A 54,740-nucleotide genomic window follows, 5' to 3' on the forward strand; every position below is an offset into this window, starting at 1 on the left:
TCCGGCTCTGGGTCTGCCTGCACGAGGTCACCCACCAGCTGCAGTTCACCGCCGTGCCCTGGCTCAAGGACCACCTCGAGGCCCAGATCACCGAGTTCGTCGACGCCACCGATCTCGACCCCGACGTGCTCCGGGACCGGCTGCGCGACGTCCTGCGCGGCGTCGCCGACGCGGTCCGCGGCGCCGACGGCGGCGACGACGCCGGGCTGATGGCGCTGGTCCAGGACCCCGCGCAGCGCGCCGTCCTCGACCGGGTGACCGCCGTGATGAGCCTGGTCGAGGGGCACGCCGAGTACGTCATGGACGGCGTCGGCCCGGACGTCGTCCCCTCGGTGAAGACGCTGCGCAAGCGGTTCGCCCAGCGCCGCAAGGGCCGCGGCCCCCTCGACCGGGTGCTGCGCCGGCTGCTGGGCCTGGAGCAGAAGATGAAGCAGTACGCCGACGGACGGCACTTCGTCGGCGGGGTCGTCGAGCGGGTCGGCATGGAGGGCTTCAACCGGGTGTGGTCGGGCCCCGAGACGCTGCCGCGGATCGAGGAGCTCACCGACCCGGCCCGCTGGGTCGAGCGGGTGCACGGCCGCCCCGCCATCCCGGCCTGACCGGGCGGGCCGGGGACGGCATGGCCGGCCCGCCGCGGGCCGTCGCGGTCCTCCGGCACGCGGTGCGCGGCGGGCTGCGGGCGAGCGACCGGCCGGTCCTCGCCGCGTGCAGCGGGGGAGCGGACTCCGTCGCACTGGCCGCCGCGCTGGCGTTCGAGGCGGCCTCCGCCGGCGTCCGGGTCGCGGGGATCACCGTCGACCACGGGCTGCAGCCCGGGTCCGCGGAGCGGGCCGAGCGCACCGCGGACCTGCTCCGCGGGCTCGGGCTCGACCCGGTCCTCGTCCGCCGGGTGGCGGTCGGTGCCGACGGCGGCCCGGAGGGCGCCGCCCGGGCAGCCCGCCACTCCGCCCTGGCGGCTGCGGCGGTGCAGCTCGACGCCCGGGTCGCCCTCGCGCACACCCTCGACGACCAGGCCGAGACGGTGCTCCTGGGGCTCGGCCGCGGCTCGGGTCCGCGCTCGGTCGCCGGCATGGTGGCCGAGCGGACGGCGGGCGGGGTTCCCTGGTGGCGGCCACTGCTCGGCGTCCGCCGGGCCACCACCCGCCAGGCGTGTGCCGACCAGGGGTTGCCGGTGTGGGACGACCCCTGGAACAGCGACCCCGCCTACACGCGCGCCCGGCTGCGCGGCGAGGTGCTGCCGCTGATGGAGGAGGTGCTCGGCGGGGGCGTGGCAGCCGCCCTCGCCCGGACCGCCGACCTGCTCCGGGAGGACCTCGACGCCCTCGACGCGCTCGCCGCGGCCGAGCTGGGCCGGTTGGCCGGAGCGGACGGCCTGCCGGCCCGGGAGTTGACCGCGCTGCCGGCCGCGGTCCGCCGCCGCGTGCTGCGTGCCTGGCTGCACGGGGCCGGCGTCCCGGACCTGCAGGCGGTGCACCTGGCCGCCGTCGACGCGCTGCTGACCAGGTGGCGCGGGCAGGGCCGGGTGGACCTACCCGGCGGTGCGGGGGCCCTCCGGACGTCTGGCAGGCTGATGCTGTCGCCCCCGGAAGCACGGGGCCCCCGTCCCGGGAACGCACCCGACACCCGCGAGGAGTCCAGCCCGTGAGCGAGTCCGCCAGCGCTCCAGCAGAGCTCGGCAACGACCACGGCTACGGCCCGGACATCGACCACGTGCTGCTCACGGAGGAGCAGATCCAGGCGAAGATCGCCGAGCTGGCCGAGGAGGTCGCCGCGGACTACGCGGAGCGCGAGGTGCTGCTGGTCGGCGTCCTCAAGGGCGCCGTCCTGTTCATGAGCGACTTCGCCCGGGCCCTCCGGCTGCCCACCCAGATGGAGTTCATGGCCGTCTCGTCCTACGGCTCGGCCACCAGTTCCTCCGGTGTCGTGCGCATCCTCAAGGACCTCGACCGGGACATCAGCGACCGCCACGTGCTGGTGATCGAGGACATCATCGACTCCGGGTTGACCCTCTCCTGGTTGCTCAAGAACCTCGGCGGCCGCCGCCCGGCCTCCCTCGAGGTCTGCGCGCTGCTGCGCAAGCCCGACGCGGTGAAGGTCGACGTGCCGGTCCGCTACATCGGCTTCGACATCCCCAACGAGTTCGTCGTCGGCTACGGGCTGGACTACGCCGAGCGGTACCGCGACCTGCCCTACATCGCGACGCTGCGACCGGAGGTGTATGCCTGACGTCCCCTCGGGTGAGCCGCCTTGCTAGGCGTCCTGAGGAGCGGGGCCCGGAGGGTCCCCGAGTAAGGACGGAACCGGCTCCGCGCACGTCGGGGACGGCACCTGGTGGCGGTGTCGCCCGGTAGGGCGACAGGAGGCATTGCCAGCCCGTGCCCGGCTGATGCACAGCTGTCGTACAGGCACGCCGGTGTACCGTCGATCGCAACGACGCTGCACCGTAGCGCCAGGGTGCCCCCGGGCCGCAGGAAGCGTCCCCCGGACGATCAGGAGGGTGGACGGGACAGGCCGGAGCACCGGCCGCCCGGCATCGGTGTATGGAACGTAAGAAGCTCTTCCGCTCCGTGTGGTTCTGGGTCGTCCTCGTCGTCCTCCTGGCGCTGGCGTTCTCCTCGCTGTTCCGCGGCACCGGTGGGTACACGGAGGTCGACACCTCCACGGCGCTGCAGCAGTTCGCCGACGACAACGTCGAGAGCGTGGTCATCAACGACCGGGAGCAGACGCTCGACATCGACCTCCAGAACCCGGTCGAGGGCAGCGATCAGATCACCACGTTCTACCCCCTGGGTGCCGAGGACGAGGTCTTCGACCTGGTCTCCGGCCTCGGTGACGACGAGGCCGTGGAGTTCGACACCAACGTCACCCAGGACAGCCTGCTGGTCAGCCTGCTGGTCAGCTTCCTGCCGTTCCTGATCCTGCTGCTCCTGTTGTTCTGGCTGTTCAACTCCATGCAGGGCGGCGGCCGGGGCGTCATGGCCTTCGGCAAGTCCAAGGCCAAGCAGGTCACCAAGGACATGCCCAAGACCACGTTCGCCGACGTCGCCGGCGCCGACGAGGCCATCGAGGAACTGCACGAGATCAAGGACTTCCTCGCCAACCCGGTGAAGTTCCAGGCGGTGGGCGCGAAGATCCCCAAGGGCGTGCTGCTGTTCGGCCCGCCCGGCACCGGCAAGACCCTGCTGGCCCGCGCGGTCGCCGGCGAGGCCGGGGTGCCGTTCTTCTCCATCTCCGGCTCGGACTTCGTGGAGATGTTCGTCGGTGTCGGCGCCAGCCGGGTGCGCGACCTGTTCGAGCAGGCCAAGACCAACGCCCCGGCGATCATCTTCATCGACGAGATCGACGCCGTCGGCCGGCACCGCGGCGCCGGCATGGGCGGCGGCCACGACGAGCGCGAGCAGACGCTCAACCAGATGCTCGTCGAGATGGACGGCTTCGACGTCAAGGGCGGCGTCATCCTCATCGCCGCCACCAACCGGCCGGACATCCTCGACCCCGCGCTGCTGCGCCCGGGCCGCTTCGACCGGCAGATCGCCGTCGATCGGCCGGACCTCGAGGGTCGCAAGAGGATCCTCGAGGTGCACGCCAAGGGCAAGCCGCTCGCCCCGGACGTCGACCTGGAGACCGTGGCCCGCCGGACCCCGGGCTTCACCGGCGCCGACCTGGCCAACGTGCTCAACGAGGGTGCGCTGCTCACCGCCCGCACCAACGCCACGGTGATCACCGACGAGGTCCTCGAGGAGGCGATCGACCGGGTCATCGCCGGCCCCGAGCGCAAGACGCGGGCGATGAGCGAGAAGGAGAAGAAGGTCACCGCCTACCACGAGGGCGGCCACGCCCTGGTGGCGCACGCGCTGCCCAACCTGGACCCGGTGCACAAGGTGACGATCCTGCCGCGCGGCCGGTCGCTCGGGCACACGCTGGTCCTGCCGACCGAGGACAAGTACACCCAGACCCGGTCGGAGATGATCGACACCCTCGCCTACGCCCTCGGCGGCCGGGCGGCCGAGGAGCTCGTCTTCCACGAGCCCACCACCGGCGCCGGCAACGACATCGAGAAGGCGACCGCCATGGCGCGGGCGATGGTCACCCAGTACGGCATGAGCGCCAAGCTCGGCGCGGTGAAGTACGGCAGCAGTGACTCCGAGCCGTTCCTGGGCCGGGACATGGGCAGCCGGCCGGACTACTCCGAGGCCGTCGCCGCCGACATCGACGCGGAGATCCGCGCCTTGGTCGAGGCGGCGCACGACGAGGCGTGGGAGATCCTCGTCGAGTACCGGGCCGTTCTCGACCAGCTCGTGCTGGAGCTGATCGACAAGGAGACCCTCTCCAAGGAGGACATGGCCCGTATCTGCGCGCCGGTCGCCAAGCGGCCCTCCCTGGCCCCGTACAACGGCTTCGGCAAGCGCACGCCGTCGGACAAGCCCCCGGTGCTGACGCCGGCCGAGCGCGCCGCGCAGAACGGGAACGGGCACGTCGACGAAGGCAGCAACCCGGTCGGTGATGTCGGCGCCCCTGTGCAGCGGTGAGTGAGATCCCGGCCGGAGCGGACGACCAGCTGCTGAGCCGGCCGCGTCGGGAGGTCGACCAGGCGCGTGCGGCGGCCGCCGTCCGTGAGCTGCTGCTCGCGATCGGCGAGGACCCGGACCGTCCCGGCCTGCAGGACACACCGGAGCGGGTGGCCCGCGCGTACGCCGAGACGTTCGCGGGGCTGTGGCAGGACCCCTCGGACATCCTTGCGACCACGTTCGACGAGGACCACGACGAGATGGTCCTGGTGAAGGACATCCCGATGTACTCGACCTGCGAGCACCACCTGGTGCCCTTCCACGGGGTCGCGCACGTCGGCTACATCCCCGGCGAGGACGGGAAGGTCACCGGGCTGTCCAAGCTGGCCCGGTTGGTCGAGGTCTACGCCCGCCGCCCGCAGGTCCAGGAGCGGATGACCAGCCAGATCGCCGACGCGCTGGCCGACGTCCTCAAACCCCGCGGCGTGCTCGTGGTCATCGAGGCGGAGCACCTGTGCATGGCGATGCGCGGCATCCGCAAGCCCGGCTCGACGACGGTCACCTCGGCCGTGCGCGGCATCTTCCGGGACAACCCGGCGACCCGTAGCGAGGCGATGAGCCTCGTGTTGCGAAGGTGACGGGCGAGTGAGCATCGCAGCGAGGAACGAGCGAGGAGCGGAGCGAGCCCGGAACCGAGCCATGGACGTTGCGAAGGTGACGGGCGAGTGAGCATCGCAGCGAGGAACGAGCGAGGAGCGGAGCGAGCTCGGAACCGAGCCATGGACGTTGCGAAGGTGACGGGCGAGTGAGCATCGCAGCGAGGAACGAGCGAGGAGCGGAGCGAGCTCGGAACCGAGTCATGGGCCCGGGCCGGTGAGGCACCCGCTGCACGATCCGGGACGCTGTGTCGTGATGGGCGTCCTCAACGTCACGCCCGACTCCTTCTCCGACGGCGGCTGCTTCGCCGACGCGGCGTCGGCCATCGCCCACGGCCTGGCGATGCACACCGCCGGTGCCGACTACGTGGACGTGGGCGGTGAGTCCACCCGGCCCGGGGCCGACCGGGTGGACGCCGCCGAGGAGTGCCGGCGGGTGGTGCCGGTGATCCGCGAGCTGGCCGCCACCGGTGTGCGCGTCAGCGTCGACACCACCCGCGCGGAGGTCGCCGAGGCCGCGCTCGAAGCGGGCGCCGTCCTGGTCAACGACGTGAGCGGCGGCCTGGCCGACAAGAACATGGCCGAGCTGGTCGGCGAGGCCGGCGTGCCCTGGGTGCTCATGCACTGGCGCGGGCACAGCCGCGAGATGTACGCCGCCGCACAGTACGGCGACGTGGTCACCGAGGTCTGCGCCGAGCTCACCGCCCGCGTGGAGGACGTCGTCGCCGCGGGCGTCGCGCCCGAGCAGCTGGTCCTCGACCCCGGCCTGGGCTTCGCCAAGCGCGCCGAACACAACTGGCGGCTGCTGGCCGGCCTCGACCGGATCGTCGGCCTCGGCCTGCCGGTGCTCGTCGGCGCCTCGCGCAAGTCCTTCCTCGGCCGCCTGCTGGCCGACCCCGACGGCTCCCTGCGCCCGGCCGAGCAGCGGGACGCCGCGACCCTGGCCACCACCGTGCTGGCCGCCGAGGCCGGCGCCTGGGGTGTGCGGGTGCACGACGCCGCCGCCTCGGTGGACGCCGTCCGCACCGCCGCCGCCGTCCGGGCGGCCCGCCGCGAGGGAGAGCGCCGTGGCTGACGCCCGCCCGTCCCGCCGCCCCGACCGCATTGCCGTGCGAGGGTTGACCGCGCACGCCTTCCACGGCGTGTACGAGGCCGAGCGACAGCTGGGCCAGACCTTCCACGTCGACGCCGTCCTCGAGCTCGACACCGCCCCGGCGGCTGCCGGCGACGACCTCGAGCGGACGGTCAACTACGCCGAGCTGGCCCGGGCGCTGCACAGCGTGCTGACGGGGGAGCCGGTCGGCCTGCTGGAGACCCTCGCGCAGCGGCTGGCCGACGTGTGCCTGGTCGACCCGCTGGTCGACGCCGTCGAGATCACCGTGCACAAGCCCGAGGCCGACCTCGGCGTCCCCTTCGACGACGTCACTGTCGCGATCCGGCGGGAGCGGACGTGAGTCGGGCGGTTCTGTCGCTCGGCGCCAACCTGGGGGACCGGGCTGCCACGCTGCGGGCCGCGGTCACCGCGCTCCAGGACGACGGAGTGCTGGTCGCCCGCTCGACGCTGTACGAGACGCCGCCGTGGGGACCGGTCGAGCAGCCGCCGTACCTGAACGCGGTCGTCGTCGTGCGCGGTGCTCTCGACGCCGCCGGCTGGCTGGCCCGCGCGCACGAGCTGGAGCAGGCGGCCGGGCGTACCCGGGAGGTGCGCTGGGGGCCGCGCACCCTCGACGTCGACGTCGTCACGGTCACCGGGGACGACGGGCAGCCGGTGCTCTCCGAGGACCCCGTCCTCACCCTGCCGCACCCCCGTGCGCACGAGCGGGCCTTCGTCCTGGTGCCGTGGGTCAGCCTCGACCCGACCGCGGTGCTGCCGGGCCACGGCCGGGTGAGCGACCTGCTCGCCGCACTGCCGCCGGAGGACGTCACGGCCGTCGTCCGCTGGGAGCACCTGAGTTGAGCGAGTTCGCGAGCTCGACCATCGCCACAGCGGACCGTCGAACGTGGCCGACGAGCGTCAACGAGGAGGTCTCGTGAGACCGGTGAACCGGCGCGACCTGCTGGTCCTCGCCGCCGGCCTGGCCGTCGCGTCGTGGCTCGTCGTGCGCGCGGCCTACGGCTCGCTGCCCGAGCTGCGCTGGTGGCTGCCGGTGCCGCTCGGGGTGCTCGCCGTCGCGGAGTTCCTCGGCGCCCGCACGCTGCGGACCCGGCTGGCCGCCCAGCGGGACCGGCGTCCACCGGCCGAGCGCGGCACCGCGCCGGTCCGGCCGGTCGAGCCGATGCTGGTCGCCCGGCTGGCCGTCCTGGCCCAGGCCAGCGCCTACGTCGGCGCGGTGTTCGTCGGCATCTGGGTCGGCCTGCTGCTGTACGCGGCGCCCTTGGTGTCCCGGCTGCAGGCCGCCGGCGGGGACACCGTCACCGGGGTCGTCGGGGTGGTGTGCTCCGCCGCCCTGGTCGCGGCCGCGCTGTGGCTCGAGTCGATCTGCCGCATACCGCCGTCGTCGGACGACGAGACGCCGCCCGCCGGCGCCCGGGCGTGAGCGCGACGGCACCGACGTCCGAGCCTCGAGGCTGCCAACTGTCGGGACGACGGGGCTGGAGCGTCGATCTCAGCACCGACTTCCCCGCAGTTGTGCCCTCGCTGCGTCAGCCGGCGTTGACCGAGCGGCGCAGGGCGGCGTGCAGGGCCGCGGGGGTGAGGACGCCGAGGTAGCGGTCCCCGTCGAGCACCGGCACCCACCCGGCGTCGGACTGCAGCAGCGTCGCCAGCGCCGCCCGTAGCGAGGCATCCAGCGGCACGGCGCCGTCGGTCCGGACGGCGGCGGACGCGACCGTCCCCGGGCCGGCGGCCCGGTCGGCGGGCAGCCAGCCGGCCGGTCGCCCGCCGTCGTCCAGCACCAGCGCCCAACCGGTGCCGGCGCGGTCGAGCGCCGCCCCGGCCTCGGCCAGCCCGTCGGCCAGGCCCACCACCGGCGGGTGCACCAGGTCGGCGGGGTCGATCGGGGTCACGGCCAGCCGTTTGAGCCCGCGGTCGACGCCGACGAAGTCGGCCACCCGGTCGTTGACCGGGCGGCCGAGCAGCTCGGCGGGCGGGGCGAACTGCTCGACGTGCCCGCCGCTGCTCATCACCGCGATGCGGTCGCCGAGCCGCACCGCCTCCTCGATGTCGTGGGTGACGAAGACGATCGTCTTGCGCACCGCCTCCTGCAGCCGCAGGAACTCCGACTGCAGCCGCTCCCGCACCACCGGGTCGACCGCGGAGAACGGCTCGTCCATCAGCAGGACGCCGGGGTCGGCGGCCAGCGCCCGGGCGACGCCGGCCCGCTGCCGCTGCCCGCCGGAGAGCTGGGCGGGGTAGCGGTCGCCGTGGACGGCGGGGTCGAGGCCGACCAGGGTGAGCAGCTCCTCGACCCGGTCGCGGGTGCGGCGGCGGTCCCAGCCCAGCAGCCGGGGCACGGTGCCGACGTTGGCCCGCACCGTCTGGTGGGGGAAGAGGCCCACGCTCTGGATGACGTAGCCGATGCGCCGGCGCAGCCGGTCGGCGTCGACACGGGTGACGTCCTCGCCGCCGAGCAGGATGCGGCCGGTCGTCGGCTCGATGATCCGGTTGACCATCTTCATCGTCGTCGTCTTGCCGCAGCCCGAGGGGCCGACCAGCACCGACAGCTCCCCGGCGGCGAAGGTCAGGTCGAGCTCGGCCACACCCACGGTGCCGTCCGGATAGACCTTGCTGACCCCCTCGAGCCGGATCTCGGGGGCGCCGCCGGCCGGGTCCGCCGCGCGCAGCGACGAGGGGGCGGCAGTAGCGTCCACGGCGTGGCCTTCCTGGGTGCGCTGAGCGCGACGGGCGACCCGGCAGCCCGGATGCTCGCAGCGGACGAGGCGCCGAACCCCTGGTTCGACCCGTCGTACGTGACCGACAACTGGGACACCATTGTGGGCTACCTCGGTCAGCACGTCAGGCTGACCGTCGGAGCGGTGCTGCTGGGAGCGCTGATCGCGCTGCCACTGGCGCTGCTCGCCCGGCGCACCCGGTTGCTGGCAGGTCCGGTGCTGGGGCTGTCCTCGGTGGTCTACACGATCCCGTCGCTGGCGATGTTCGCCTTCCTGGCACCGTTCACCGGGCCGCTGTCGCCGACCACGGTGCTCATCGGGCTGACGCTCTACACGTTGGTCATCCTCGTGCGGAACTTCCTCACCGGCCTGCAGGGGGTCCCCGCCGACGTGCGCGAGGCGGCCCGGGGCATGGGCTACGGCCCGGCTCGGCTGTTCCTCCAGGTCGACCTGCCGCTGGCGCTGCCGACCTTCATGGCCGGCCTGCGGATTGCCACCGTCTCGACGGTCGCCCTCGTCACCGTCGGTGTCATCACCGGCAACGGCGGGCTGGGGCAGCTGATCATCGGCGGCCTCAACTCGAACTTCTACCGCGCCGAGATCGTCACCGGCGCGGTCGGCTGCGTGCTGCTCGCGCTGGTCGCCGACGTGCTGCTGGCCGGGCTGGAGCGCCTACTCACCCCGTGGACGAGGGCGGCCACGTGAGCGAGCTCGCGAGCTCGCGCACAGGCAGGGCAGTGCCACGCGCGTGGACGACGAGCGCCGGGGAGGAGGACGCATGAGTGCGTTGGGCGACGCCTTCGTCTACCTCAACGACCCGTTCAACTGGATCCGGTCCGGGGGCATCCTCGACCTGCTGGTCCAGCATCTGAGGATCTCCGGCCTGGCCGTGCTGCTCGCCGCCGCCCTCGCCGTCCCCGCCGGGGTGCTGCTGGGCCGCAGCGGCCGGGGGGCCGGCGCCATCGTCGCCCTCTCCAACGTCAGCCGCGCCGTTCCGACGCTCGCCCTGCTCACCGTCCTCGCGGTGACCCCGCTCGGCTTCAGCGAGACCGGCACCGTCCTGGCGCTGGCCGTCTTCGCCGTCCCGCCGATGCTGACCAACACGTTCGTCGGGTTCCGGGAGGTCGACCGCGACGTCCGCGAGGCGGCCCGCGCGATGGGGATGAGCCGTGGCCAGATGCTGCGCCAGGTCGAGCTCCCCCTGGCCCTGCCGCTGGTCATGACGGGCGTGCGGACGGCGGCCGTGCAGGTCGTCGCAACGGCGACCCTGGCGGCGCTGGTCGGTGGGGGAGGCCTCGGGCGGATCATCAACCTCGGCTTCGGTCAGCAGGACCTCGGCCAGATCCTCGCGGGCGCCGTCCTCGTGGCCGCCCTCGCGCTGCTCACCGAGCTGGTCCTCGTCCTCGTGTCGACGGCGGTGACGCCCGGGCAGCGCCGGTGGCCGCTGCGCCGCGTGCGTTCCAGCCCGGCCGGCGAGCCGGAGCCGACCTCGTCCGGTGTCCCCCTGTGAACAAGGATCCCTCCGCCCCCACCCGCAGGCTCGCGCCAGGCTCCGCCCAGAGGCTCGCCGCGAGCCTGCGAGCGGTGAGGAGGACGGGGTCCTTCTGCTGCAGAGGGCCTGCGTAACAACCGGGCAACACCTGCGCGTCCGGCGTGGCCGGACGTCGAGGGCCGGGGTTCCATGGCTGGTGCGGGGCTCCTCCCGCCAGACACGCGCCGCGGCCGTCCGGCCGCGCGGGACACAGAAGGCGGGCCGCACATGCGCAGCCGTGCACGCACTCTCGCACCCCTCGCCGTCGCAGGGGTGCTGCTCACCGCGACGGCTTGCGGCGAGTCCGGCTCCTCGGGCACCGGCGGCGGGCAGGCGGCGGATGGTGGCGCGTCCGGCGACGCCTGCGCCCCCGTGGCCGGCGAGCAGCTGGTCGTGCTGGAGGACGACCAGCAGCTGCAGAACGCCGACAACGTCATCCCCGCGGTCAACATGGCGACCGCGCAGGCCAACCCGGCTCTGATTCCGGTGCTCGACGCGGTGTCGGCGGCGCTGACCACCGAGGAGCTCATCGAGCTCAACGCCGCCGTGGACGTCGAGCGGCAGAGCGCCGAGGACGTCGCCGCGGCGTGGGTCGAGGAGAACATCGACACCGCCGCTCTGGAGCAGGGCAGCGGCCCGATCGCGGTCGGCGGCGCCAACTTCACCGAGTCGACGGTGCTGGCCAACATCTACGCCGACGTCCTCACCGCCGCGGGCTTCGACGCCTCGGTGCGCGAGGTCGGCAACCGCGAGCTCTACCTCCCGGCGCTGATCTCCGGCTCGGAGATCCAGGTCTTCCCGGAGTACCTGTCGACCGTCACCGAGTTCCTCAACCGCCAGGTCAACGGCCCGGAGGTGGAGACGGTGGCCAGCGGGGACGTGCAGGAGACGCTGAGTGCGCTGCGGCCCCTGGCCGAGCAGGCCGGGCTGGTCTTCGGCGAGCCGTCCGAGGCCGCTGACCAGAACGCCTTCGCCGTCACCCAGGCCTTCGCCGACCAGCTGGGCGTCTCGACGTTGTCGGAGCTCGCCGACGCGTGCGGGGACGGGTCGCTCATCCTCGGTGGCCCGGCCGAGTGCCCGGAGCGGCCGTACTGCCAGCCGGGCCTGGAGGAGACCTACGGCCTGCAGTTCGACAGCTTCCGCGAGCTCGACACCGGCGGCCCGCTGACCAAGGCGGCGCTGCAGCAGGGCGAGATCTCGATCGGCCTGGTCTTCAGCTCCGACGGGGCCCTCGCGCAGTAGAAGGACCGAAGGACCCCGTCCTCCCCACCGCTCGCAGGCTCGCGGCGGTGCCCTGGGACGGGGCCGACCGACCCTCCGCAGGCTGTAATGGAAATCGGCGATTCCCATCGTTCGAGGCGGCCCGCAGGGGCCATGGATCCTGTGAGGAGAATCCACCGGGATTCTCATCCGTCGAGGCGGCCTGGAACAGGCCATGGATTCTCAGGGCGGGGCCCGGGAGGGCGTCGACCCGCGCCCCCCCGGGACACCGTTCCGGAGGCCGCGGCGTGCGCGACGTCTCCTCGATCCGTTCCGTGGTCAGGGGCCTCCGCGCCGTTACCCTTGGCGCCATGCGGGGGGACCGGGACGACGCGTCGGCGCACCGGTCAGGAGCGGGTTCCCCGGGGCTGCGGACGGTCGGTCTGGCCGTGGGTTTCGTCCTCGCGGTCGGCGCCACCGTCGTCGTCTTCCTCACCGACGACCCGCAGGTCCTGCGGCTGGCGGTCGTGGGTGCGATCTGGGCGTTCGTCCTCGCCGCGCTGGTTCCGTCCCGCCGCGGTGCGGACGGGTCCTCGCCGGACGGCGGTGGGCTGGCCGCCGTCGAGCGCGCGGACCTCGAGCGGGCGGCCGCCGAGCGGGAGGCCGAGCTCCGGCTGGCCCACGAGCTCGAGCTGCAGCGGGAGGTCGCCGGCCTGCGCCGCGATCTCGCCGGCCTCGACCTCAGCCAGCTGGCCGAGGTGCGCGCCGACGTCGGCCGGCTGCGCGCGGAGCTCACCGAGCAGCTCTCCGGCGAGATGCTCGTCGAGCGGATCATGCTGCGAACCCAGTCGGTCCGGACCGCCTCCGCGTACGGCGAGCCGCCCGCCACCCGGACGATCGATGCAGCAGGCCGGGACCGGCCGCCGTCGGAAGGCCCGGGGTCGCCGGAAGGGGTCGCGCTCCCAGGCCCCGGGTCGCCGGCCGGTCGCCGTCACCAGCAGGGGGCGCTGGCGGGTGCGGCTGTCGCTGATGGCCCTCGGCCTCGTGCTGCCGGTGGTGGCCGGGCTGATGGCCCCGGGCACCCAGCCGACCGGGACCGCCGCCGAGTCGACCGACACGGCCGGCCTCGCGCTCGCCGCGCACACCAGGCTCCTCGACGGTGCGGCGCGCTACCGCTCTCTCCAGCAGGACCTCGCTGCCCGGCGCACCGAGCTGTCCGCCGCCCGTGAGGCGGAGCAGGCCGCGCAGCAGCAGGTCGCGGCCGCGCGCGCGGTGGTCGGTGCGGGCGCCGCCGCGCTGTACCGGGCGCGGGCCGAGGCGCGCACTCCGCTCCTGCGCCTGGACGTGCAGGCGCCGTCGTCCACCCCCGACGTGCTCCGGCTGACCGCGCTGGCCGACCGGGCCGGGCGCGACCTCGAGGTCAGCGTCGTGCAGGCCGACCGCGCCGCCGTCGAGCTGGAGCTGGCCACCCGTCGCGTGGCGGTGGCCGAGGCCGCCGTCGCGACCGTGGAGGAGCAGGCCGCCGCCGTCCTCGACGAGCTGCGCACCGAGGCCGGCGGGCTGCGTACGGACGTGGCCGCACAGCTGGCCGCTCTCACCACCGGTCCGGCTGCGGCGGCGCAGCAGGAGGCCAACCAGCAGGCACGGCGCCGCTGGCAGGAGTACCTCGGCGTCCTCGCGGCCGCCGGTATCGAGTCGCCCCCCGCCAGCGCCCTCGCCGACCCGGCGGCGCTGCCCGCGGGTCTGTCCCCGGCGCTCGACGGCGCCGGGCAGCCGGTCCCCGGCGTCGCCTGGGCCGTGGCCGGCAACCGCCCGGTCACGGTGCTGCCGGCCGAGACCGTGGTCGCGGTCAGCTCCGCGCTGGCCCAGGTCGGCAAGCCGTACGTGCCCGGCGGCGTCGGGCCCGACGCCTACGACTGCGGCGGCCTCGCGGGTACCTCGTGGCTGCTCGCGGGCTACGCCGTCCCGACCGCGTCGGGCGACCAGTGGACGACCGGCGCCGCCGTTCCGCTGTCCCAGCTGGAGATCGGCGACCTCGTCTTCGCCGACGGCGGCACCGACGTGGGGATCTACGTCGGCGAGGGGCAGGTCGTCGCCGCCTCCGCTGCCGGCTACCAGGTCGGCGTCCGGCCGGTCGCGGACGGCACCGGCGCGGTGCGGGTCACCCTCCCCGCGCCCGCGCAGCCGAACCCCGCGCTGCCCGCCGGTACCGCCGGCCGGGGACCGTGTGGGGCCCCACCGCCGCCGGTGGGGCCGGTGAGCCCGGCCTGGGGCGGCTGGTCGAACGGCAGGATCCCCTCGACCGCGCTGTGCTCGATCGGTCGCAGCCACGCGCTGCGCTGTGACGCCGCGGCCGGTTATACGGCCCTGGCCGACGCCTTCACCGCGGCCTTCGGCAAGCCGCTGTGCATCACGGACTCCTACCGACCGCTGGCCGCGCAGGTCACCGCGTTCCGTACCAAACCGGCACTCGCCGCGGTTCCCGGGACGTCGAACCACGGGTGGGCGCTGGCGGTGGACCTGTGCGGCGGGGTCAACGTCGCCGGGACCGTGCAGTCGGCCTGGATGGCGGCCAACGCCGGTCGGTTCGGCTTCGTGCAGCCGGACTGGGCGCGGCCCGGGGGCGAGAAGCCGGAGCCCTGGCACTGGGAGTTCGGCCTGCTGACGTGAGCTCGGCCTTCGGCCCTGCGGCCACCGCCTCCTGCCGGGGGGCACCGGGAACAGTTCACCACCGTGCGACGGCGCCGCCCCGCACCACGAGGGCCCTGGACCCAGTGTCCGTCAGATGCTGGACGGTTTCCGATGAAGCGCGTCGGTTCGAGCAGAGATCGAGGACTCGATCAGGGAAGCGCTCGTGCCTGCTGACCGATTGAGCGGCAGCACGTTCACCAGCAGGGTGATCGGGCCACTCTTTGTGGTAAGACGCAGGTCGGCCTGCTGTCAGCCCTCGTACGCCCACCCTCCGCGTGGCCGGGGGCCGACCGGCTCCTGCCCCTGCAGACGAACGGTGATGGAGGCCGACACCGATGAGGCTCGACGTGGTGCTGAGTGACTGACCCGGTGGAGGGCCTGCCTCCGGCGGATCAGGGAAGCGCCTTCCGCAACGCGCCCACCGGCATGGCCCTCACGACCACCGACGGCGTGCTCGCCGACGTCAACCCAGCCTTGAGTTCCTTGCTGGGAATGGCGAGTGACGAGGTGCGTGGCATGTCGCTGTTCGCCCTGATCCACCCCGACGACGTGGCCGTCGCACGAGAGTCGCGCCACAGCTTGCAAGCCGACCCCAGTCGACCAACGCGCTACGAGTGCCGGCTGCTACGGGCTGATGGCAGTGCCGTGCACGTCCAGGTCGTCACGTCGTGGGTGGAGGCCACGCCGCACGGGGACCCGACCCACCTCGTCAAGCTGATCGAGGACATCACCGACCGGAGGGCGCGTGAGGCAGCGCTGGTCCACCAGGCCCTGCACGACCCGTTGACCGGTCTGCCCAACCGCGTCCTCTTCGGCGACCGGCTGCGCCACGCCCTCGACCGCGGGCATCGGGAGAACACCCCGACCTGCGTACTGATCATCGACCTCGACGACTTCAAGTCGATCAACGACGCCCACGGCCACCAGGTCGGCGACCGGGTGCTCGCCGCCTTCGCCCAGCGCCTCCGCTCGGTCCTGCGTACCAGTGACACCGCCGCTCGCCTCGGTGGGGACGAGTTCGCCGTAGCGTGCGAGAACACCGAACGCGCTGACGCCGAGCTGCTGGCCCGTCGGCTGCGCACCGAGACCACTGAACCGTTGGTCCTGGACGGCGTCAGCGTGTCGGTCGGGCTCAGTGTCGGGATCGGGTTCGCGGCCGGTGGGGTCGACCCGGTGGTGGCCTACGAACAGGTCATCACAGCAGCCGACCAGGCCATGTACGCGGAGAAGTCGAAGCGCCGCTAGCGACTCGTAGGCAGCACCGTCGGTCCCGGAGCCTCGAACCCGGCGCCAGCCTGCTCGCCGCCGGTGGTCTCCGTCCTGGGTGGGCGCTGGAGGGCTCGATGGACCGAACACGTGAAGGTGGGGACGCAGTCTCGCCGGGCGAGGCTGCCCCCAAGGGATGGCGGGCGAAGGCGGCCGACGCCGGGAGGCGTACGGCTCGCACCGCTCGGAGGACGCGCCGCTCGCGGCGACGGATCGGCGAACCGGCAGCGGTGCTGTCGACCCTCGCCGGGTCCCCACGTTCCGTGACGCCGCAGCCGTAGCGCCCGGGCGCTACGGCTGCGGCGTCATCGGCCGGAGCCTCAGCTGCCGTAGTTCTCGAAGATGAGGTCGTCGGTGTTCTTGTCCAACTGCATCGAGCTGCTGTGCTGGATCAGTCGAGCGACGGTGCTGGCCTCGCTGTCCGGAACGACGAGCAGGTATTCCTCCACGCCCTCGTCCAGGGTCAGCTCGAAGGTGTAGCTCCCCGGGGCATTCTCGCCCTGCTTGCTCCGGATGACGTCCACGCTGGTCACCCGGCGGATGTTCTTGCCCTGGCCCGCTGGCATGGTCTCTCCTCCCCGCGACATCGGCCGCGGTCTCGGAACTCGGATGGACATTCGACCCCTACCCGGGCATCGGCCGGCGTATCCCGTCGCTGCCCGATGTCGTCATCCCCGCAGCCGACGGGTCGACGCATGCCCCGGCTATCAGCACAGCGAGGCCGGCGTCGCGGCCGGGAGCGCTGTGCCGATGCGCAGGCGGAACTGTCAGTGGTCGGCCGGAGGTTGCCGCACGTCGACGACGGTGACGTTCACCTCGGTGGTGGTCAGGCCGGTGTGGGTGGCGATGTGGTGTGCGACCCGGCGCCGCACCTGGTCGGCGACCTGCGGGATGGGAACTCCGAAGTCGACGGCGATCTGCACGTCGATGACGACGTGGGTGCCGGCCACGCCGATGTCGGTGGCGGCTTCTCCCTCGGGCCCGGCGACCCGGGCCGGGTCGGCTGTGGCCTCCATGGGCCCGGCAGCGTGTCCTCCGCCGAGGGCGAGGGTGACGTGCGGGACGGATTCGGCGGCGAGGCGGGCGACGGCTCCGACGACGCGGGCGGCGATGCGTGTCTGACCGACAGGGTCGTGGAGTACGGCCTGCCAGGCGTTGCGGGAGAGTTCGCGGATCTGCGCCATGACCGCCTGGAGCAGTCCGGCCGGGGCTCGTACGTGCTCGGCGGCGAGGTCGCGCACGGGTGCCCAGAGATCCTCCAGTTCGGCCAGGGCGGCCCGGCAGTGCGGGCAGCCGCGCTGGTGCTCGGGATCGCGGGGTGGGGCCCCGTCGGTCACCTGGGCGAGGAGGTCGTCGACGGGCTTTCCGCAGGCCAGCCGGTCGCTGTCCTCCGGCGGCGGACCGGCGGGGACTCCATCTGGGGGCATCCGGGTCACCTCCACTCCCGCAGGATGATCGCCAGGGCTCGGCGGGCTCGGTGGGCCCGGACTTTCGCGGCGTTCTCGCTGATACCGAGGATGCGCCCGGTTTCGGCATGCGTGTATCCGCCGAAGGTGGTGAGCACCAGCGGCGCACGTTGGTCGAACGGAAGCGCCAGCAGCGCCTGGCGGACGGCGTCGCGGCGCTGCGCGGCCATGGCGAGGGCTTCGGCGGCCGGTGCCTGCGGCATTGCTGCCGCCGGCTCGGCCTCGTCGGGCAGTGGATCGGTCGGGCGACGGGCGCGGCGCAGGTTGTGACAGCGGTTGATCACGATCCGGGTGATCCAGGTGGAGAACTGGGCGTCCCTGCGGAACGAGGGCAGATGCTGCCAGGCCTGCAGGAACGCCTCCTGGAGGATGTCCTGCGCGTCGTGCGGATTCCCGGTCATGCGCAGCGCCACGCGGTACAGCTGATCCTGGTGCGCGCGGACGAGGACGGCGAACGCCTCCTCGTCGCCACCGCGGGCGAGCTCGACCCAGCGGGCTTCGAGCGGGTCGACCGACCCCTGCACCTCCTCCGCCACCCGGCTCACGGCACGCGCCTCCGGGGCCACGACACATTGTTCGCCATCTGCTGTAACCCTTCGCGCGGCGCACGTGTCCAAGCAGGTGTCAGTCGCAGGTTGGCGGTCAACCGCACCGTGCACCGGCTGCTGACCGTAGCCGCAACCCCGAACTCCCATCTCGTGGAAGAGGTCCCATCGTGACGCAGCCCCGCCCCAGCTCCAGCAGCACGTCGTCGTCCGAGGTGGCGCAGGCCGCGCCGTCCGGCCTGCAGACCACCCAGGGCACCACCACGATCGCCGACAACGTGGTGCAGAAGGTCGTCGGTCTCGCGGCCCGGGAGGTCGCCGGCGTGTACGCCCTGGGCGGCGGCGCCGCGCGCACCATCGGCGCGCTCCGCGAGCGGATCCCCGGTGGCTCCCAGTCGATCGGTCAGGGTGTCTCGGTGGAGGTCGGGGAGAAGCAGGCCGCCGTCGACCTGGACCTGGTCACCGAGTACGGCGCGCCCATCGCCGACGTGGCGCGCTCGGTACGGCGCAACGTCATCGCCGCGGTCGAGGGGATGACCGGCCTGCAGGTCACCGAGGTCAACATCTCGGTCAACGACATCCACCTGCCCACCGACGACGAGGGCCAGCAGCAGGAGCCTTCGCGGGTCCAGTGATGCCGATCCCGAGCACCGCAGCGGCCGCGACGGCGGCGGAGGCCGAGACGGCGGACACCATCGCCGCCGCAGTCACGGCCTGCCCGGCCGTGGCGGCGCTGCACGGCGGCGGTCTGCGCCGGACGGCCACCTACCTGCCCGGACGCCGCGTCGACGGCGTGCGCCTCGCCGACGACCGCATCGAGGTGTCCGTCGTCGCCGTCCAGGGCGCGCCGGTGGCTCTCCTGGCCGACCAGGTCCGCGCGGCCGTCGCGCCGCTCGCGGGCGGGCGGGTGGTCGACGTCCACGTCGCCGACCTGCAGCTCTTCGAGGAGCAACCGCCGGCGCTGCCGGCCGGACCGTCGGCCGGGATCCGCGCGCCCGAGCTCCGCTGATGTCGTCGCCGACCCCGGAGGAGCGCCGCCGACGCCGTGCCCTGCTGCGGGCGCACCACCCGGACCTCGGCGGGGATCCCGAGGCGTTCATCAGGGCCATGGCCGCCTTCCCGGCCCACGGCAGCCGCACGCCGACACCGCAGCATCCCGCCGACGACGTGCGCTTCGTGTGCCGCCCGCGGGGCCTCGCCCGGATCGCTGCCTGGTACCGCGTGCAGCTCCGCCGCGGGCGTCGGGGCGGCCCGCCCCGTGTGCTCTGACTCCATCCCCGTTCCCGTCTCGCTCCGGAGGTCTCCATGTCACCCACCGTCGTGGGTCTGTTCACCGGCCTGCTGCTCGGTCTGGCCTGGGTCATCGGCGGCTTCGACGCCTTCGTCGGCACCGCGGTGCTCGGTGTGATCGGCTTCCTCGTCGGGAAGGTGGTCTCCGGCCAGCTCGACCTCACGCCCTACCTCGGCGGCGGCGGCCGCGGATCCCGATGAGCACCGCCGTCACCCCCGGCGCCGACGCTGCGCCGGCTGGGACCGGGACCGTCGGGGGCGTCAGCGGCTCCCTGCCGGAGCTCGGGGATCCGGCCGACCGGGGGAGCCTGACCGTGGCCGACCGGGTGGTCGAGCGTGTCGCCGGATACGCGGTCACCCAGGTCGAAGGGGCCAGTGCCGCGCCGCGCCGGCTGCTCGGGGTCTCGGTCGGCGACGTCCGCGAGGACAAGGAGGCGTCCGTGGACGCCCGCGTGGACGGGCACATCGCCACCGTCGACGCCACGGTTGCGATCGGCTGGCCGGCCTCGATCCGCACCGTGGCAGCGAGGATCCGCCAGCGGATCCGCGAGGACGTCGAGCTCATGACCGGGGTGCGCGTGGCCCAGGTCGACATCGACGTGGTGAGCCTGAGCGCACCGTCCACCCACCCCCGCCGCGTCCAGTGACCCCGGCAACGAGGAAGGAGTGTCCGTGCACGTCGTGAACCGGGTCCTCGCCACGCTGCTGGCCCTCGCACTGTTTCTCGGTGGGCTGCTCGCCATCGTCGAGATCGTCCTCGCCGCCCTCGGCCGCTCGCCCTGGCTGATTCCACATCCGCAGTGGAGCACCTGGCTGGCCGAGCAGACCTTCGCCGCCGCCGTCGTCCGGGCGATCCTGATCGGCCTGGTCGTCCTCGGTCTGCTCCTGCTGGTCGCCGCGCTGCGTCGGGGAAAGCCCGGTTCCCTGGCGCTGCCCGGCCGCACTGACGGCGTGCGCGTCAGTGCGTCGCGGCGCGGCATCGAGCGCACGCTGTCCACCGCCGCGCGGCGCGCCGACGGCGTGCGCAGCGCCCGCGTTCAGGCACGGCGTCGGACCGTGCGGGTGAAGGCCTCCACCGCGCTGCGCTCCACCGACGAACTCCAGCAGCCGGTCACCGCCGCCGTGACCGAGCGTCTGGACGAACTGGGCCTGGCCGGCGTCCTGCGCCCGCGCGTCACCGTCTCCCGGGAGTCATCGTGACCAGTGCCCGCGTCAACGGGGTCAACCGCACCGTCCTGGCGCTGCTCGGCCTGCTGCTGCTCGCCGCCGGTGGTCTCGGCCTCGCACTCGGCTTCGGCGCCTTCGGCGACGGAAACCAGCCGCTGCTGCCCCAGGCGGTACGCGACTTCGCCGACGACCAGGCGTGGTTCTGGTGGGCCGTCGCGGGCGGGTGCCTGCTGCTCGCGCTGCTGGGTCTGCGGTGGTTGCTCGCCCAACTGCACACCGATCGGGTCGGTCGGCTCGATCTGACCACCGACGACCGCGACGGCCTCACCACGGTCCACGCCGGCGCCCTCACCGACGCCGTCGAGGCCGAGGCCGAGAGCCTGCGCGGGGTCGCCGGCGCCTCGGCCCGGCTGCTGGACCAGCGTGGTCGGCGACTCACCGTGGCCGTCGACCTCGCCGACCACGCCGACATCGCCGAGATCCGGCGGATCCTGGAGGACCGGATCGTCGGCCACGCACGCCAGACGATCGACGATCCGGACCTGCCCGTGGACGTCGAGCTGCGGCCTGGCAAGGCCCGGACCAGCAGCCGCGGCGTTTCCCGATCGTGAGCCGCGGGGACCGGCGGCCGTCGGCCCGCCGTCCGGGCGCGCGGGTGGTGCTGGTCATCGCAGTGGCTCTCGGGTACGGGAGCCTCACCGTCGCCGTCCTCAGCGGCTCGTGGGTCGTCGATCTCGACTCGGCGGTCCTGCGTCGGGAACCTGCGGCCCGGTGGCCGGAGCTCCGACCCGCCATGTCGGCCCTCGTCCTGCTGGGACAACGCGCGGTGTGCCTGGGCGTCATCCTCGTCTGGCTGGCCGCGCGGTTCGCGCGTGACCGGGATCCGCGCCCGCTGATCACCGTGGCAGTGGCAACCCTTCTGCTCAACGTCACGGTCGGCGCGATGAAGATCCTCACCGGCCGGCTGGGCCCGCTGCAGCTCGGCGACCGGATCGGCGAGCCCGGCGCGGCAGAGGTGTTCACCGTCGGGATGGCCTTCCCGTCCGGACACAGCGCGAACGCCGTACTCATGTGGGCGCTGCTCGTGCACCTGTCGCGGCGCCACCGGCGCCTGGGAGCCGTGCTGGCCGGGCTGCTCGCGGTCACAGTGGGATCGGCGACGATCTACCTCGGCACGCACTGGGTCACCGACGTGTGGGCGGGCTGGGCGGCGGGGGCGCTCGTCCTGTTGGTCCTACCGGCCATGGCGCCGGTGGTCGACCGGATCGCAGCGGTGGCCGACCGCCGTACGCCGGAGGCCTGGCGTCTCGTGAGAACCGGGGACCGACCCCACCGTCGCACGGGTCATCGGGTACCGACGCCCATCACCACAACTGTCGGCCCGGGGAGGCCGGCGGTGGAATGCACGCCCACGCGTTGACCACCACATCGAGGCACCCGCCGGGCGCAGCCCCGAGCCGTCGCCGTCGCGGCTACCGGACGGCTCCCGGGTGCCGACGTGGTCGAGACAGGTGCCGAGCAGGCTCTGGCGGAGCCCCGCGCGTGCCAGGCGCCAGGTCTCCTGGAGACGGTCACGGACCGACCGGGCCCGTCTGCTGGAAATGGGCCCCGCCACGGGTCGATCACGCGGTCGGCCTGCCGATATCCATCTCGTGAGAGAGCGCGCGGGAGCCCGCCGCAGCCGCGGCGCCGTGCCGGTCCCAGCCGCACGGGATGCCCGGTGAGCGCCCTCGCGGCGGGCGGACCCGCCTCCGACGTCCTGCTCCCGCACTGGCTGACCGCGGCCGAGCGCGAAGAGCTGGAGGCCGTCGTGCGACGTGCGCTGGAGGGAACGGCGCTGCACCCGGTGTCGGCCATCCACCTCTCCGACGTGCTGACCGAGCTGCACGTGGCCACGGCCCGCGACGCGGTGTGGCCGGGCTCCGCCGCGCGGGTGCGCCGGGTGACCGGCTGGGGTGCCGACGTCCTGCCGGTGCGGCTGTCGGCTCGCGAGCTGACCAGCGTGCTGACCCTTGCCGAGCTCCCAGCCGCGTTGCGGGCCGCGCTGTCCCGGGACCGACCGTGACCCGGGGCCTCTTCGGCGCTTCCGGGCTGCTGCAGCTGTTGCGCAGCGCGCCGGTCGCGGTGGCCGACGTGCAGCGGGCGGCCGAGGAGGTGCTGCCGGCGCTGGCCACCGGGCGGCTGCGGCTCTTGGTGGTCGACGACCGCGTCGACGGCCCGGTCGTGGTCCTCGAGGAGGACGAGCGGCGGGTGCGGATGCCGCTGCGCGACCTGGCCGAGGACATGACCGACGCCCGCGTCGGCTCGGCGCCCGAGGAGGTCGCCGCCGCGCTGACGGCGTGGGTGCTCGACCGGCCGGTTCCCGACGCGGTGGCCGCCGAGGCCGGCATCGCGGTGCTCGACTGGACCGACCGGACCGAGAGCGCGGTCGGCTGGCGGGTGGTCGTCCGCCGGGGGTCCCGGGCGGTCCCCTGGACGCCGTCGGCCGGCCTCGACCGGCGCGTCGTGGGGCGCGTCCGCGCGGCGGCAGGGGACCGGGCGGCGGCTGTCGACGGCCACCTGCGGGTGGAGGGTCCGGTGGCGCTGTGGTCGCACCCGGAGGTGCCGCTGCTGGCCTCTGCCGTGCTGGCGACCCCGGAGCGGCTGCTCGAGCGGATCGCCGCGGCCGGGCTCGACCTGCACGACCCCCACGTGGTCGTCACGCCGCACTCGCCGCTGGCCTGCGCCGGTGCGGGCGCGGCGACGCGGCTGGCCGGGGAGACCGGCGAGGCGTGCCAGCGGCTGCCCTGGCGGCAGCTCGCGCGACTGCGCTGGATCTGAGCGCGGCGGCCACGGGAGCGACCGCAACCGTCACCCACCGCCGCGACCGAGCGGTCTCCGGCGCCGGGCAGCCGATAGCCGCGTCCGCCGTGGCTCGAACGGAGGGCAGCGCGCCGTCCCCTCCGAGGCCCGTCTACCTGAGCGGCACGAGATCAACCCGGCTCGCTTCGGGAAGTGCCACGTCCTCCTGACGTGAGAAGGTCAGTCCGCGAGCTCGGTCAGCCGCTGCTTCAGCGCCCGCTCGACCCGGTCGGCGTGCACGTTCATGTTGCGCACCGACGTGCCGAGGTCGGCCGACAACTGGGTCTTCGTCCGCCCGCCCCAGGTGGTCAGGTACCAGGTCGCCCAGCCCAGGACGTTCGGCTGGCCGGCCCGCTGGTCGCGGCGTGCGTCCGGGTCGGGAGCGCAGGCGGCGGTCAGCGCATGGGACAGCAGCGTCTGCTCCGCCTCCCCCATGATCTCGTCCGGCGCCTCGTTCGTGTCCGGCAGCATGATCTCGGTGGCGTCCGGCCCGCCGTCCAGGGACTGCAGGTTGCGCAGCCCGTTGAGCGTCGCCACCGTCTGCGAGTTGCGCCGCAGGGTGGCCACGCTCTGGCCCATGTAGGCAGCGAGCTCCTTCTCGCTGGGCCGCCGCTGGTGCTCGGCGAGGAACGCTGCGACCGCCTTCTGCTGCTTGTTCTCCGTGTCGGCGGCGGTGCGGCCGTGGGCGTTGCGGCCCAGGTCGTGCACCCACTTGGACAGCTGTGTGGCGAGGAACGCCCCGAACGGGACGCCCTTGCTCTCGTCGAACTGCCCGACCGCCTTGAGGATCCACTCGCTCACCTGCTGGGTGAGGTCGTCGGGGTCGGGCAGGTGCAGCCGGATCGTGCTCATGTTCCGCTGCAGCCGCTTGAGGCTGACCGGCAGGTAGTGCCGGCACAGCTCGTCGAGGAAGGCCGGCGGCAGGTCACGCGGCGCGCGGCGGCGGACGTCGGTCTCCGCGCGCAGCCCGACGGTGGTGATGTCGCGCCCGGCGCACCAGGCCTTCACCCACTCGGCGAGCACCTGGCCCGTGCCACACGCGCCGTCGACCCGGTACAGGCCCTCGCCCTGGTCGTAGCTGACCGCCACGCCGGCCGGGAGCTCGCGGCGGAAGTCCTCGAGCGGCAATTCCCGGTCGACCCGGAAGTGCACCCGGTCGCACGGGGTGATCGGCGCGAGGGCCCAGCCCTCGGCCTCGGGAATGTCGCCGAAGAGGAGCGGGGCGCGCCCGCGCGCGGCGGCGGGGTCGGCGGGGGTGGCAGTGCGGTCGGACACCGGGACTCCTCGGCGCTGTGGGGAAGACGGCGGCCCTCCTGCAGGGACCCGCCGCGAGCCTGCGAGCGGCGGGGGGCAGGAGGGTCCTTCTACTGCGAAGGGCGGGGAGGACGGGCGGCCTCCCTGCAGGGTCCCGCCGCGGCCCCGTCCCGGGTCCCACCCTGAGCTTGCGAAGGGTGGGAAGGACGGGGTCCTTTCACGGCGGGGGGGGCAGGGAGGTCCTTCTTCAGGCCGGGATCTGCTCGGCCCGGAAGGGCTGCCGGGGCGCGGGGACGACGACCTCGGTCGCCTGACCGGACGCGAGGCGGGCCATGAGGTCGGTGGCCGCACCGCGCTCGGCGTCGCTCGGCTCGACCGCGTAGACCGGCATGTGGTCGTACAGCGTCGTGAACATCGAGCTGACGAAGGCGTAGGCGGCCTGCGCCTGCGGCGAGAACCGGGCGACGGCGGCCCGCGGGCCGAGCTCGACGCCGACGGTCACGCGGGCGACCCGGTCGTCCTTGCTCAGACCGGTGAGCGCGAAGGACACCGCCGGATGTGCACCGGCCAGCTCGGCGAGCGCTGCGAGGCACCGTCGGGTCGACCCGCGGCGTGGCCGCAGCTGCACGTGCACGACGACGGTGTCGGACTCCCCGCCGAAGCCGCCGAGCGGTGCGACCTCGTGGCCGGACCCAGTGACTGCGCTGTGTTGCATCGTGATCGCCCCCTGTGACGTGCTTGGGGCAACTCTCGCGCATCGGAGGTCCGGCATCGGGCACAAGACTCGCCGTGCCCTACGCAATGTGAGGCCATGTCTTCGGCAGGTCTTGCCCGTGTCGGACAGGCGCCCGACCCCCGACGTGCGGTCGTCGGCAGGTGTCGACAAGGAGCAGGGGGCTAGCCCCGGCCAGTTGTGTCAGCCGGCGGAGCCCTTCGCGGTCTCCCCGCGACCCGCCGGCTCCCCGGACACCGACTGCGGATCCGGTGCACCGGCCGACGCGGGGGCGAACGCGGCCAGCGCACCCAGGGTGTCGGCGGTGACCTGCGCCGCGAGCAGGTTGGCCTCGGCGATCTGCCGGTAGACCTCCTCGCGGTGGATCGTCACCTCGCGCGGGGCCTTGAAGCCGAGGCGGACGGTGCCGCCCCGGACCTCGACGACGTGCACCTCGATGTCGTCGCCGATGCGGATCGTCTCGCCGACGCTACGGGTGAGAGTGAGCACTTCGAACCCCTCCATGGGTGTGTGGTGGCCGTCCGTGGCTGGCGGTCAGGAACCGAACCGCCCTGGTGGGTTATCGGCGCAGGGGACGCCGGATGGGATGGGACCCGTCGACGAGCACGACCTGCACGGCCCGCCAGTTGGCCGGGTTGACCACCAGCGGCGCACGGAGGTTGGCCGTGGCTGCGGCCGGCCCTGCGGGCGGGACGGTCACCAGGCAGTACAGGCGCGCCTCCGCCGGGTCGGTGAGCTTCAGGTCGGCGCAGACGGCGGAGGGCAGCGCCGGTGCGTAGTCCGGGAAGTACATGCCCGGGTCGATGGCGAGGAAGCGCGGGCCGTCGGGCGCCATCGACTGCAGCCAGAACAGCCGGCCATCCCCGTCGGCGGTGACCAACACGTAGTCCCGGTGGGCCGGGAACCCGGGCAGGGCCTCGGTCATCGCCAGCAGGGGCAGCGTCGCGACCGCCGAGAGCGTCATCGCAGGAAGTCCACGAGCGTCGGCTGGATCACCTGGGCCGTGGCCTGCAGCGCCGCCTGGTAGCCGACCTTCTGCTGGCTGAGCTCCATGATCGTCCTGGCCAGGTCGATGTCCTCGACGTCCACCAGCTGCGAGGCCAGGGTCAGCTGCATGTCGGTGTTCACCTGACCGGCGGCCTCCATCCGAGCCGAGCGGGCACCGACGGAGGCAGCCGCTCCGAGCAGCCGGTCGAGCGCGACGTCGAGCTGCTCCAGGTCGGCCGCGAGGGCGTCGGGGTCGCCGACCACGTGGTCGGCGATGTCCCCGACGACGGAGAACAGGTCGCCCGCCCCCGGCGTGCCGAAGGCCTCCGGGCCGGTGATGTCGATCCGGATCCGGTCGGCGTTCGACACCCGCCGCATGATCCCGACGACCTCGCCGCCGGCCGTCGGGGGGGCACCGACGTAGCCGCCGGTCGCCACGTCGTAGGCGGCGGAGCCCGTGGTGACGCCACCGAAGAGCGCGCGGCCGTTGATCGTCGAGTTCGCCACGCCGAGGAGGCTCTCGCGCAGTGCGGCGACCTCGACGCGGATGGCCCCCTGCGCACTGGCCGAGGTGCTGCCGGTGTTCATGGCCTGCACGGTCAGCGCCCGGACGCGCTGGACCTGGTTGATGACGGTCGTCAGCGCACTGTCGGTCGCGTCGAGCCAGCTCTGCCCGTCGGAGATGTTGCGGGCGAACTGCTGGACGGCGCTCTGGTCCTGCCGGATCTGCAGCGCCTTGTTGGTCCCGGTCGGCGAGTCCGACGGCGCACTGATCAGCTTCCCGGAGGTCAGCTGCTGCTGCAGTTTCGCCACCGCGGAGAGGTTGCTGTTCAGTCCGAGCAGCGCGGTCTGCGTGACGGCACGATGGGTGATCCGCATCAGGTCACCGCCCCACGAGGCCGGTGCGGCTGATCAGGGTGTCCAGCGCCTGGTCGATGGCGGTCACCAGGCGGGCGGCCGCACCGTAGGCGTGCTGGAACGACAGCATGTTCGTCATCTCCTCGTCGAGGTTGACACCGGACACGGACTGCCGGGCGGCGTCCACCTGGGTGGAGATGACCGTCTGCACCTGCAGGTCGCGCGAGGCGACGGAGGCCTCCACACCGAGGCCGACGACCAGCGCCCGGTAGGTGGCGTCCACCCCGTCGGCCTCGAGGCTCAGGTCGAAGAACGCCTCGGCGTTGCGGCCGTCCGCGGACACGGTCCCGCCCAGGTCGGTCGGCGACGTACCGGCCGCGGCGAGCAGCCCGGGCGTGGTGAACCGGAGGCTGATGTTGCCGGCGTCGACCGTGGCCGGGTCGACCGGGGTGCTGCCCGAGCCGTCGTCCATCAGCGGCTGGCCCGGCGCGCCGGTGGTGTCGAAACCCTGGGCCTGGACGGCGTTGAGCTTCGCCACCAGGTCGCGGGCCAGCTGGTCGAGCGCCTCGCGGTACTTCGGGACGGTCGTCGTCAGCACGGACAGCTGGCCACCGGCGGTGCCACCGACCGCGAGCGTCGTCCCGCCCGGGGCCGTGACCAGCCGGGGGTCGTTCCCGGCCCCGACCCCGTCGGGATCGTCGACGCCGGCGACGCGCAGGCCCAGCGCGGACCCGCTCGCCACGAGCGTCGTGCCGCCGACGACGACGTCGACCATGCCGTCCGAAGCGGTCACCGACGTGGCGCCGACCCGCTCGGACAGCTGCATGACCAGCACGTCCCGGCGGTCGGAGAGCTCGTTGGTGGGCAGGCCCGACCGGGTGGCCTGACGGATCTGGGTGTTGAGGTCGGCGATGGACGACGCCGTCGCGTTCACCTCGGCCGCGAGCGCCTGCAGGTCGTCCTGGGTCTGCAGCCACTGCTGGTCGAGGGTCGCCCGCGTGGTCTGCAGGCCGGAGGCGAGGATGTCCAGCCGCTCCAGCACCTGGCTGCGCACGGCCGGCTCCGTCGGGTCCTGGGCGTTGGCCAGCGCGCTGAACCCGGCCCACACGTCGGCGAGCATGCTCTGGATGCCGGTCTCTCCCGGCTCCCGGAACGCCGCCTCCACCTGGGCCAGCGCCTCCTTGCCGACGGTGAGCTGAGCGGTCCGCGAGGTCTCCACCTGCCCGCGCCGCTCCAGGAACACGTCACGGATGCGGATGACCTGGTCGGCGTCGACCCCCGACCCGACGGGGCTGCTCACCGAGTGGATCGCCGGGACGGCGGTCCCGCCCATGGCGCGCAGCTCGACCCGCTGCCGCGAGTACCCGTCGGTGTTGACGTTGGCGATGTTCTGCCCGGTGACGTCCAGCCCGCGCTGCGACGCCCACAGCGCCGTCCGCGCCGTGTTCAGGCCGCCGAAGGTGCTGCTCACAGGGCACCGTCCAGCGTGACCGCCCGGTGCGCCCGCTCGTCGCTGCGGCCGGTGGCCCCGTAGGTGCCGGCCGACGGCGCCTTGACCGACAGCAGGGCGTCGCCGATGGCGGTCAGCCCGCCCTCGATCAGCTCCCGGTTGGCGTCGGAGAGGCCGCGCAGCTCGGTCACGAGCACCAGCAGCGCCTCGTGGTGCTTGGCGTACAGGTCGTTCCACGGAGCCGGCGCGGCCTCGGCGAGCTTGCGCAGCGAGGGGTTGACCCCCACCCCGAGCCGCTCGGCGAGCACCTCGGTGGCCGCCGCCCGCTCCACCTCGAGGGTGCGCAGCTGGTCGAGCACGACCTCGATCTCGTGCGCGATCCGCGCCAGCCAGCGGGTCTTGCCCGTGACGATGAGGTACTGCTTCTCCTCCGCCTTGAACAGCAGCAGGTCCAGCAGCTCCTGCTCGCGCCACAGCAACGTCGACAGGTGCTGGTAGTCCACGCCCCCCACCGTCCCTCCGTATTCCCCGGGGCAGGCGTCGGTGCTGCCGGCGGGTTCTCACGAGGAGCTTCGGCAGCCCCCGGGTGCCCTTGAGCCGAGGTGCTCGAGTCCGGACGGCAACGTGCCGACCAGGGGGTGCCGTCCGGGTCCGGCCCTGCCGAGAAGGGGAGCGTGAGCCCATCGCGTGCCCAGGCGACCCTGCGGTCCAGTGCCTCTGCCTCGCGCCTCCCCGCCGCTCCGGCTGCCGGCGTCCACGCCCGCGACATCCCGTCCCGGGACGTCGACGCCCTGGTGACCGAGCACCTGCCGCTGGCCGCGTTCGCGGTCAACGCGGTGGCCTCGCGCATCTCGCTGCCCGCCCACGTCAGCCGCGAGGACCTGCTGTCCTGTGCGAAGGTTGCGCTGGTCGAGGTGGCACGGCGGTTCGACCCGGCGGCGGGGGCCTCCTTCGCGACCTACGCCCTGGCCCGGCTGCAGGGCGCCGTCCTCGACGAGCTGCGCTCCGGCGACTGGGCCAGCCGGTCGGTGCGGGCGGCCGCCCGGCGCACGGACGCCGCGGCCGACGCGCTCGCCATCCAGCTGGGCCGCCCGCCCACGCGCGAGGAGCTCGCCGCGAGCCTCGGGATGGCCACCACCGACCTGGACTCGCTGCAGGTCGACGTCCACCGCGCCGTCATGGTGAGCATCGACGCCGAGACCGGCCCGGACGGCGCCTCCCTCGACCTGCCCGACACCGGGGAGTCGCCGGAGCGCGCGCTGCTGCGCAACGAGCGGTCCCGGTACCTGCACGAGGCGATCCGCCAGCTCCCCGACCGGCTCGACGAGGTCGTGGAGCGCAACTTCTTCGGAGGCGAGTCGCTGACCGACATCGCCGCCGACCTCGGCGTCACGCTCTCCCGCGTCTCGCAGATGCGCGCCCGCGCGCTGACCCTGCTGCACGCGGCGATGAGCGAGGTCTGGGAGGGCAGGGCCGTGCCGGCGGACGGTGGTGTGCGGGCGCGCAACCAGCAGCGCTCCTACGTCGACCGGGTGGCCGGCCGCAACGCCCCGCCGGCCGCGGCTCCCCCGCTCCCCCACCCCCGCCCCGTGGCGGTGCCTCCGCACCGCAACCCGTGGGTGACGGCGACCGGTCGCAGCGCCTGAGCGCCGGGCAGCCGGCACACCGCGCAGCGCCCCGGGTCCTCGGCGAGGATCCGGGGCGCTGCGCTGTGCGGGGACGAGGTTCCTGTGGCCGGCCCGGCGACCCCGTCCCGGGTCCTCACAGCCTGCGAGGGTGGGAGGACGGGCGACCCCTCTGCAGGGCCCCACGCCGAGCTCGCGAGGCGTGGGGGCAGAGGGGTCCTTCCTCAGCGCTGGAAGGCGTAAGGGGCCTGCTCGGCGAGGGCCGATCCCGACCGCAGCGCGGTCCAGTCCTGGGCCGCGAGCTCCCTGGCGAGCGACCCGGCCGGGACACGCCCCTGGCGCTCGGCCACGAGCGTCTCCCACCACCCGCACTCCATCAGCCGCTGCGGGTCGACCGCCCTGGTCCGGCGCAGCACGTGCTCGGGAACGTCCTGCGGGTCGGTGTCGGCCACCATGGCGGCCTCGATCGCGTTGTAGTGCTCCGCCAACGTCGTCGACCGGGCGTCGGGGAGGAGCACGACGACGGTCCCGGTCGGCTGGGTGTCGACCTCGAGGACGACGAGGTCGGGACGCAGCCGCTGGAGGACGTGGGTCACCTTGAACACGTCCCCGGTCCAGGCGACGGTCTGCCGGTCCCGTGCCGCCTCGGTCACGTTCCGCGGCAGCATGTCGTCGAAGACCACCACGCTGGTCCGCGTGGCGTACGCCTCCACGTAGATGAAGTCCCGGAGGGCGAACTCCGCGAGGTGCATCCCGTCGATGAAGGCCAGGTCCAGCGGGTCCCCGCCGAAGCGCTCGGTCGGGTTGTTGTGGCGGAAGTAGTCGTCACTCGTCGCCCGCACGAGCTGGACGTCGCAGTCGATCTCGGAGACCACGGTGAACGCCGGGTCGATGCCGATGCTCGGGACCTTCGACAGGGCCATGCTGACCCCGGTGTCGATGCCGATCTCCAGGTAGTTGCGGGGGTGCAGCCGCGCGTGCAGCGCGGTGAGCAGCTCGTGCCGTTCCATGGTGGTCTCCTCGTTCGGGGTCGACGGGTGGGGGCTCAGGCGCCGATGCGGTCCGCGCGGGAGCGGTGCTCCCGGGCCTTGCGCCAGGCCGTGGCCCACAGCTCGGCGGTGTGCTCGGTCAGGTGGTGCGCCAGCACCTGCTCCCGGGCGGCGGCGGTCTGCTCACGGCGCCAGTCGGCGTCCTCGATCGCCCGAGCGATCCCGTTGGCCCAGTCCCGGGGCCGCTTGGCCCGGTACCCGAGGCCGAGTCGTTCGTACTCGGCGCTCGGCGAGCGGACGGCGAAGACGCCGCGGGCGGAGTACTCCAGTACTTTCAGCCAGCTCTTGCAGTTGTTGAACGTGTCGATGCGCAGCGGCGCGACACCGATGTCGAACCGCTCGCCGACCGCGGTCGCGAAGGCGTCGACGTCCTCGACCCACGGGATCTGCAGCGGCTCCTCCGCCAGGCGCAGCCGGTGCTTGGCGTCGGCCCCGCCCCCCATGATCGCGAACCGGCTCCGACCGCGGGTCCGGTCGAGCGCCTGCTGCAGCCCGGACCCCATCTCCTGCAGGTCGTAGGGGTGGGTCCCCACCGTGCCGGTCCAGCCGACCGTCACGCGTTCCGGCTCCCGCTCGTAGGCGGGCGGCAGCTCGGCGATCCGACGCGGGATCGCGTTGGGCACCACCAGGCCGTTGCCGCGGGAGGCGTACTCCCTGAGCAGGTTGGGGGTGGAGACGGTGACGAAGTCGGCCTCCCGGGCACAGGCCTCGGCGATCCGTCCGACGCCCTTGCGGATCAGGACGTCGTGGCCCTGGTGGCCCGGCGGCAGGGCGGTGAGGTGGTCGTCCAGCTCGACGACGACGGCGACGCCCTGGGCCTGCAGCAGTCGCAGGCAGTCGAGCATCTCCCTGGTCTTGGGCAGCTGGAGGACGACGACGTCGGCGCCCTGGGCGTCGACCTCCTTGACCACCATCGGACCTGTCGGGTTCTCCGGGTCGGGGTACATCGTCGTCTTCAGACCCCGCTGGACCGTCACCCGGATGCCGAGGTCGGCCTCCTCGACCGCCCGCGCCGGCTCGGACATGCGGTGGTAGAGGGACCCGATGAAGACGGTGGTGCACAACAGCACGTTCATGGTCGAAAGACGTCCTCACGGCGCCCGGGTGCCGGGCGCTGGTTCCATCGCCCCGCGGCATCGCCGCCCGGGCGGGGGGATCGGAGAGTGGGGGTCTGCGTCCCACCGGACGCCGGACCCCGCGGCCTGCCCACCATCACCGCCGGCGTCCTGCCGTGCCGTCCACGCGCCGATGACACGCCGTCCGGCATCCCGTGCACCCCCTGCGCCCCACGCGCCCGTCCCGCCCCACCGGCGTGCTCGACCCGTCCGGGGGAGGCCCGCGAGAAATCTCCTGCGGTTCGCCTCAAGGTCGGCCCACCCCCGGCCGTAACCACCTCTGCAAGGCCGCAGCACGGATGCAGCGGAAACCGGACCGACCCCATTCCAAGGAGGAACACCATGGGTCTGCGCGTCAACAACAACATCGCCGCGTTCAACGCCTACCGGAACCTGAACGTCACCGACGGCGCGATGGCCAAGTCGCTGGAGAAGCTGTCCAGCGGTCTGCGCATCAACCGGGCCGCCGACGACGCCGCCGGCCTGGCCATCTCGGAGGGCCTGCGCTCGCAGATCGGTGGCCTCAAGGTCGCCGTCCGCAATGCGCAGGACGGCATCTCCGTCGTCCAGACCGCTGAGGGGGCCCTCACCGAGACGCACTCGATCCTGCAGCGCATGCGCGACCTCGCCGTGCAGGCGGCCAACGACGGTGCCCTGAGCGACGAGGACAAGGCCAAGGCCGACGCCGAGTTCCAGGCCCTGAAGTCCGAGCTGGACGACATCGCCAGCAAGACCACCTTCAACGGGACCGAGCTGCTCGACGGTAGCTACTCGTCCAAGAACTTCCAGGTCGGGTCGAACGCCGGTGAGACCCTCGAGGTCACCATCGGCAACATGAGCGCGTCGGCCCTGGGCGCCTCGGGCAACATCTCCTCGGCGTCCAGCGCCTCCGCGGCGATCACCGCCATCGGTGACGCCATCGGAGACGTCTCCACCGAGCGCGCCAAGCTCGGTGCGGTGCAGAACCGGCTCGAGCACAAGATCAACAACCTCAACGCCACCGTCGAGAACCTGACCGCGTCGGAGAGCCGCATCCGCGACACCGACATGGCCCTGGAGATGGTGGCCTTCACCAGGTCGCAGATCCTGTCGCAGGCCGGCACGGCGATGCTGGCCCAGGCCAACCAGAGCTCGCAGGGCGTCCTGCAGCTGCTCGGCTGACCCTGGCCGACCGAACGACCGAGTACCACCAGTGAGGGGGGAGGCCGCCGGCCTCCCCCCTCACTGGCACCCTGACCGTCCACGAGCACACGGAGCCCGGAGGCCCCGAACATGACGATGAGCGTCGGCGGCCTGGTCTCCGGGCTGGACACCAGCACCCTGATCAGCCAGCTGCTACGGGCCGAAGCGGCGCCCCAGACCGCGCTGAAGACCCGACTCTCCCTCACCGAGGCCGCCGCGTCGGCCTACCGCTCGGTCAACGGCCGTTTCGACGCCCTGCGCACCGCCGCCGAGGCCCTGGCGAAGACGGAGACGTGGACGGCGGTCGAGGCGACGAGCACCGCCAGCAGCGTCACCGCCTCCACCGATGCCGGCGCCCCCACGGGCTCGCTGACCTTCGACGTGAAGAACACCGCGACCTCGCACTCGGTGATCGGCGCCGCCACCTACGCGGCCACGACCGACTCCGCCGGCTTCTCGAAGCTGGAGGTCCTCGACGCCGGCGGCGCGGTCAAGGGGACGATCACCGTGGGCGGGAGCGGAACACTGGCCGACGCCGTGACGGCCGTCAACGACAGCTCCTTCGGACTGTCGGCCACGGCGGTGCAGGTGTCCCCCGGCAAGTACCGGCTGCAGGTCACCGCCGACGCCTCCGGCTCCGCGGCGGTCTTCGACCTGCGGAATCCGGCGAACCTGGCACTGCTCGACCCTCCCGACGACTTCGCCACGGTGACGCAGGGCGTCGACGCCACGCTGACCGTGGGTGGTGGGACGGGGGCGTACGACATCGTCTCCCCGACCAACACCTTCACCGGCGTGATGAGCGGCGTGACCATCACGGTCAGCAAGCCGGAGACCGCGGTCACGGTGAAGGTCGCCGGCGACCCGGACGTGGCCGCGACCACGATGCAGGCGCTCGTGGACGCGGCCAACCGGGCGCTGAGCGAGATCACGGTCCGCACCGACCCCAAGGGTGGCCCTGCCGCCACCCTGAAGGGGGACAGCGCCCTGCGCGGGCTGACCAGCCGGGTCCTGGAGGCTGCTTCCCTCGCCGTCGGCGCCGACGGTTCGCCGGCCACCATCGGGCTCCAGCTGAACAGGGACGGCACGATCCTCTTCGACAAGGCGACGTTCACCACCGCGCTGGCGGACGACCCTGCTCGCGCCCGGCGGCTCGCCGCCGGCGGCCCGGCCGGCCCGGGCCCCGACGGTGTCTCGGGCAACGCCGACGACATCGTCCCCGGAGTGGCGCAGCGACTGCTCGCCGTGGCCGAGGCCGCCTCCGACTCGTCCACCGGCACGCTGACCCTGCTGGCCAAGGGGCGCGACGGCCAGGCCGACGATCTCCAGGACCAGATCGAAGCCTGGGACGTCCGGCTCGACAGGCGTCGGCAGCTCCTCACCCGTCAGTTCACTGCGATGGAGACCGCCCTCGGATCCCTGCAGCAGCAGTCGTCCTGGCTCGCCGGCCAGATCGCCTCACTGCCCCGCTCAAGCTGACGGCCGCCCGGCCGATCCTCTCACCATCCCCCGCCTTCCCCTGGAGACTGCCCGATGAGCACTGCCTCTCTCCGTTCCCGCTATCTCGGCGACTCGGTCGCGACGGCGTCACCGCAGCGGATCCTGGTGATGCTCTACGACCGGCTCGTGCTCGACCTCGAGCGGGCCGAGATCGCCCTCGGCGCCGGCGACCGCGCCGAGGCCGGCGCGCAGATCCAGCACGCGCAGGACATCGTCTTCGAGCTCCGCGAGAGCCTTCGCGTGGACGCCTGGGAGGGCGGTCCCCGGCTGGCCGCGCTCTACAGCTGGATGATCACCGAGCTGGTCCAGGCCGGCGTGAAGGGTGACCGCAACCGCGTGTCGGCCTGCCGGCAGATCGCCGAGCCGCTCCGGGACGCGTGGCGGCAGGCGGCCGCCACCCTGGCCGCCACCTCCGCATGACTCCCGGGCGGCCCTCCGCGGCCGGCGGCGAGGAGGCCTCCCGCGACTGGGCCACCGTCCTCGACGAGCTCGAGGGCGAGGTGCTCGCCGCCGAGTCGACCCTCCGGTCCGACCGGGACGACGAGATCGCCGCCTGGGGGCGCCGCGCCGAGGACTGGGTCCCGCCGTCGGGCCTGGGCCCGGTGCCCGAGGACCTGCGGGAGCGCGCCGCCCGGTTGCTGCAGCACCAGCTCGCCGTCGCCGAGGAGCTCGTCGAGCGGATCGTCCAGTCCCGGCGGCAGCGTGACGTCGCCGCCAAGATGTCCTACGGCCTGTCCCGCCCGGTCGCCTCGTACATCGACCGGGTGCTGTAGTCCCCTTCCTCCGAGACCCCCGTGGCCCTGCGGCCACGGGGGTCTCGCGCGTGCGGCGACGGGTCTGCGCGGGTGGAGCCGCGCTGAACCGTGCTCATCACACGGCCTCTGCCTCCGGCCGTCGCGTCGTGTCCCGGACGTGATCCGAGGCTGGGGTGGGCTGAGGCACCAAGTCCTGGGTGGCCTGCGGGGACGGGTGAACCCGAACGGCGACCACGCAGAGGTCGTCGGCCAGGGTCTCATCGGCGAACGCGGTCACGGCGGACACCAGCGCCGCGACCACCTGGTCCACGGGACGGCCGGAGTTGGCCAGGATGACCTCCCGAGCACGTTCCTCACCGAAGAGCTCCACCGAGCGGCCGGGGGCCCGCTGGACCGTGCGCCCCTCGGTGAGGCCGTCGGTGAAGAACAGGACGCCGGTTCCCGGCAGTAGCGGGGCATGTCCGGCCTCCAGGTCGAGGATCTCCCCGCTGACTCCCAACGGCACACCGACCCTGGCACCGGTCAGCGGTTTCCCGGTGTCGAGGTCCCAGGGGGCGTCGTGACCGGCTGCGGCCCAACGGACGCCGTGTCCCGGCGGGCCGATGTTGACGCAGACCGCGGTGACGAAGCGAGAGGCGTCCGGACCGTTCTCCACCAACGCGGAGTTGGCGAGTCGCAACAGCTGCACCGGGTCGCCGGTGAACTGGGCGAAGGTGGACATCGCCGTGCGCACGAACGTGGCACACCGGGCGGCATCGAGCCCGTGTCCCACGACGTCGCCGACCACGACGATGGTGCTACCTCGAGGACCTTCCACGACGAGGTAGAAGTCACCGGCCACCACTCCCTCGGCGGGAGTGAAAGACGTCGCCAGGTGCAGGTTCGGCCGCTCCATCACCTGCGGCGGTGTCAACGCAGAGCGCAGTGACTCCAACTCGGCCAGCTCGAACTCCTGCCGGTGGACCCGAAGGGCGAGAGTTCGTTCGCGCCGCAGCAATCGGGTGACCAGCCAGGCGACGCCGAAGAAGACCAGCGCCCGATTGACGGCAGCCACACCCAGATGGGTGCCGATCAGGTAAGAGTTCGAGGTGAGGAACTCGTCCAGCAGGAACACCAGCATCGCGCCCGCTGCGGTCAGCAGTCCACCGCGCAGCTCGAACCAGAAGACTCCGAGCAGGATCGGGATCAGCGCATACAGGGAGACGGCCATGCCTGGCTCGTCGGTGAGTCGAATGCCGGTGAAGACCATGAGCAGGAGGACGACGAGAATGGCGACCCGCTTGCGTCGCTGAGTTCCTGATCCGCCCGACGACAGCCCCTCCTCACGGGGCGCGCGAGGGCCCGCGGAACCTGCTGCCCGGGACATCGGGCCCAACCTAGCAGTGGACGAGAGCACCACACACCAACCAGGGCGAGCCCGGCCGGAGCACCGGCGGCATCCGGACCAGTCGGAGGACCCCCACCGCCATCGGCGTCACCAGCCTGGGCGTCGTGGTCGACGTCCTGATCGCTCCGGAGAATCCCTCCCGTCACACGCGACGCGTTCACCTCATCGGCCGATTCCGGTCACTCGAGTCGTGGAACCTGGTCACCCCGGTCGCGGCGGACGCCGATGACTGCAGAGCACGGAGAGCGCACCCCTCGCCACGGATCGGCGGACCCTGCACTCGCTCGCGAGTGCCTCCTGCGTACCCGGAGGCCGATCGTGTCCCGCTGCTCTGCCCGAGGAACCGCCCGATGATCGGGGACGTCACCTCGTCGGCCCTGCACACCGCTCTCAACGGGCTCGCCCAGCGGCAGCGGGTCACCGCCGACAACATCGCGAACCTGCAGACGCCAGGCTTCCTCGCCGGCCGCGTCGACTTCGAGTCCGGCCTGCGCGGCGCGCTGTCCGACGGCCGGACGTCGGCCGCCTCGACGGCCACGGTGCGCCGCTCGCTGGAGCCGACCCGCATGGACGGCAACAACGTGAACCTCGACGCCGAGACCGTCATCGCCACCGAGACCGGCCTGCGCTACCAGCTGGCGCTGGGCGCCCTCGGCGGCAAGTACGACGTCATGCGCACCGCACTGCGGACGGCGTGACGATGAGCGTCTTCGACTCGCTGGGCATCTCCGGCTCCGGGCTGCTCGTCCACCGCAAGTGGCTGGACGCCGTCTCCGACAACATCGCCAACATCAACAACGTCACCTCGACCGACCAGGACGCGTTCCAGGAGCGGTTGATCGTGGCGCAGGCGGTCGACTACGGATCCGGCGAGGGCGGCGTCCGCGTGGCCCGGGCCGAGTACGGCAGCGCCGAGGGCCGGCTGGTCCACGAGCCGGACCACCCGCTCGCCGACGCCAACGGCTACGTCAGGTATCCGGACATCGACCTGGGCGACCAGATGACCCAGCTGATCATGGCGCAGCGCGGCTACCAGGCGAACCTCGCCGTCGTCGAGCGCGCCACCACCGCCTACCAGGCCGCCCTGGCGCTCGGGAAGGGCTGACATGACCTCGCCCATCGGCGGCATCTCGTTCCCGTCCGCGATCCCCGCGGTCGGCGGGCTCTCGGGGACGACCGGCGCCGACGCCGCCGCCCCGGCGACCGCGGCCGGCGACGGGGGCTTCGCCGCCGTCCTCGCGTCGTCGGTCGACCGGCTGCAGTCGGTGCAGTCGACGTCCGACGCCCTCGCGGTCCAGGCCGCCACCGGCGACCTGCGCGACGTGCACGACTACATGATCGCGGCCAACGAGGCGAAGCTCGCCACCGAGATGGTCGTGACCCTCAAGAACAAGGCCGTCGAGGCCTTCAACGAGATCATGAGGATGCCGGTCTGATGCCTGCCGCCCTCGCCGGGCCGCTGGAGCGCATCCGCTCCGCGCTGTCCACGATCAGCCTGGGTCAGCGGGTCGTCATCGGCCTCCTGACCGTGGGGCTGGTCCTCGGCGGGTTCTTCTTCTACCGGTGGATCACCGCCCCCACCTACGCCCCGCTGTTCTCCAACCTGGCCTCCACCGACGCGTCGGCGATCGTCGAGGAGCTGGGCGCCGCCGGCGTCGCCTACGAGCTCGCCGACGGCGGCGCGACGATCATGGTGCCCAACGAGCAGGTCTACGACCTGCGGCTGTCGATGAGCGGCAAGGGCCTGCCCGCAGGCAACGACACCGGGTACGCGCTGCTCGACGAGCAGGGGATCACCACCAGCGAGTTCCAGCAGCAGGTCTCCTACCAGCGCGCCCTGCAGGACGAGCTGGCCAAGACCCTGGAGTCGCTGGAGGGCGTGCGCACCGCGGTGGTGCACGTGGCCCTGCCCGAGGACGAGGTCTTCGTGTCCGACGAGCAGGAGCCCACCGCCTCGGTACTGCTCGACCTGGCGCCGGGCACGTCGCTGGGCAGCGGCCAGGTGCAGGCGGTCACCAACCTGGTCTCCTCGAGCATCGAGGGCATGGACCCCGAGCAGGTCACCGTCGCCGACTCCTCCGGTGCGGTGCTCTCCGCCCCCGGCCAGGGCGTGACCGCCGCCGCCGGCGACGCCCGGTCGCAGATGGAGCAGGACTACGAGGCCCGGCTCGCGGCCAACGCCCAGGCCGTCCTCGACCCGATCCTCGGCCCCGGCCGGGCCCGGGTCTCGGTGCGCGCCGACCTGGACCTCGACCAGCGGAACACCACCTCGGAGACCCACGTCTACGAGGAGGGCACCCCGCCCATCTCGGAGAGCACGACGACCGAGGAGTACACCGGCAACGGCGCCGCCGTCGGCGGCGTCCTCGGGCCGGAGAACCAGCCCGACGCCGCGGGCGGGGCCGGGGAGTCCTCCTACAACAAGGAGTCCACGACCTCGAACAATGCCGTCGGCACGGTCGTCGAGACCGTCGAGGCCGCGCCAGGCACGATCAACCGGCTCACCGTCTCCGTCGTCATGGACGAGGCCGTCGCCGGCAACCTCAACCAGGCGCAGATCCAGGACCTCGTCGGCAACGCCGTCGGCCTCGACGTCGCGCGCGGTGACGACATCACCGTCGCCTCGATGGCGTTCGACACCACCGCCGCCGACCGGGCGGCCGAGGAGCTGGCCGCGGCCGCGGAGGCCGAGCGCCAGGCCCAGCTGTGGTCGATGGTCAAGACCGGTGGCATCGCCCTCGGCATCGCCCTGCTCGTCCTCGTCGTCTGGCTGCGCTCCCGGCGCCGGGAGTACGGCGAGGAGGACGACTACGAGCCGCTGGAGCTCACCGACGACGTGCTGGCCGAGCTCGACCGCATCCGCATCGAGAGCACGCGGGCGGTGCCGGTCGCCGACAACGCCGCGCTGGAGCTCGAGGCCGCCGAGCGGGCCCGGGTCCGTGGGGAGATCGCCGCCATGGTCAGCGAGAAGCCCGACGAGGTCGCCGCCATGCTGCGCGGCTGGTTGAGCGAGAGCGGGACCGGAGGCAAGGCATGACGCTGGCGTCCGTCGAGCAGATGGTCGGGATGGTCCCGGCTCCCCAGCAGACCGCCGTCCTGCCGGCGGTGCGGCAGCCAGCGGCGATGCCGGGCCTGCGCAAGGCGGCCGTGTTCATCGCGCAGCTGTCCAAGGAGGAGGCCGGCGCGCTGCTGGCCAAGATGCGCCCGCGCGAGGTCGAGCTGGTGACCCGCGAGCTGATGAAGCTCGGGACGGTCGAGCCCGACGACGTCGACGGCGTCCTCGAGGAGTTCCACCACCTCATGACCGCCCAGCGGTTCGTCGGGCGGGGCGGCGTGGAGTTCGCCCGCGAGATCCTCGCGGCGGGTCTCGGCGAGGACAAGGCCGACGGCATCCTGTCCCGGCTCAACGTCGTCTACACCGAGGTGCCTTTCGCCTCGCTGCGCAACGCCGACGTCCGCCAGCTGGTGACCTTCCTCAAGGACGAGCACCCGCAGGTCATCGCACTGGTGCTGGCGCACCTGACCGCCGCGCAGTCGGCCGAGGTGCTCTCCGGCTTCGCGCCCGAGCAGCAGGCCGCGGTCGCGCACCGCATCGCGACCATGGACCGCACCTCCCCGGAGATGGTCCGCCTCGTCGAGGAGGAGCTCGGCCGCCGCATGGGCTCGCTACTGGCCCACCAGGACATGAGCACCGTCGGCGGCGTCGAGACCCTCGTCGAGATCATCAACCGCTCGCCGCGGCCGACCGAGCGCTCGATCCTCGAGTGGCTCGACAGCACCGACCCCGAGCTCGCCGAGCAGGTCCGCGCGCAGATGTTCGTCTTCGAGGACATCGTCACCATCGACGACCGCTCGCTGCAGCTGGTGCTGCGCGAGGTCGAGGCCAACGACCTGGCGACCGCGCTCAAGGGCGTGCGCCCCGACGTCCGGGACAAGGTCGTCCGGAACCTGTCGGAGCGTGCGGCCGAGAACCTCGCCGAGGAGATCGAGCTGCTCGGCCCGGTGCGCACCCGGACCGTCGAGGAGGCCCAGGCCAAGGTCGTCGGCGTCATCCGCACCCTGGAGGAGCAGGGCGTGCTGACCATCTCGCGGGGCGGTGAGGACGATTTCGTCGCCTGAAAGAGGACCCCTTGAAGGACCCCGCCCTCCCCACCCCTCGCAAGCTCGGGGCGGGTCCCTGGACGGGGCCGGCGAAGGCTCGGTGACGAGCGCCCGCACCGGTCGTGCACCGCGGGAGTCCGCGCTGCTGCGCGGCGGCACCGCCGCGCAGGCCGCGCCGCGCGCCCCGTACACACGGGCGGTCCCGGTGCCGGCGCAGCCGACCGGCGAGCGGCGGACGACGGTGCGCCGCGCGGCCGACGTGCCGGTGCCGAACGGTCGCCCCTCCTTCCGCCTCGGCGACGTCTACGCCGAGGAGCTGGCCCGGCTGCGCGAGCACGCCCGCCAGGAGGGCTACGCCGTCGGCCACGCCGAGGGTGTCCAGGCCGCCGGCGCCGTCGTCGCCGAGGCCGAGCGGGCCGCCGAGGCGCGCCTGGCCGAGGTGCAGGCCCGCTGGGAGCGGCGGCTGGTCTCGGCCACCGCGGCGCTGGGCGCGGCCGTGACCCGGCTGGAGGAGGCCGCCCTCCCGGTCGCCGAGGACGTCCGCGACTCGGTCGTCACGATCGTGCTGACCCTCGTCGAGGACCTGCTCTGCCGCGAGCTCGCCCTCGCCGACTCGCCCGTGATGGACGCCGTCCGCCGGGCGCTGACCCTGTGCCCGGCCGACGCGCCCACCGTCGTCCGGCTGCACCCCGACGACCTCGCCGAGATCCCGGCCGAGGCGCTGGCCGAGCTGCCCGACACGGTGCGGGTCGTCGGCGACCTCTCCGTCGAGCGCGCCGGCGCGGTCGCCGAGACCGGCTCCTGCCGCGTCGACGCGCAGCTGGGCGCCGCGCTCGAGCGGGTCCGGGCGGTGCTGGCCCCGTGACCACGGGGCTGCTCGACCGCGCCCGCGCGGCGGCCCGCCCGCAGGTCACCGGCTCGGTCGTCGGCGCGATGGGCCTGACCCTCTCCGTCGAGGGGGTTCCGGCCGCCGTCGGCGACCTGGTGGAGATCAACCCGTCACCGCGCGGTGGCCTGCTCGCCGAGGTCGTCGCCGTCGCCCGCGAGCGGCTCACCTGCATGCCGCTCGGCGAGCTCTCCGGCGTGCACGCCGGCGCGCGGGTGCGGGCCACCGGCATGCCGCTGCAGGTGCCGGTGGGCGAGGCGCTGCTCGGCCGGGTGCTCGACGGCCTGGGCCGGCCGGTGGACGGCGGCCCGCCGCTGGACCCGTCGCTGGAGTTCGTCGACCTGGCCAGCGAGACGCCGCACGCGCTGTCGCGCACCCGCGTCGAGGAGCCGCTGACCTTCGGCGTCCGGGCCCTGGACACCCTCGTCCCCTGCGGCAAGGGCCAGCGGCTGGGCATCTTCGCCGGCTCCGGCGTGGGGAAGTCGACGTTGCTGGCCCAGATCACCCGCGGCACCGACGCCGACGTCCGGGTCATCGGGCTGATCGGCGAGCGGGGCCGCGAGGTGCGCGAGTTCCTCGAGGAGAACCTCGGCGCGGAGGGGATGGCGCGCACGGTCGTCGTCGTCGCCACCTCCGACGAGCCCCCGCTGGTGCGGCTCAAGGCGGCGTTCGTCGCCACCCGCATCGCCGAGGGGTTCCGCGACCAGGGCCGCGACGTGCTGCTGATGATGGACTCGATCACCCGCACGGCGATGGCCCAGCGCGAGGTCGGCCTGTCGGCCGGCGAGCCGCCGGCCACCCGCGGGTACCCGCCGAGCGTCTTCGCGATGATGCCGAAGCTGCTGGAGAAGGCCGGGACGGCGTCGGTCGGCTCGATCACCGGGCTCTACACCGTGCTGGTGGACGGCGACGACCACAACGAGCCGATCGCCGACACCGCCCGCTCCATCCTCGACGGGCACGTGGTGCTCACCCGCAAGCTGGCCACCGCCGGCCACTTCCCCGCGATCGACGTACTGGAGTCGATCTCCCGGGTGGCCACCGCGGTCGTCCCGCCGCCGCAGATGGCCGACGCCCGCGAGGTGCGCCGGCTCCTGGGCGCGCTGCGCGACGTCAAGGAGCTCATCGAGATCGGCGCCTACCAGGCGGGCACCGACCCGCTGGTCGACCGGGCCCGACAGCTCGCGCCGGCGATCGAGTCGTTCCTGCAGCAGCCCACCGGCGAGCTGACCCCGGCCGGCGAGTCGTGGGCGTGGCTCAACCGCATCGTCAGGTCGGCGTGAGACGGCCCGCCTTCCGGCTGCAGCCGGTTCTCGAGCTGCGCCGCACCGAGGAGCGGGCCGCCGCGCTGGCCGCCGCCGAGGCCGCCCGCCGAGAGCTGGCCGCGCGCGAGGCGGGCCGGGATGCGGCAGCCGTCGCGCTCGCCGCCGACCGGGAGGAGCTGCAGCGGCGCACCGCCGAGCGGGACGGCCGCCAGGAGACCCTGGCCGAGCTCACCGCCCGGCTCGACGCCGCCCGCGGGAACGACGCCGACCTGCCGGCGCGGGTGCGGCGGCTGACCGAGGCCGCGGAGCGCTGCGAGGCCGTGGTCGCGGCCGTGGCCGAGGAGCTGCGCGACCGGGCCGCCGCCGAGACCGCACGCGAGACAGCGGGAGCGCGCGCCGCCGCAGCCACGTTCGCCGACCTCCTCGACGCCGCGGACGCTCTGCTGGACGCGGGCGAGCTGACGGCTCTCGAGCGACGGCTCCGGGAGCACGACGACGCCCGCTCGGTCGTCGCCGGCACCCTCGCCGACCCCGAGCTGACCGACCTGCCCGAGCGGCCCGACGTCCCCGCCCTCCAGGAGCGTTGCGCGGAGCTGACCGCCCGCCGGGAGGAGGCCGTCGCCGCACTCGACCAGGCCCGCCGCTGCACAGGAGCCCTCGACGTGCTGGCCGGCGAGGTCGTCTCCGCCGAGGTGGAGCTCGCCGAGCGCCACGCCCGGGCCGGTCGGGTCTCCGCCCTGGCCGACCTGGTCAACGGCCGCGGCGGCAACACGCTGCGGATGCGGCTGCAGTCCTTCGTGCTCGCCGCCCGCCTCGAGCAGGTCGCCGAGGTCGCCAGCCGGCAGCTGCAGGAGATGTCCGACGGCCGCTACACGTTCCTGCACAGCGACGCGCAGGCCCGGCACGGCGCCCGCGGCGGCCTGGGCCTGGACGTCTTCGACGAGTACACGGGCACCCGGCGTCCCACCAAGACCCTCTCCGGCGGGGAGAGCTTCATGGCGTCGCTGGCCCTCGCCCTCGGGCTCGCCGACGTCGTCACCGCCGAGGCCGGCGGCGTCCAGATGGACACGCTCTTCGTCGACGAGGGGTTCGGCACGCTCGACGCGCGGGCCCTCGACGCGGTGATGAACGTGCTCGACGAGCTGCGCCGCGGCGGCCGGACGGTCGGTGTCATCAGTCACCTCGAGGAGCTGCGCACCCGCATCCCCACCCGGCTGGAGGTCGTCGCCGGCCGGCACGGGTCGCGCGTGGCCGGCTGAGCCGCAGACGCCGGACGGCCCCGGCCAGGCTCGGCCCGAGCCGTCCGTCAGGGCGCCCAGCCGATGGTGGTCAACCGCGCGTGGCCTCGGCCGTCATCCGGGCCGTCGTGGCGACGTCGACGCGGCCGTTCCACGCGACCGTGGCGTCCCTGTCCACCCGCGGCCGGTGGGCGACCACGTCGTGCACCGAGCGCAGCACGTAGATCGGCCGGCGGCGGGCGTCGTCGCCGGCTCGCCACACGTACTCGCCCATCACGCTCAGGAAACCGAGGTTGAGGCCTCCGACCATCAAGGCCAGGGAGCCGACGAGCCAGAACCCAGCCCCCGCGACGGGTGTGACCGCGACGACGACTCCCACGATCAGCATCACCGTGGCGAGCACGCAGAGTGCGGCACCCAGGTACCCCGCGACCCGAGCCGGTGTCTGGCTGAACTCGACGAACGAGTCGACCACGAGCTTGATCTTCTTGGCGTTCGTCCACTTGCTCCGCCCGGCCGGCCGGGGCAGCTGTTCGAAGCCCACCGTGGTCTGGTCGAAGCCGGACCACGCCACCAGACCGAAGACGTTGCGGTTGGCCTCGGGCATGGCGTTCACCACGTCCAGCACCGCGCGGGACACCAGGACGATCGACGGACCCTCGGCGGGATAGGTCGGGATGGTCGACCAACGGTGGAACCAGCGGCTGAAGGCGCGGGAGAGCGCGTTGCCCAGCCCCGTGGGCACCGATCGGGTGGCCCGGACCCCCCAGACGACGTCGTTCCCGGCCTCCCAGGCGGCGAGGAAGCGGCCGATGACCTCCAGGGGCTCCTGCAGATCGGCCGAGAGCGTCATCGCGCACGCGCCCCGGGCGGCCCGGAAGCCGGCGGTGATCGCGGCGTGCGACCCGAAGTTGCGCGACAGGGTGATGATTCGGGCGTCCACGGGACCGCCGTCGAGCGCCGCGCGCAGCAACTCCGGTGTCCCGTCGACGGAGCCGTCGTCCACGACCACGAGCTCGAACCGATGCCCCGGGTTGGCCAGGTCGATGGCCTGGGCGAGCTCCACCAGGCCGGCGACGTTCTCGGCCTCGTTGAAGGCGGGGACCACGAGACTGACCAGCGGGCCGGTACCCGGCGCGGCGGCCGGACCCGTGAGGGGCGCGTTGTCGGTCATGGGCGTCACTTTCGTGTGCGGTTCGGCTCAGCCGGCACGGCTGGTGGTTCCGGCTCCGACCCGGTGAGCAGCCCGGAGCTCGTCGTGCATGTCGTCCGCGCCGACCGGTGCCCGCGAGGGGCGGGACCACCCCGGCCGCGGCCATGGTGGACCCGGTCGGACGGAACCGGCGACACCGACGCGCGGGAAGGCGAGCGGGAACACGCCGGCGGTCCGGCCCGGAGCCACTCCACCCGGGGTGCCGAGGGGCTCACAGCGTCGGCTGGGGCACACCCGGTGGTGACACAGCGCGGACACCGCGAGCCGACCACGCCGCCGTCCCGGCGGCCAGCACGTCGGCGACGGTGAGGATCAGCCGGGAGGCGAGGGCGACGCCGAGCGCGGTGCCCACGCCACCGAACGGCGACAGCGATGCCACGAGCACGGCCTCCCGGACGCCGAGTCCGGACGGCGAGGCCACGGCGAGCAGGCCCGCGGTCATGGCCAGCGCGAAGGACCCGATCGCGTTGGTCAGGCTGGGGCTGAGGTCGCTGCCTGCACCGATGCCGAGGAGGTAGAAGTGGACGCCGAACAGGGTCCAGGCCAGCGCCGACCAGCCCAGGACCCGGAGGAGCCCGCGGAGCCGCAGGCGGTGGCCGAGACCCGCTCGGCCGAGGATGCGGAGGAACAGGTCGACCAGTCGGCTGAGCACCGGCGGGATGGCGCAGACGAGGGCGATGGGGACGAGCACGGCGACGCCCCAGACCGCGGCACCCCCGACCTCCACGAGCGTGGGGACGCCGAGAAGGCCCAGGACCAGGGCCGCGGTGGTGGACAGGCCCACCAGGACCAGCGAGGCGGCGAAGGAGCGGGCCCGCGGGATGCCGGCGCGCAGGGACAGCTCCATCTGCAGCACGAAAGCCCAGACGCTGCCCGGCAGGTACTTGCCGAGCTGGCCGACGAGGTAGATCTGTCCGGCCTCGACGGTCGCGACCTCGTGGTCCAGTTCCCGGAGCACGGCCTGCCACGCCTTGACGTTCGCCGCGATGGCCCCGAGCGCCGCGGCGAACGAGGCGGCGATCGTCCAGCCGTTCAGCGACAGCAGCGTGTCCCGGACGTCCGGCCACAGGCGGATGACCGCGTAGACGATCGATGCCGCGATGGCGATCGCGAGGGCGGCGCGGACGGTCTTCAGCAGCAGCGCCCGGTGAGACCGGGACGGTGCTTCCGCCGCTTGCGGGGGGACGGCAGTGTCGATAGCCACGAGTTCTCTCCTCCGGGGCAGGGCCCGCGTAGGGGGAGCAGACCAGCGCCGTTCACCGAGGCTAACAGCGGAATTCGCGCCCGACACCGTTGGTCGCAATCGGTAGTCACAGCACCCTCACGAGGCGCTTGCGTGCCTCCGCCACCACTCGAGCGCGGGTTCCAGGGGAGGCGACGCGGGCCAGTCGGTCGCGATGTCGGCGCCGGAGCCGTAGAGCTCGGCCAGCCGCCCGATGTCGGCGTCGTCCATGCCCTGGCGGCTCATCCCCACGGAGTTGACGCCCTGCAGCCGCGCCGGGTTGCCGAAGGCCTTGGCGTAGGGAGGGATGTCACGGGTCACCACGGAACCCATGCCCAACATCACCCCGGGGCCGATCACGCGTCGCTGGTGCACCGTGGCGCCCAGCCCCAAGTTGGCCCGGTCTCCGACCGTCACGTGGCCGCCGAGGGTGACCGTGGAGGCCATGGTCACGCCGTCCCCGACGTTCCCGTCGTGACCGACGTACACCTTGTTCATCACGAAGCAGTCGGACCCGATACGGGTCGTGCTCGCCGACCCCGAGTGCACGGTCGTGTACTCCCGCAGCGTGGTGCGGCTGCCGACCTCGACGCCGCACCCGACGAGCTCGCCGTCCCAGGCCGCACCGTGGTCGTGCCCGCGGATCTCGGGGGGTGACCCGAGGACGACGTGCGGGCCGATCCAGTTGTCGTCGCCGATGCGGCACGGGCCCACGAGCACGGCGTAGGGCCCGACGACGTTGCCCGTGCCGAGCTCCACCTCGGGCCCCACGACCGCGGTGTGGTGGATCCGGTTCGGCATGCCTGGGCTCCTTCGTGCCGGGTCGCGGACCGGCTTCCGTCGGCCCCTCGGCGAGAGGTGACGCAGGGCATCGGCGGCCCTGCTGCGGTGGGAGGGGCGAGTGTGACGGTTGAGTCCGTATCACGCGGGGTGTGATGGGACCGCGGTTACCGTAACGGGGTCAGTCCTACACGCACCGAACGGAAGCAGCTGTCGTGATCCCCATCAGTGTGGTCGACGTCCGTGAAGCAGAGCCCCTCGTCCTCGAGGTCATCCGGTCCGGCGTCATCGCCCAGGGGCCGATGGTCAAGCGCCTCGAGGACGCCTTCGCGGAGGTCGTCGGCGTTCGGCACGCCGTGGCCGTCAACAACGGGACGACGGCCCTCGTGGCCGCGCTGCAGGTCCTCGACCTCCAACCCGGTGACGAGGTGGTCACCTCTCCCTTCACCTTCGTGGCGACGCTCAACGCGATCCTCGAGGCCGGTGCTACCGCCCGCTTCGCCGACATCCGCCAGAGCGACTTCGCCGTCGACCCGGCCGCCGTGGCCGAGCGCGTGGGGGACCGCGCGAAGGTGCTCATGCCGGTCCACCTCTACGGGCAGACCGCCGACATGGGTCCGCTCATGGACATCGCGCGCGACCGCGGCCTTCACGTCGTCGAGGACTCGGCGCAGGCGCACGGCGCCACCTACGAAGGCAGGGGGGCGGGCGCGTTCGGCATCGGCTGTTTCTCCTTCTATGCCACCAAGAACCTCACCACCGGTGAGGGCGGGATGATCACGACGGACGACGACGCGGTCGCCGACCGGTTGCGGGTGCTGCGCAACCAGGGCATGCGGCAGCGCTACCAGTACGAGATGGCGGGCCACAACTACCGGATGACCGACCTCCAGGCCGCCGTCGGCATCCCCCAGATCGGGCGGATGGACGAGATCGTCGAGCAGCGGAAGAAGAACGCGGCTCGCCTGACGGCCGGCCTCGGCGGCATCGCGGGCGTCATCACGCCCGGCGAACTGCCCGGCCGCTCGCACGTCTGGCACCAGTACACCGTCCTGCTCGACGAGTCCATCGACCGGGACCGCGTGGTCGCCGACCTCGCTGAGGCCGGGATCGGTGCCGGCATCTACTACCCGCGCGCCGTCTTCGACTACGACTGCTACCGCGACGACCCCCGCGTGGTGATCGAGGACGTGCCCGTGGCGGCGTCGGTGGCCCGACGCTGTCTGTCCCTGCCGGTGCACCAGCACCTGACCGAAGAGCACCTCGACACGATCGTCGAGTCCGTCCGCCGAGTGCTGGGAGCCTGACCGTGGCCCGTCCGTCGATCGCCGTCGTGGGAACCGGGTCCATGGGCTCCCTCCACGCCCGGGTCCTGCACAACTCCGGCCGCGCCGACCTCGCCGTCGTGGTCGAACCGCGCCAGGAGGTCGGCCGCACCGTCGCCGACCGCTTCGGTGCTGCCTGGGCCCCCGACCTCGACGGCCTCTCCGGCATCGACGCGGTCATCATCGCGGCGGCCACCCACGCCCACCACGGCCTGGCCCTGCAGGTCATCGACGCCGGCCTCCCCCTGCTGGTGGAGAAACCGGTCGCCGACGACCTGGCCAAGAGCCAGGAGATCGTGGACGCGTCGGAGAAGGCCGACCTTCCGCTGATGTGCGGCCTGCTGGAGCGCTACAACAGCGCGGTGGTCACCGCTGCGCAGCTGACCCGCGAGCCGGTGCACGTCAGTGCCGTCCGGCACTCGCCGTACGCGCCCCGGATCAAGACCGGCGTCGCGTGGGACCTGCTCGTCCACGACGTCGACATCGCCCTGCGGCTGATCGGGGACGAGCCGACGGCCGTCGATGCCACGCTCGGCTACTTCCACCCCGCTTCGGTGCCGGGCGCCGAGGACATGGCCGAGAGCCTGCTGTCCTTCGCCGGCGGTCGGATGGCGTCGGTGTCGGCCTCCCGGATCGGGCAGCAGAAGATCCGCAGCCTGCGCATCACCGAGGTGGACCGGGCGATCGAGGTCGACCTGCTCCGCCAGAGCGTGACCATCTACCGACACGTCGACGCCGAGGCGGCAACCGAGGACGGGCCGGGCTACCGGCAGCAGACCGTCATCGAGATCCCGACGCTGGTGCAGATGGGTGAGCCGCTGGCCGCCCAGCTCGACCGCTTCGTCGACCTGGTGGAGGGCCGGGTGGACGCCGCGCAGGAGCGGGCGTCGATCATGCCGGCCCACCGCGTCGTCGGCGCGGTGGTGGCCTCGGCGCCCGTCCTGGTCTGACCCCTCCCGGGCCGCCGCAGCGGGCGACCGGCCCGACGGACGACGGAGCGGGGGCACCGATCCGGTGCCCCCGCCCCGTCGTCGGTTTCTGGACCGACCTACGACGAGGCCTGTTCCAGCGGCCGGAACGTCACCTCGCCGGCCTCGATGTGCACCGTGGCGATCGGTCGTGCCGGGACCCCGCCGACCACGGTGTGCGGCGGGACGTCCTTGCTGACGACCGCGCCGGCGCCCACGACGCTGTGGTCGCCGATCCGCACGCCCATGTTGACGACGGCCCCGGCGCCGATGAAGACGCAGTTCCCGATGTGTACCGGGGCGCGCTCCACGGTCGGGAACGCCCGGCCGGACACGCAGCGGCGCACCGAGGAGTGCGTGTAGATCTGCGCGCCGGTGGAGATGTCGCAGCCCCGGCCGATGGTGAGCCCACCCGACCCGTCGATCGTCGTGAAGGCACCGATCCAGGTCCCCTCGCCGATCGTCGGCTCCCCGACGACCCAGGCGTGCGGGTTGTAGGGGTTGGGGGGGAGCGCCGCGCTGTCGTGCGGGACGTCAGGACGGGTCACGGCGGTCAGGCGATCTCGGTCTCGACCAGTTCCTTCATGCCCGTCGCCAGGTCGATGGTCGGCTCCCAGCCGAGCACCTCTCGCGCCCGGGTGATGTCCGCCGCCCGGCGGGAGACGAGGACGTCGCGGGGGTTGAACTGCGGCTCGACGTTGACGCCCACCGCGGCGATCAGCGTGCGGGCCAGTTCGGCGACGCTGGTGTCGATGCCGGTGCCGACGTTGACGGCTAGGTTCGCCTGTGCCGGGTCGACGTCCAGGGACATGACGACCGAGCGGGCGATGTCGTGCACGTGCACGAAGTCCATCGACTGCTCGCCCTTGCCGTCGATGACGGGCGGCTCACCGGCCCGCAGCCGCTTCACGAAGTGGTTGATGACGGAGGTGTAGTAGGCGGTCGGCTTCTGGCCGGGGCCGTACACGTTGAAGAACCGCAGCCCGATCCAGCTGAGCGACGAGCGGCGGGCGTAGTAGTCGAGCAGGTGCTCGCCGGCCAGCTTCGCGACGCAGTACGGGGTGAGCGGGTTGACCGGGCCGTCCTCCTTCATGGGGAGGCTCTCCGGGTCGCCGTAGACGGAGGCGCTGGAGGCGAAGACGACGCGGCGGACGCCGTGGTCGGCGGCGGCGGCGAAGACGTTGTTGGCGCCGACCATGTTGATGTCGACGCTCTCGTACGGGTCGGCCTGGCTCTTGTTGATCGACACCGCGGCGAGGTGGATGACGTCCTCGCAGCCCTTCATGGCCGCGTGGACGGCGCCGCCGTAGCGGACGTCCTGGTCGACGAACTCGACGTCGCCGGTGGCGACCCACTCGGCGACCCTGGCGCGGTCGCCACGGAACATGTTGTCGAAGAGCCGGATCTTGTGCCCGCGCTCGAGCAGCAGGGGGACGACGTGGGAGCCGATGAACCCGGCCCCACCCGTGACGAAGACGGTCGACGGCATGGCGGTACTCCTCGTGTTCTGCGGTGAGTGGGGTCAGCGAGCGGCGGGGACGACCTCGCGGACGGCCGCTGCCACCCGCTCGACCTGCGCCTCGGTGAGGTTGGCGTGCATGGGGATGGCCAGGTGTCGACGGAACAGGTCCGCGGAGACCGGGCAGGGTGCCGTCGCGCCGTAGACCGGCTGCAGGTGCGAGGCGTAGGTGCCGAAGTTGCACTGGATGCCGCGGCTGCGCAGCTCGGTGGCGACCCGGCCGCGGTCGACGCTCGGGTCGAGGGTCAACGCGTAGGTCTGCCAGGAGTGCGTGCGGTCCGGCGCGGTGTGGGGCAGCGTGACCAGGTCGAAGTCGCCCAGCAGCCGCTGGTAGGACTCCGCGACGACCTGGCGGGCCTTGAGCAACTCGGGCTGCCGCTCCAGCTGGGCCAGCATGATCGCCGCGGCGATGTCCGAGAGCTTGTAGTTGTACCCGATCTCGTCGAACTGGGGGACCGGGAGCCCGGTCGTCCCGGCACGCGACAGCGCACTCTCGATGCCGAAGTTGTGCGTCTTCCGCGCCTGGGTGGCGATCTCCTCGCGGTCGGTGGTGAGCGCACCGCCCTCGCCGGCGGTGATGCCCTTCCGGCCGTGGAAGGAGAAGCACGCGGCGTCGCCGAAGCTGCCCGCGGGGCGGCCCTGGTAGGTGGCGCCGGAGGAGCAGGCGGCGTCCTCGACCAGCCACAGGCCTCGCTTGGCGGCGATGGCCTCGAGCTCGGCGTAGTCCGCCGGCTGCCCCAGGGTGTCCACGGCGATGATTCCCACGGTCCGCTCGCTGACGGCCGCCTCCACCGCCTGCGGGTCCACCGTCCAGGTGTCGGGGCGGACGTCGGCGAAGACCGGCCTGCCCCCGCCGTAGACGACCGAGTGCCCGGTGGCCGGGAAGGTGTAGTCCGCGACGACCACCTCGTCGCCCGGGCGGAGGCCCAGGGCCGACGTCGCCAGGTGCAGCGCCGCGGTGCAGTTGTTCACCGGGAGCACGTGCCGCGTGCCGGTGGAACGGGCGAAGGCCTCTTCGAAGCGCTTCCCGGTCGGCCCCTGGCCGGCGAGCCAGCCGGAGCGGAACACCTCCTCGATCGCGCGCAGTTCGGGCTCACCGAACGTCGGCTGCCCGAGGGCGATGACGTCGACGGGGGCGGATGGGGTCGACATGGGGCTCCTGTCGTGCGGAATCCGGGCCGGTGGAGGTCACGGCCCGGGTCCCGAGAGTACGTGTCCAGGGAGTCGTGGCCTGGCTCTCGCGGGGTTGCGGTCGTCTCCTGTGACGGAAGGGTCACCCGCGCCGGAGGAGTTCAGCGGCTCCGGGTGAGTACGTGTGTCCGGCTCGCGGGACGTCGCCCGCGACGCGGGGAACGGCCGGGGTGTGATACCCCCCGTTGCCCGGTGTGACGGGGAGGGCGGCAGGGGTCCGTCCGGGCGTGCCCGGACGGACCCCTCCTCCTCGCCGAGCCCTCCCGGAGATCCGTTGTCCCCGTTGCCGAGCCCGTCGACGAACCGCCCGACCGCGCAGGTCCGACGTGCGCCTCGGTCTCTGCGTTGCGCACGGGAGCAGCACCGGTCAGGCGCCGAGCAGGAGAGGATCAGGTGACCGGTGCGCCGGCCGGTCGTGGAGCACGACCTGTCACGGTCGGCCGACGGAGGACTCCGGTGCCAGGGACGGCAGGCCCGCGACCCGGGCAGTCGGGACGGCCGGCGTCTCCACCGTGACGAACACCCAGCGCCGGTAGGACAGGAAGCGGATCGCGGTGCCGAGGACGATCGAGGCCACGTTGGCCACCTGCAGCACGAGAGCGCTCTCCTGGTCGAGACCATGCCGCACGAACGCGACCACGGTCAGGCCCTGCAGCAGGGTGACGCCGTTGACCAGCGCGAAGAGCAGGTACTCCCGGCGCAGGCCGGTCCGGGCTCGGTGGGAGAACGACCAGTGGCGGTGCCCGACGTAGGCCAGCGTCATCGACACGAGCGTCGAGATCAGCTTGGCCGTCACGGCTCCCACGCCGACCTGCGCGTAGAGCAGCTGGAAGACGCCGAGGTCGACGACGAAGCACACGGCCCCGACGACGCCGAACGCGCCCAGTTCCTTGAGCAGCAGCCGCCAGGTGGTGCCCGCCCGGCGGGCCACGCTGTCGAGGAACGGCATGTCTGCCGACTCTACGGCCCGAGGCCGCGGTCAGGGGCCTCGGCGAGCAGGGTCGGAGGTCTCGGTCCGCTGCCTCGCTAGGCTCGACGCACCATGGCGCCCAGACCAGACCCGCGCACCGGACTCCCCGTCGTGGCCATGGTCGGCGGCGGCCAGCTGGCCCGGATGACCCACCAGGCCGCCATCGCGCTCGGCCAGTCGCTGCGGGTGCTCTCCACCGGCCCCGACGAGTCCGCGGCCCTCGTCGCCGCCGACGTCCGCCTCGGCGACCACCGGGACCTGGACGCCCTCCTCGGCCTCGCCGACGGCGCCACCGTGGTCACCTTCGACCACGAGCACGTGCCCACCGAGCACCTGTGCAGCCTGGCGGCGGCCGGGCACCGGGTCGCGCCCGGCCCGGACGCGCTGGTGCACGCCCAGGACAAGCTGGTCCTGCGCCGGGCGCTGGCCGAGGCCGGGGAGCCGCAGCCGGCGTGGGCCGAGGTCGCCTCCGTCGACGAGGTCGCCGCGTTCGGCGCCCGGCACGGCTGGCCGGTGGTCCTGAAAACGCCGCGCGGCGGCTACGACGGCAGGGGCGTCTTCGTGGTGGACGACGCCGCCGCGGCCGCCGAGCTGCTCGAGCGGCACGGCACCCTCCTGGCCGAGGAGCGGGTGCGCCTGCTGCGGGAGCTGGCCGCCGTCGTCGCCCGCTCGCCGTTCGGGCAGGTCGCCGTCTGGCCGGTGGTCGAGACCGTCCAACGCGACGGCATCAACACCGAGGTACTGGCGCCGGCGCCCGGGCTCGACGAGGCCGCCGCGACCGCCGCCCAGGAGCTCGCGGTGCGGGTCGCCGAGCGGATCGGCGTCGTCGGGGTGCTCGCGGTCGAGCTGTTCGAGACCCCGGACGGCGTCCTGGTCAACGAGCTGGCGATGCGGCCGCACAACTCCGGGCACTGGACCATCGAGGGCTCTCGGACCAGCCAGTTCGAGCAGCACCTGCGCGCCGTCCTCGACTACCCGCTGGGCGCGACGGCGATGACCGCGCCGGTGGTGGTGATGGCCAACGTCCTCGGCGGGCGCACGGCCGAGGAGGGCTGGACCGGGCCGGGGCTGGACGAGCGGGTGCACCACCTCATGGCGCACTGGCCCGACGTGAAGCTGCACTGGTACGGCAAGGGTCAGCGCCCCGGCCGCAAGCTCGGCCACGTGACGGCCCT

The 54,740-nt window shown here is 73.3% G+C and carries 61 protein-coding genes and 1 pseudogene (2 of these 62 running past the window's edge); 40 read left to right on the plus strand and 22 right to left on the minus strand.

The features are described from left to right. The 9 genes from E4P41_RS02440 to E4P41_RS02480 all read left to right on the plus strand — a co-directional run. Window positions 1–599 carry the 3' portion of a zinc-dependent metalloprotease gene (locus tag E4P41_RS02440; RefSeq protein ID WP_135139289.1) on the plus strand. It extends 487 nt beyond the left edge of the window, so only the last 599 of its 1,086 coding nucleotides appear in the window; the start codon falls outside the window, past its left edge; the stop codon is at window positions 597–599. Window positions 600–619: 20 nt separating this feature from the next. Then, entirely contained in the window at window positions 620–1,645 is a 1,026-nt protein-coding gene (gene tilS, locus E4P41_RS02445; protein ID WP_135139290.1) for a tRNA lysidine(34) synthetase TilS, read from the plus strand. Next, window positions 1,642–2,226, plus strand: a complete 585-nt coding sequence (hpt, locus tag E4P41_RS02450; RefSeq protein WP_135139291.1) for a hypoxanthine phosphoribosyltransferase — start codon at window positions 1,642–1,644, stop codon at window positions 2,224–2,226. The genes tilS and hpt overlap by 4 nt, the downstream gene beginning before the upstream one ends. 314 nt (window positions 2,227–2,540) lie before the next feature. Further along, window positions 2,541–4,529 carry an ATP-dependent zinc metalloprotease FtsH gene (gene ftsH / locus E4P41_RS02455; RefSeq protein ID WP_135139292.1) on the plus strand — a complete coding sequence of 663 codons (1,989 nt, stop codon included), beginning with the start codon at window positions 2,541–2,543 and terminating at the stop codon, window positions 4,527–4,529. Window positions 4,530–4,558: 29 nt separating this feature from the next. Beyond that, on the plus strand, window positions 4,559–5,146 hold the full coding sequence (folE, locus tag E4P41_RS02460; protein WP_348536450.1) for a GTP cyclohydrolase I FolE: 588 nt from the start codon (window positions 4,559–4,561) through the stop codon (window positions 5,144–5,146). Between the two features lie 274 nt (window positions 5,147–5,420). After that, window positions 5,421–6,239 carry a dihydropteroate synthase gene (gene folP / locus E4P41_RS02465; RefSeq protein WP_135139293.1) on the plus strand — a complete coding sequence of 273 codons (819 nt, stop codon included), beginning with the start codon at window positions 5,421–5,423 and terminating at the stop codon, window positions 6,237–6,239. Next, window positions 6,232–6,618 carry a dihydroneopterin aldolase gene (gene folB, locus E4P41_RS02470; RefSeq protein ID WP_135139294.1) on the plus strand — a complete coding sequence of 129 codons (387 nt, stop codon included), beginning with the start codon at window positions 6,232–6,234 and terminating at the stop codon, window positions 6,616–6,618. Before folP ends, folB begins: the two co-directional genes overlap by 8 nt. Then, window positions 6,615–7,121, plus strand: a complete 507-nt coding sequence (gene folK, locus E4P41_RS02475; RefSeq protein ID WP_135139295.1) for a 2-amino-4-hydroxy-6-hydroxymethyldihydropteridine diphosphokinase — start codon at window positions 6,615–6,617, stop codon at window positions 7,119–7,121. Before folB ends, folK begins: the two co-directional genes overlap by 4 nt. 73 nt (window positions 7,122–7,194) lie before the next feature. After that, complete coding sequence (locus E4P41_RS02480) at window positions 7,195–7,701, plus strand: DUF3180 domain-containing protein (RefSeq protein WP_135139296.1); 507 nt, start codon at window positions 7,195–7,197, stop codon at window positions 7,699–7,701. 106 nt (window positions 7,702–7,807) lie between these two features. Here E4P41_RS02480 and E4P41_RS02485 read toward each other — a convergent pair whose 3' ends face one another. After that, window positions 7,808–8,974 (minus strand): ATP-binding cassette domain-containing protein, encoded by a 1,167-nt coding sequence (locus E4P41_RS02485; RefSeq protein WP_209307494.1) that lies wholly within the window; start codon window positions 8,972–8,974, stop codon window positions 7,808–7,810. Between the two features lie 3 nt (window positions 8,975–8,977). On the opposite strand from E4P41_RS02485, the gene E4P41_RS02490 reads away from it, so the two are divergent. The 3 genes from E4P41_RS02490 (at window position 8,978) to E4P41_RS02500 (ending at window position 11,768) form a co-directional block, all read left to right on the plus strand. Continuing rightward, window positions 8,978–9,700, plus strand: coding sequence for an ABC transporter permease subunit (locus E4P41_RS02490; protein WP_245177059.1), 723 nt, complete (start codon window positions 8,978–8,980; stop codon window positions 9,698–9,700). 73 nt (window positions 9,701–9,773) lie between these two features. Beyond that, the gene (locus E4P41_RS02495) at window positions 9,774–10,505 is read left to right on the plus strand and encodes an ABC transporter permease (protein WP_135139297.1); all 732 of its coding nucleotides are present in this window, start codon (window positions 9,774–9,776) and stop codon (window positions 10,503–10,505) included. Between the two features lie 249 nt (window positions 10,506–10,754). Then, a complete protein-coding gene (locus E4P41_RS02500) occupies window positions 10,755–11,768 on the plus strand; it encodes a glycine betaine ABC transporter substrate-binding protein (protein WP_135139298.1) in 1,014 nt (337 codons plus the stop codon). Window positions 11,769–12,133: 365 nt separating this feature from the next. Here E4P41_RS02500 and E4P41_RS02505 read toward each other — a convergent pair whose 3' ends face one another. After that, window positions 12,134–12,721 (minus strand): hypothetical protein, encoded by a 588-nt coding sequence (locus E4P41_RS02505; protein WP_135139299.1) that lies wholly within the window; start codon window positions 12,719–12,721, stop codon window positions 12,134–12,136. Between the two features lie 19 nt (window positions 12,722–12,740). On the opposite strand from E4P41_RS02505, the gene E4P41_RS02510 reads away from it, so the two are divergent. Beyond that, window positions 12,741–14,396 (plus strand): NlpC/P60 family protein, encoded by a 1,656-nt coding sequence (locus E4P41_RS02510; protein WP_245177060.1) that lies wholly within the window; start codon window positions 12,741–12,743, stop codon window positions 14,394–14,396. Between the two features lie 378 nt (window positions 14,397–14,774). Continuing rightward, window positions 14,775–15,662: a diguanylate cyclase gene (locus tag E4P41_RS02515; protein ID WP_245177061.1), complete on the plus strand. Its 888-nt coding sequence runs from the start codon at window positions 14,775–14,777 to the stop codon at window positions 15,660–15,662. 341 nt (window positions 15,663–16,003) lie between these two features. On the opposite strand, the gene E4P41_RS02520 is transcribed toward E4P41_RS02515, so the two are convergent. The 3 genes from E4P41_RS02520 to E4P41_RS02530 form a co-directional block, all read right to left on the minus strand. After that, window positions 16,004–16,249: a hypothetical protein gene (locus E4P41_RS02520; protein WP_135139300.1), complete on the minus strand. Its 246-nt coding sequence runs from the start codon at window positions 16,247–16,249 to the stop codon at window positions 16,004–16,006. A gap of 201 nt (window positions 16,250–16,450) precedes the next feature. Beyond that, complete coding sequence (locus E4P41_RS02525; protein ID WP_135139301.1) at window positions 16,451–17,110, minus strand: Asp23/Gls24 family envelope stress response protein; 660 nt, start codon at window positions 17,108–17,110, stop codon at window positions 16,451–16,453. 5 nt (window positions 17,111–17,115) lie between these two features. Further along, window positions 17,116–17,694, minus strand: coding sequence for a sigma-70 family RNA polymerase sigma factor (locus tag E4P41_RS02530; RefSeq protein WP_167760883.1), 579 nt, complete (start codon window positions 17,692–17,694; stop codon window positions 17,116–17,118). 170 nt (window positions 17,695–17,864) lie between these two features. Here E4P41_RS02530 and E4P41_RS02535 point away from each other — a divergent pair, with 170 nt between their 5' ends. From E4P41_RS02535 to E4P41_RS02580, 10 genes are all read left to right on the plus strand, one after another. Beyond that, on the plus strand, window positions 17,865–18,329 hold the full coding sequence (locus tag E4P41_RS02535) for an Asp23/Gls24 family envelope stress response protein (RefSeq protein WP_135139303.1): 465 nt from the start codon (window positions 17,865–17,867) through the stop codon (window positions 18,327–18,329). After that, window positions 18,329–18,703: a hypothetical protein gene (locus tag E4P41_RS02540; protein ID WP_135139304.1), complete on the plus strand. Its 375-nt coding sequence runs from the start codon at window positions 18,329–18,331 to the stop codon at window positions 18,701–18,703. The genes E4P41_RS02535 and E4P41_RS02540 overlap by 1 nt, the downstream gene beginning before the upstream one ends. Next, a complete protein-coding gene (locus tag E4P41_RS02545) occupies window positions 18,703–18,963 on the plus strand; it encodes a hypothetical protein (protein WP_135139305.1) in 261 nt (86 codons plus the stop codon). Before E4P41_RS02540 ends, E4P41_RS02545 begins: the two co-directional genes overlap by 1 nt. A gap of 36 nt (window positions 18,964–18,999) precedes the next feature. Further along, complete coding sequence (locus E4P41_RS02550) at window positions 19,000–19,185, plus strand: hypothetical protein (RefSeq protein ID WP_135139306.1); 186 nt, start codon at window positions 19,000–19,002, stop codon at window positions 19,183–19,185. Then, a complete protein-coding gene (locus tag E4P41_RS02555; protein ID WP_135139307.1) occupies window positions 19,182–19,631 on the plus strand; it encodes an Asp23/Gls24 family envelope stress response protein in 450 nt (149 codons plus the stop codon). Before E4P41_RS02550 ends, E4P41_RS02555 begins: the two co-directional genes overlap by 4 nt. A 25-nt stretch (window positions 19,632–19,656) precedes the next feature. Further along, window positions 19,657–20,184: a DUF6286 domain-containing protein gene (locus E4P41_RS02560; protein ID WP_135139308.1), complete on the plus strand. Its 528-nt coding sequence runs from the start codon at window positions 19,657–19,659 to the stop codon at window positions 20,182–20,184. Then, window positions 20,181–20,762 (plus strand): alkaline shock response membrane anchor protein AmaP, encoded by a 582-nt coding sequence (amaP, locus tag E4P41_RS02565; RefSeq protein ID WP_135139309.1) that lies wholly within the window; start codon window positions 20,181–20,183, stop codon window positions 20,760–20,762. The genes E4P41_RS02560 and amaP overlap by 4 nt, the downstream gene beginning before the upstream one ends. A 182-nt stretch (window positions 20,763–20,944) precedes the next feature. Beyond that, complete coding sequence (locus tag E4P41_RS02570) at window positions 20,945–21,571, plus strand: phosphatase PAP2 family protein (RefSeq protein WP_135139310.1); 627 nt, start codon at window positions 20,945–20,947, stop codon at window positions 21,569–21,571. Window positions 21,572–21,871: 300 nt separating this feature from the next. Further along, a complete protein-coding gene (locus tag E4P41_RS02575; RefSeq protein WP_135139311.1) occupies window positions 21,872–22,216 on the plus strand; it encodes a hypothetical protein in 345 nt (114 codons plus the stop codon). Continuing rightward, complete coding sequence (locus tag E4P41_RS02580; RefSeq protein WP_135139312.1) at window positions 22,213–22,971, plus strand: hypothetical protein; 759 nt, start codon at window positions 22,213–22,215, stop codon at window positions 22,969–22,971. The genes E4P41_RS02575 and E4P41_RS02580 overlap by 4 nt, the downstream gene beginning before the upstream one ends. A 201-nt stretch (window positions 22,972–23,172) precedes the next feature. On the opposite strand, the gene E4P41_RS02585 is transcribed toward E4P41_RS02580, so the two are convergent. The 7 genes and pseudogenes from E4P41_RS02585 to E4P41_RS02615 all read right to left on the minus strand — a co-directional run bounded on the left by E4P41_RS02585 (window position 23,173) and on the right by E4P41_RS02615 (window position 28,777). After that, window positions 23,173–24,267, minus strand: coding sequence for a flagellar biosynthesis protein FliA (locus tag E4P41_RS02585; protein ID WP_135139313.1), 1,095 nt, complete (start codon window positions 24,265–24,267; stop codon window positions 23,173–23,175). A gap of 226 nt (window positions 24,268–24,493) precedes the next feature. After that, window positions 24,494–24,961, minus strand: coding sequence for a hypothetical protein (locus E4P41_RS02590; RefSeq protein WP_135139314.1), 468 nt, complete (start codon window positions 24,959–24,961; stop codon window positions 24,494–24,496). 333 nt (window positions 24,962–25,294) lie between these two features. Next, window positions 25,295–25,468: pseudogene (gene csrA / locus E4P41_RS23760) on the minus strand (carbon storage regulator CsrA); the annotation flags it as partial. 70 nt (window positions 25,469–25,538) lie between these two features. Continuing rightward, window positions 25,539–25,943: a flagellar assembly protein FliW gene (locus E4P41_RS02600; protein WP_135139315.1), complete on the minus strand. Its 405-nt coding sequence runs from the start codon at window positions 25,941–25,943 to the stop codon at window positions 25,539–25,541. Further along, on the minus strand, window positions 25,940–26,845 hold the full coding sequence (flgL, locus tag E4P41_RS02605; protein ID WP_135139316.1) for a flagellar hook-associated protein FlgL: 906 nt from the start codon (window positions 26,843–26,845) through the stop codon (window positions 25,940–25,942). The genes E4P41_RS02600 and flgL overlap by 4 nt, the downstream gene beginning before the upstream one ends. A 4-nt stretch (window positions 26,846–26,849) precedes the next feature. Further along, complete coding sequence (gene flgK, locus E4P41_RS02610) at window positions 26,850–28,295, minus strand: flagellar hook-associated protein FlgK (RefSeq protein ID WP_135139317.1); 1,446 nt, start codon at window positions 28,293–28,295, stop codon at window positions 26,850–26,852. Next, the gene (locus E4P41_RS02615; protein ID WP_167760884.1) at window positions 28,292–28,777 is read right to left on the minus strand and encodes a flagellar protein FlgN; all 486 of its coding nucleotides are present in this window, start codon (window positions 28,775–28,777) and stop codon (window positions 28,292–28,294) included. Before E4P41_RS02615 ends, flgK begins: the two co-directional genes overlap by 4 nt. 171 nt (window positions 28,778–28,948) lie before the next feature. Between E4P41_RS02615 and E4P41_RS02620 the strand changes: the two genes are divergently transcribed. Beyond that, complete coding sequence (locus tag E4P41_RS02620) at window positions 28,949–29,920, plus strand: sigma-70 family RNA polymerase sigma factor (protein WP_135139319.1); 972 nt, start codon at window positions 28,949–28,951, stop codon at window positions 29,918–29,920. A gap of 203 nt (window positions 29,921–30,123) precedes the next feature. On the opposite strand, the gene E4P41_RS02625 is transcribed toward E4P41_RS02620, so the two are convergent. Further along, window positions 30,124–30,909, minus strand: a complete 786-nt coding sequence (locus tag E4P41_RS02625; RefSeq protein ID WP_135139320.1) for a class I SAM-dependent methyltransferase — start codon at window positions 30,907–30,909, stop codon at window positions 30,124–30,126. A gap of 35 nt (window positions 30,910–30,944) precedes the next feature. Further along, on the minus strand, window positions 30,945–32,024 hold the full coding sequence (locus E4P41_RS02630) for a glycosyltransferase (RefSeq protein ID WP_135139321.1): 1,080 nt from the start codon (window positions 32,022–32,024) through the stop codon (window positions 30,945–30,947). A gap of 381 nt (window positions 32,025–32,405) precedes the next feature. Between E4P41_RS02630 and E4P41_RS02640 the strand changes: the two genes are divergently transcribed. The 4 genes from E4P41_RS02640 to E4P41_RS02655 all read left to right on the plus strand — a co-directional run bounded on the left by E4P41_RS02640 (window position 32,406) and on the right by E4P41_RS02655 (window position 35,518). Further along, entirely contained in the window at window positions 32,406–33,224 is an 819-nt protein-coding gene (locus E4P41_RS02640; protein ID WP_209307495.1) for a flagellin, read from the plus strand. Window positions 33,225–33,335: 111 nt separating this feature from the next. Beyond that, on the plus strand, window positions 33,336–34,724 hold the full coding sequence (fliD, locus tag E4P41_RS02645) for a flagellar filament capping protein FliD (protein ID WP_135139323.1): 1,389 nt from the start codon (window positions 33,336–33,338) through the stop codon (window positions 34,722–34,724). Window positions 34,725–34,778: 54 nt separating this feature from the next. After that, window positions 34,779–35,165 (plus strand): flagellar export chaperone FliS, encoded by a 387-nt coding sequence (fliS, locus tag E4P41_RS02650; protein WP_135139324.1) that lies wholly within the window; start codon window positions 34,779–34,781, stop codon window positions 35,163–35,165. Continuing rightward, a complete protein-coding gene (locus tag E4P41_RS02655; protein ID WP_135139325.1) occupies window positions 35,162–35,518 on the plus strand; it encodes a hypothetical protein in 357 nt (118 codons plus the stop codon). Before fliS ends, E4P41_RS02655 begins: the two co-directional genes overlap by 4 nt. A gap of 97 nt (window positions 35,519–35,615) precedes the next feature. Here the strand turns inward: E4P41_RS02655 and E4P41_RS02660 are convergent, their stop codons facing one another. Continuing rightward, the gene (locus E4P41_RS02660; RefSeq protein ID WP_167760885.1) at window positions 35,616–36,710 is read right to left on the minus strand and encodes a PP2C family protein-serine/threonine phosphatase; all 1,095 of its coding nucleotides are present in this window, start codon (window positions 36,708–36,710) and stop codon (window positions 35,616–35,618) included. A 527-nt stretch (window positions 36,711–37,237) separates the two neighbouring features. On the opposite strand from E4P41_RS02660, the gene flgB reads away from it, so the two are divergent. The 8 genes from flgB to E4P41_RS02700 all read left to right on the plus strand — a co-directional run bounded on the left by flgB (window position 37,238) and on the right by E4P41_RS02700 (window position 44,398). Then, window positions 37,238–37,585: a flagellar basal body rod protein FlgB gene (gene flgB / locus E4P41_RS02665; protein ID WP_135139327.1), complete on the plus strand. Its 348-nt coding sequence runs from the start codon at window positions 37,238–37,240 to the stop codon at window positions 37,583–37,585. Between the two features lie 2 nt (window positions 37,586–37,587). After that, the gene (locus E4P41_RS02670; RefSeq protein ID WP_135139328.1) at window positions 37,588–37,992 is read left to right on the plus strand and encodes a flagellar basal body rod C-terminal domain-containing protein; all 405 of its coding nucleotides are present in this window, start codon (window positions 37,588–37,590) and stop codon (window positions 37,990–37,992) included. A gap of 1 nt (window position 37,993) precedes the next feature. Further along, on the plus strand, window positions 37,994–38,323 hold the full coding sequence (gene fliE / locus E4P41_RS02675; protein ID WP_135139329.1) for a flagellar hook-basal body complex protein FliE: 330 nt from the start codon (window positions 37,994–37,996) through the stop codon (window positions 38,321–38,323). Further along, window positions 38,323–39,924 carry a flagellar basal-body MS-ring/collar protein FliF gene (gene fliF, locus E4P41_RS02680; protein WP_135139330.1) on the plus strand — a complete coding sequence of 534 codons (1,602 nt, stop codon included), beginning with the start codon at window positions 38,323–38,325 and terminating at the stop codon, window positions 39,922–39,924. Before fliE ends, fliF begins: the two co-directional genes overlap by 1 nt. After that, window positions 39,921–41,006 (plus strand): flagellar motor switch protein FliG, encoded by a 1,086-nt coding sequence (gene fliG, locus E4P41_RS02685; protein ID WP_209307496.1) that lies wholly within the window; start codon window positions 39,921–39,923, stop codon window positions 41,004–41,006. Before fliF ends, fliG begins: the two co-directional genes overlap by 4 nt. A gap of 82 nt (window positions 41,007–41,088) precedes the next feature. Next, window positions 41,089–41,853 (plus strand): FliH/SctL family protein, encoded by a 765-nt coding sequence (locus tag E4P41_RS02690; RefSeq protein ID WP_245177062.1) that lies wholly within the window; start codon window positions 41,089–41,091, stop codon window positions 41,851–41,853. Further along, a complete protein-coding gene (locus E4P41_RS02695) occupies window positions 41,850–43,157 on the plus strand; it encodes a FliI/YscN family ATPase (RefSeq protein WP_135139331.1) in 1,308 nt (435 codons plus the stop codon). Before E4P41_RS02690 ends, E4P41_RS02695 begins: the two co-directional genes overlap by 4 nt. Next, window positions 43,154–44,398, plus strand: a complete 1,245-nt coding sequence (locus E4P41_RS02700) for an SbcC/MukB-like Walker B domain-containing protein (protein ID WP_245177063.1) — start codon at window positions 43,154–43,156, stop codon at window positions 44,396–44,398. Before E4P41_RS02695 ends, E4P41_RS02700 begins: the two co-directional genes overlap by 4 nt. A gap of 70 nt (window positions 44,399–44,468) precedes the next feature. On the opposite strand, the gene E4P41_RS02705 is transcribed toward E4P41_RS02700, so the two are convergent. From E4P41_RS02705 to E4P41_RS02715, 3 genes are all read right to left on the minus strand, one after another. Continuing rightward, on the minus strand, window positions 44,469–45,551 hold the full coding sequence (locus E4P41_RS02705) for a glycosyltransferase family 2 protein (RefSeq protein ID WP_135139332.1): 1,083 nt from the start codon (window positions 45,549–45,551) through the stop codon (window positions 44,469–44,471). Between the two features lie 250 nt (window positions 45,552–45,801). Beyond that, entirely contained in the window at window positions 45,802–46,794 is a 993-nt protein-coding gene (locus E4P41_RS02710; protein WP_209307497.1) for a lysylphosphatidylglycerol synthase domain-containing protein, read from the minus strand. A 117-nt stretch (window positions 46,795–46,911) separates the two neighbouring features. Continuing rightward, window positions 46,912–47,613: an acyl-ACP--UDP-N- acetylglucosamine O-acyltransferase gene (locus E4P41_RS02715; protein WP_135139333.1), complete on the minus strand. Its 702-nt coding sequence runs from the start codon at window positions 47,611–47,613 to the stop codon at window positions 46,912–46,914. Between the two features lie 194 nt (window positions 47,614–47,807). Between E4P41_RS02715 and E4P41_RS02720 the strand changes: the two genes are divergently transcribed. Beyond that, a complete protein-coding gene (locus E4P41_RS02720; protein ID WP_135139334.1) occupies window positions 47,808–48,899 on the plus strand; it encodes a DegT/DnrJ/EryC1/StrS family aminotransferase in 1,092 nt (363 codons plus the stop codon). Window positions 48,900–48,901: 2 nt separating this feature from the next. Next, window positions 48,902–49,867: a Gfo/Idh/MocA family oxidoreductase gene (locus E4P41_RS02725; RefSeq protein ID WP_135139335.1), complete on the plus strand. Its 966-nt coding sequence runs from the start codon at window positions 48,902–48,904 to the stop codon at window positions 49,865–49,867. 98 nt (window positions 49,868–49,965) lie between these two features. On the opposite strand, the gene E4P41_RS23540 is transcribed toward E4P41_RS02725, so the two are convergent. The 4 genes from E4P41_RS23540 to E4P41_RS02750 all read right to left on the minus strand — a co-directional run bounded on the left by E4P41_RS23540 (window position 49,966) and on the right by E4P41_RS02750 (window position 53,544). Next, window positions 49,966–50,433: an acyltransferase gene (locus tag E4P41_RS23540; RefSeq protein ID WP_135139336.1), complete on the minus strand. Its 468-nt coding sequence runs from the start codon at window positions 50,431–50,433 to the stop codon at window positions 49,966–49,968. 5 nt (window positions 50,434–50,438) lie between these two features. Continuing rightward, window positions 50,439–51,374, minus strand: coding sequence for an NAD-dependent epimerase/dehydratase family protein (locus E4P41_RS02735; RefSeq protein ID WP_135139337.1), 936 nt, complete (start codon window positions 51,372–51,374; stop codon window positions 50,439–50,441). Between the two features lie 33 nt (window positions 51,375–51,407). After that, complete coding sequence (locus E4P41_RS02740; RefSeq protein WP_135139338.1) at window positions 51,408–52,556, minus strand: DegT/DnrJ/EryC1/StrS family aminotransferase; 1,149 nt, start codon at window positions 52,554–52,556, stop codon at window positions 51,408–51,410. A 469-nt stretch (window positions 52,557–53,025) separates the two neighbouring features. After that, complete coding sequence (locus E4P41_RS02750) at window positions 53,026–53,544, minus strand: GtrA family protein (RefSeq protein WP_135139339.1); 519 nt, start codon at window positions 53,542–53,544, stop codon at window positions 53,026–53,028. Window positions 53,545–53,637: 93 nt separating this feature from the next. On the opposite strand from E4P41_RS02750, the gene E4P41_RS02755 reads away from it, so the two are divergent. Continuing rightward, window positions 53,638–54,740: the 5' portion of a 5-(carboxyamino)imidazole ribonucleotide synthase gene (locus E4P41_RS02755; protein WP_135139340.1), read on the plus strand. It continues 103 nt past the right edge of the window; 1,103 of the gene's 1,206 nt are visible here — the first part of the coding sequence; the start codon lies at window positions 53,638–53,640; its stop codon lies beyond the right edge, outside the window.

The sequence above is a fragment of the Geodermatophilus sp. DF01-2 genome (assembly GCF_004571065.1).
Classification (GTDB): Bacteria; Actinomycetota; Actinomycetes; order Mycobacteriales; family Geodermatophilaceae; genus Geodermatophilus.

What these genes read in the sequence shown, in the direction of transcription:
- tilS (WP_135139290.1), top strand. Translation starts at nt 620, where the DNA reads ATGGCCGGCCCGCCGCGGGCCGTCGCGGTCCTCCGGCACGCGGTGCGC.
- ftsH (WP_135139292.1), top strand. Translation starts at nt 2,541, where the DNA reads ATGGAACGTAAGAAGCTCTTCCGCTCCGTGTGGTTCTGGGTCGTCCTC.
- folP (WP_135139293.1), top strand. Translation starts at nt 5,421, where the DNA reads ATGGGCGTCCTCAACGTCACGCCCGACTCCTTCTCCGACGGCGGCTGC.
- E4P41_RS02495 (WP_135139297.1), top strand. Translation starts at nt 9,774, where the DNA reads ATGAGTGCGTTGGGCGACGCCTTCGTCTACCTCAACGACCCGTTCAAC.
- E4P41_RS02500 (WP_135139298.1), top strand. Translation starts at nt 10,755, where the DNA reads ATGCGCAGCCGTGCACGCACTCTCGCACCCCTCGCCGTCGCAGGGGTG.
- E4P41_RS02520 (WP_135139300.1), bottom strand. Translation starts at nt 16,249, where the DNA reads ATGCCAGCGGGCCAGGGCAAGAACATCCGCCGGGTGACCAGCGTGGAC.
- E4P41_RS02525 (WP_135139301.1), bottom strand. Translation starts at nt 17,110, where the DNA reads ATGCCCCCAGATGGAGTCCCCGCCGGTCCGCCGCCGGAGGACAGCGAC.
- E4P41_RS02540 (WP_135139304.1), top strand. Translation starts at nt 18,329, where the DNA reads ATGCCGATCCCGAGCACCGCAGCGGCCGCGACGGCGGCGGAGGCCGAG.
- E4P41_RS02545 (WP_135139305.1), top strand. Translation starts at nt 18,703, where the DNA reads ATGTCGTCGCCGACCCCGGAGGAGCGCCGCCGACGCCGTGCCCTGCTG.
- E4P41_RS02550 (WP_135139306.1), top strand. Translation starts at nt 19,000, where the DNA reads ATGTCACCCACCGTCGTGGGTCTGTTCACCGGCCTGCTGCTCGGTCTG.
- E4P41_RS02555 (WP_135139307.1), top strand. Translation starts at nt 19,182, where the DNA reads ATGAGCACCGCCGTCACCCCCGGCGCCGACGCTGCGCCGGCTGGGACC.
- E4P41_RS02570 (WP_135139310.1), top strand. Translation starts at nt 20,945, where the DNA reads ATGTCGGCCCTCGTCCTGCTGGGACAACGCGCGGTGTGCCTGGGCGTC.
- E4P41_RS02590 (WP_135139314.1), bottom strand. Translation starts at nt 24,961, where the DNA reads ATGCAACACAGCGCAGTCACTGGGTCCGGCCACGAGGTCGCACCGCTC.
- E4P41_RS02600 (WP_135139315.1), bottom strand. Translation starts at nt 25,943, where the DNA reads ATGACGCTCTCGGCGGTCGCGACGCTGCCCCTGCTGGCGATGACCGAG.
- flgL (WP_135139316.1), bottom strand. Translation starts at nt 26,845, where the DNA reads ATGCGGATCACCCATCGTGCCGTCACGCAGACCGCGCTGCTCGGACTG.
- E4P41_RS02625 (WP_135139320.1), bottom strand. Translation starts at nt 30,909, where the DNA reads ATGGAACGGCACGAGCTGCTCACCGCGCTGCACGCGCGGCTGCACCCC.
- E4P41_RS02630 (WP_135139321.1), bottom strand. Translation starts at nt 32,024, where the DNA reads ATGAACGTGCTGTTGTGCACCACCGTCTTCATCGGGTCCCTCTACCAC.
- E4P41_RS02640 (WP_209307495.1), top strand. Translation starts at nt 32,406, where the DNA reads ATGGGTCTGCGCGTCAACAACAACATCGCCGCGTTCAACGCCTACCGG.
- fliD (WP_135139323.1), top strand. Translation starts at nt 33,336, where the DNA reads ATGACGATGAGCGTCGGCGGCCTGGTCTCCGGGCTGGACACCAGCACC.
- fliS (WP_135139324.1), top strand. Translation starts at nt 34,779, where the DNA reads ATGAGCACTGCCTCTCTCCGTTCCCGCTATCTCGGCGACTCGGTCGCG.
- E4P41_RS02655 (WP_135139325.1), top strand. Translation starts at nt 35,162, where the DNA reads ATGACTCCCGGGCGGCCCTCCGCGGCCGGCGGCGAGGAGGCCTCCCGC.
- E4P41_RS02660 (WP_167760885.1), bottom strand. Translation starts at nt 36,710, where the DNA reads ATGGCCGTCTCCCTGTATGCGCTGATCCCGATCCTGCTCGGAGTCTTC.
- flgB (WP_135139327.1), top strand. Translation starts at nt 37,238, where the DNA reads ATGATCGGGGACGTCACCTCGTCGGCCCTGCACACCGCTCTCAACGGG.
- E4P41_RS02670 (WP_135139328.1), top strand. Translation starts at nt 37,588, where the DNA reads ATGAGCGTCTTCGACTCGCTGGGCATCTCCGGCTCCGGGCTGCTCGTC.
- fliE (WP_135139329.1), top strand. Translation starts at nt 37,994, where the DNA reads ATGACCTCGCCCATCGGCGGCATCTCGTTCCCGTCCGCGATCCCCGCG.
- fliF (WP_135139330.1), top strand. Translation starts at nt 38,323, where the DNA reads ATGCCTGCCGCCCTCGCCGGGCCGCTGGAGCGCATCCGCTCCGCGCTG.
- fliG (WP_209307496.1), top strand. Translation starts at nt 39,921, where the DNA reads ATGACGCTGGCGTCCGTCGAGCAGATGGTCGGGATGGTCCCGGCTCCC.
- E4P41_RS02705 (WP_135139332.1), bottom strand. Translation starts at nt 45,551, where the DNA reads ATGACCGACAACGCGCCCCTCACGGGTCCGGCCGCCGCGCCGGGTACC.
- E4P41_RS02715 (WP_135139333.1), bottom strand. Translation starts at nt 47,613, where the DNA reads ATGCCGAACCGGATCCACCACACCGCGGTCGTGGGGCCCGAGGTGGAG.
- E4P41_RS02735 (WP_135139337.1), bottom strand. Translation starts at nt 51,374, where the DNA reads ATGCCGTCGACCGTCTTCGTCACGGGTGGGGCCGGGTTCATCGGCTCC.
- E4P41_RS02740 (WP_135139338.1), bottom strand. Translation starts at nt 52,556, where the DNA reads ATGTCGACCCCATCCGCCCCCGTCGACGTCATCGCCCTCGGGCAGCCG.
- E4P41_RS02750 (WP_135139339.1), bottom strand. Translation starts at nt 53,544, where the DNA reads ATGCCGTTCCTCGACAGCGTGGCCCGCCGGGCGGGCACCACCTGGCGG.